Annotated in this window: 51 protein-coding genes and 3 pseudogenes (2 of these 54 only partly in view); 26 read left to right on the top strand and 28 right to left on the bottom strand. The window is 70.7% G+C overall.

Annotation, left to right across the window (positions count from 1 at the left end):
• The 3 genes from LIV37_RS09555 to LIV37_RS09565 form a co-directional block, all read right to left on the bottom strand.
• Positions 1-234, bottom strand: partial view of an ROK family transcriptional regulator gene (locus LIV37_RS09555; RefSeq protein ID WP_020866904.1) — the beginning only. Its footprint begins 1065 nt before the window's first position; only the first 234 of its 1299 coding nucleotides appear in the window; it begins with the start codon at positions 232-234; the stop codon falls past the left edge of the window.
• 129 nt (positions 235-363) lie between these two features.
• Complete coding sequence (locus tag LIV37_RS09560) at positions 364-1611, bottom strand: ROK family transcriptional regulator (RefSeq protein ID WP_020866905.1); 1248 nt, start codon at positions 1609-1611, stop codon at positions 364-366.
• Positions 1612-1798: 187 nt separating this feature from the next.
• Complete coding sequence (locus LIV37_RS09565) at positions 1799-2224, bottom strand: ankyrin repeat domain-containing protein (RefSeq protein ID WP_020866906.1); 426 nt, start codon at positions 2222-2224, stop codon at positions 1799-1801.
• A 240-nt stretch (positions 2225-2464) separates the two neighbouring features.
• Between LIV37_RS09565 and LIV37_RS09570 the strand changes: the two genes are divergently transcribed.
• The gene (locus LIV37_RS09570) at positions 2465-2659 is read left to right on the top strand and encodes a hypothetical protein (protein ID WP_020866907.1); all 195 of its coding nucleotides are present in this window, start codon (positions 2465-2467) and stop codon (positions 2657-2659) included.
• Position 2660: 1 nt separating this feature from the next.
• Positions 2661-4304 carry a membrane protein gene (locus tag LIV37_RS09575; protein ID WP_020866908.1) on the top strand — a complete coding sequence of 548 codons (1644 nt, stop codon included), beginning with the start codon at positions 2661-2663 and terminating at the stop codon, positions 4302-4304.
• A gap of 39 nt (positions 4305-4343) precedes the next feature.
• On the opposite strand, the gene LIV37_RS09580 is transcribed toward LIV37_RS09575, so the two are convergent.
• The gene (locus LIV37_RS09580) at positions 4344-5867 is read right to left on the bottom strand and encodes an SCO1417 family PLP biosynthesis transcription factor (protein WP_020866909.1); all 1524 of its coding nucleotides are present in this window, start codon (positions 5865-5867) and stop codon (positions 4344-4346) included.
• 96 nt (positions 5868-5963) lie between these two features.
• Here LIV37_RS09580 and yczE point away from each other — a divergent pair, with 96 nt between their 5' ends.
• Together yczE and LIV37_RS09590 are read left to right on the top strand one after the other, a co-directional pair.
• A complete protein-coding gene (yczE, locus tag LIV37_RS09585; protein WP_020866910.1) occupies positions 5964-6629 on the top strand; it encodes a membrane protein YczE in 666 nt (221 codons plus the stop codon).
• A gap of 256 nt (positions 6630-6885) precedes the next feature.
• Complete coding sequence (locus LIV37_RS09590) at positions 6886-7260, top strand: RNA polymerase-binding protein RbpA (protein WP_014056358.1); 375 nt, start codon at positions 6886-6888, stop codon at positions 7258-7260.
• Between the two features lie 127 nt (positions 7261-7387).
• On the opposite strand, the gene fxsA is transcribed toward LIV37_RS09590, so the two are convergent.
• Positions 7388-7990 carry an FxsA family membrane protein gene (fxsA, locus tag LIV37_RS09595; RefSeq protein ID WP_373920602.1) on the bottom strand — a complete coding sequence of 201 codons (603 nt, stop codon included), beginning with the start codon at positions 7988-7990 and terminating at the stop codon, positions 7388-7390.
• A 198-nt stretch (positions 7991-8188) separates the two neighbouring features.
• Between fxsA and LIV37_RS09600 the strand changes: the two genes are divergently transcribed.
• The 6 genes from LIV37_RS09600 to LIV37_RS09625 are packed head-to-tail and all read left to right on the top strand — an operon-like array spanning position 8189 to position 12037.
• Positions 8189-8353 carry a hypothetical protein gene (locus LIV37_RS09600; protein WP_020866913.1) on the top strand — a complete coding sequence of 55 codons (165 nt, stop codon included), beginning with the start codon at positions 8189-8191 and terminating at the stop codon, positions 8351-8353.
• Complete coding sequence (locus tag LIV37_RS09605) at positions 8350-8784, top strand: MrpF/PhaF family protein (protein WP_020866914.1); 435 nt, start codon at positions 8350-8352, stop codon at positions 8782-8784. The genes LIV37_RS09600 and LIV37_RS09605 overlap by 4 nt, the downstream gene beginning before the upstream one ends.
• Positions 8781-9062 (top strand): Na(+)/H(+) antiporter subunit B, encoded by a 282-nt coding sequence (locus LIV37_RS09610; RefSeq protein WP_020866915.1) that lies wholly within the window; start codon positions 8781-8783, stop codon positions 9060-9062. Before LIV37_RS09605 ends, LIV37_RS09610 begins: the two co-directional genes overlap by 4 nt.
• The gene (locus LIV37_RS09615) at positions 9059-9868 is read left to right on the top strand and encodes an MnhB domain-containing protein (protein WP_020866916.1); all 810 of its coding nucleotides are present in this window, start codon (positions 9059-9061) and stop codon (positions 9866-9868) included. The genes LIV37_RS09610 and LIV37_RS09615 overlap by 4 nt, the downstream gene beginning before the upstream one ends.
• A 5-nt stretch (positions 9869-9873) precedes the next feature.
• The gene (locus tag LIV37_RS09620) at positions 9874-10218 is read left to right on the top strand and encodes a sodium:proton antiporter (RefSeq protein WP_020866917.1); all 345 of its coding nucleotides are present in this window, start codon (positions 9874-9876) and stop codon (positions 10216-10218) included.
• Positions 10219-10222: 4 nt separating this feature from the next.
• Positions 10223-12037: a complex I subunit 5 family protein gene (locus tag LIV37_RS09625; protein WP_020866918.1), complete on the top strand. Its 1815-nt coding sequence runs from the start codon at positions 10223-10225 to the stop codon at positions 12035-12037.
• A gap of 34 nt (positions 12038-12071) precedes the next feature.
• On the opposite strand, the gene LIV37_RS09630 is transcribed toward LIV37_RS09625, so the two are convergent.
• From LIV37_RS09630 to LIV37_RS09650, 5 genes are all read right to left on the bottom strand, one after another.
• Positions 12072-12260: a Rho termination factor N-terminal domain-containing protein gene (locus tag LIV37_RS09630; RefSeq protein WP_020866919.1), complete on the bottom strand. Its 189-nt coding sequence runs from the start codon at positions 12258-12260 to the stop codon at positions 12072-12074.
• A 138-nt stretch (positions 12261-12398) separates the two neighbouring features.
• Positions 12399-13130, bottom strand: a complete 732-nt coding sequence (locus LIV37_RS09635) for a polyprenol monophosphomannose synthase (RefSeq protein WP_214663340.1) — start codon at positions 13128-13130, stop codon at positions 12399-12401.
• A 158-nt stretch (positions 13131-13288) separates the two neighbouring features.
• Positions 13289-15139: an apolipoprotein N-acyltransferase gene (lnt, locus tag LIV37_RS09640; RefSeq protein WP_121825651.1), complete on the bottom strand. Its 1851-nt coding sequence runs from the start codon at positions 15137-15139 to the stop codon at positions 13289-13291.
• Positions 15140-15716: 577 nt separating this feature from the next.
• Positions 15717-17264, bottom strand: coding sequence for an amidohydrolase (locus LIV37_RS09645; RefSeq protein ID WP_243146467.1), 1548 nt, complete (start codon positions 17262-17264; stop codon positions 15717-15719).
• Positions 17265-17409: 145 nt separating this feature from the next.
• Positions 17410-17850, bottom strand: a complete 441-nt coding sequence (locus LIV37_RS09650) for an Lrp/AsnC family transcriptional regulator (protein WP_020866923.1) — start codon at positions 17848-17850, stop codon at positions 17410-17412.
• Between the two features lie 239 nt (positions 17851-18089).
• Here LIV37_RS09650 and LIV37_RS09655 point away from each other — a divergent pair, with 239 nt between their 5' ends.
• A complete protein-coding gene (locus tag LIV37_RS09655) occupies positions 18090-18455 on the top strand; it encodes a hypothetical protein (protein WP_020866924.1) in 366 nt (121 codons plus the stop codon).
• 49 nt (positions 18456-18504) lie between these two features.
• Here the strand turns inward: LIV37_RS09655 and LIV37_RS09660 are convergent, their stop codons facing one another.
• Positions 18505-19677, bottom strand: coding sequence for an acyl-CoA dehydrogenase family protein (locus tag LIV37_RS09660; protein WP_020866925.1), 1173 nt, complete (start codon positions 19675-19677; stop codon positions 18505-18507).
• A gap of 383 nt (positions 19678-20060) precedes the next feature.
• On the opposite strand from LIV37_RS09660, the gene LIV37_RS09665 reads away from it, so the two are divergent.
• The 5 genes from LIV37_RS09665 to LIV37_RS09680 all read left to right on the top strand — a co-directional run bounded on the left by LIV37_RS09665 (position 20061) and on the right by LIV37_RS09680 (position 26150).
• Entirely contained in the window at positions 20061-21326 is a 1266-nt protein-coding gene (locus tag LIV37_RS09665; RefSeq protein ID WP_020866926.1) for a glycoside hydrolase family 18 protein, read from the top strand.
• 306 nt (positions 21327-21632) lie between these two features.
• Positions 21633-21767, top strand: coding sequence for a hypothetical protein (locus LIV37_RS51715; RefSeq protein WP_020866927.1), 135 nt, complete (start codon positions 21633-21635; stop codon positions 21765-21767).
• Positions 21768-21856: 89 nt separating this feature from the next.
• Positions 21857-23245 carry a GAF domain-containing protein gene (locus LIV37_RS09670; protein WP_020866928.1) on the top strand — a complete coding sequence of 463 codons (1389 nt, stop codon included), beginning with the start codon at positions 21857-21859 and terminating at the stop codon, positions 23243-23245.
• 107 nt (positions 23246-23352) lie between these two features.
• Positions 23353-24876, top strand: coding sequence for an aldehyde dehydrogenase (gene adh / locus LIV37_RS09675; protein WP_020866929.1), 1524 nt, complete (start codon positions 23353-23355; stop codon positions 24874-24876).
• Positions 24877-25244: 368 nt separating this feature from the next.
• Positions 25245-26150 carry an NADP-dependent oxidoreductase gene (locus tag LIV37_RS09680; protein WP_020866930.1) on the top strand — a complete coding sequence of 302 codons (906 nt, stop codon included), beginning with the start codon at positions 25245-25247 and terminating at the stop codon, positions 26148-26150.
• A 175-nt stretch (positions 26151-26325) separates the two neighbouring features.
• Here the strand turns inward: LIV37_RS09680 and LIV37_RS09685 are convergent.
• Positions 26326-26484, bottom strand: a pseudogene (locus LIV37_RS09685) (IS5/IS1182 family transposase); the annotation flags it as partial.
• Positions 26485-26566: 82 nt separating this feature from the next.
• On the opposite strand from LIV37_RS09685, the gene LIV37_RS09690 reads away from it, so the two are divergent.
• Entirely contained in the window at positions 26567-26770 is a 204-nt protein-coding gene (locus LIV37_RS09690; RefSeq protein WP_243146370.1) for a hypothetical protein, read from the top strand.
• Between the two features lie 55 nt (positions 26771-26825).
• On the opposite strand, the gene LIV37_RS09695 is transcribed toward LIV37_RS09690, so the two are convergent.
• Complete coding sequence (locus tag LIV37_RS09695; protein WP_020866932.1) at positions 26826-28127, bottom strand: MFS transporter; 1302 nt, start codon at positions 28125-28127, stop codon at positions 26826-26828.
• Between the two features lie 1278 nt (positions 28128-29405).
• On the opposite strand from LIV37_RS09695, the gene LIV37_RS09700 reads away from it, so the two are divergent.
• From LIV37_RS09700 to LIV37_RS09710, 3 genes are all read left to right on the top strand, one after another.
• Complete coding sequence (locus LIV37_RS09700; protein WP_020866933.1) at positions 29406-29756, top strand: BlaI/MecI/CopY family transcriptional regulator; 351 nt, start codon at positions 29406-29408, stop codon at positions 29754-29756.
• 32 nt (positions 29757-29788) lie between these two features.
• On the top strand, positions 29789-30622 hold the full coding sequence (locus LIV37_RS09705) for a M56 family metallopeptidase (protein ID WP_148717862.1): 834 nt from the start codon (positions 29789-29791) through the stop codon (positions 30620-30622).
• 96 nt (positions 30623-30718) lie between these two features.
• Positions 30719-31399 carry a class I SAM-dependent methyltransferase gene (locus LIV37_RS09710; RefSeq protein ID WP_020866935.1) on the top strand — a complete coding sequence of 227 codons (681 nt, stop codon included), beginning with the start codon at positions 30719-30721 and terminating at the stop codon, positions 31397-31399.
• Between the two features lie 113 nt (positions 31400-31512).
• Here the strand turns inward: LIV37_RS09710 and LIV37_RS09715 are convergent, their stop codons facing one another.
• The 3 genes from LIV37_RS09715 to LIV37_RS09725 all read right to left on the bottom strand — a co-directional run bounded on the left by LIV37_RS09715 (position 31513) and on the right by LIV37_RS09725 (position 34412).
• Positions 31513-32091, bottom strand: a complete 579-nt coding sequence (locus tag LIV37_RS09715; RefSeq protein ID WP_020866936.1) for a serine hydrolase domain-containing protein — start codon at positions 32089-32091, stop codon at positions 31513-31515.
• A 154-nt stretch (positions 32092-32245) separates the two neighbouring features.
• Entirely contained in the window at positions 32246-33844 is a 1599-nt protein-coding gene (locus tag LIV37_RS09720; protein ID WP_020866937.1) for a multicopper oxidase family protein, read from the bottom strand.
• 97 nt (positions 33845-33941) lie between these two features.
• Positions 33942-34412 carry a hypothetical protein gene (locus LIV37_RS09725; protein ID WP_148717861.1) on the bottom strand — a complete coding sequence of 157 codons (471 nt, stop codon included), beginning with the start codon at positions 34410-34412 and terminating at the stop codon, positions 33942-33944.
• Positions 34413-34565: 153 nt separating this feature from the next.
• On the opposite strand from LIV37_RS09725, the gene LIV37_RS09730 reads away from it, so the two are divergent.
• The 3 genes and pseudogenes from LIV37_RS09730 (at position 34566) to LIV37_RS09740 (ending at position 36946) form a co-directional block, all read left to right on the top strand.
• On the top strand, positions 34566-35447 hold the full coding sequence (locus LIV37_RS09730) for a hypothetical protein (RefSeq protein WP_020866939.1): 882 nt from the start codon (positions 34566-34568) through the stop codon (positions 35445-35447).
• A gap of 56 nt (positions 35448-35503) precedes the next feature.
• A pseudogene (locus tag LIV37_RS09735) lies at positions 35504-35635 on the top strand (zinc-binding dehydrogenase); the annotation flags it as partial.
• Positions 35636-35722: 87 nt separating this feature from the next.
• Positions 35723-36946, top strand: coding sequence for a metallophosphoesterase (locus tag LIV37_RS09740; protein ID WP_020866940.1), 1224 nt, complete (start codon positions 35723-35725; stop codon positions 36944-36946).
• Between the two features lie 226 nt (positions 36947-37172).
• Here LIV37_RS09740 and LIV37_RS09745 read toward each other — a convergent pair whose 3' ends face one another.
• Complete coding sequence (locus tag LIV37_RS09745; RefSeq protein WP_020866941.1) at positions 37173-37721, bottom strand: NIPSNAP family protein; 549 nt, start codon at positions 37719-37721, stop codon at positions 37173-37175.
• Positions 37718-38221: a hypothetical protein gene (locus LIV37_RS09750; RefSeq protein WP_020866942.1), complete on the bottom strand. Its 504-nt coding sequence runs from the start codon at positions 38219-38221 to the stop codon at positions 37718-37720. Before LIV37_RS09750 ends, LIV37_RS09745 begins: the two co-directional genes overlap by 4 nt.
• A 56-nt stretch (positions 38222-38277) precedes the next feature.
• On the opposite strand from LIV37_RS09750, the gene LIV37_RS09755 reads away from it, so the two are divergent.
• A complete protein-coding gene (locus LIV37_RS09755) occupies positions 38278-39207 on the top strand; it encodes a helix-turn-helix transcriptional regulator (protein ID WP_020866943.1) in 930 nt (309 codons plus the stop codon).
• 145 nt (positions 39208-39352) lie between these two features.
• Here LIV37_RS09755 and LIV37_RS09760 read toward each other — a convergent pair whose 3' ends face one another.
• On the bottom strand, positions 39353-40144 hold the full coding sequence (locus tag LIV37_RS09760) for a DJ-1/PfpI family protein (RefSeq protein WP_121825650.1): 792 nt from the start codon (positions 40142-40144) through the stop codon (positions 39353-39355).
• Between the two features lie 196 nt (positions 40145-40340).
• Here LIV37_RS09760 and LIV37_RS09765 point away from each other — a divergent pair.
• Positions 40341-40934 (top strand): annotated as a pseudogene (locus LIV37_RS09765) (ABC transporter permease); the annotation flags it as partial.
• 108 nt (positions 40935-41042) lie between these two features.
• On the opposite strand, the gene LIV37_RS09770 reads toward LIV37_RS09765, so the two are convergent.
• The 4 genes from LIV37_RS09770 to LIV37_RS09785 form a co-directional block, all read right to left on the bottom strand.
• A complete protein-coding gene (locus LIV37_RS09770) occupies positions 41043-42512 on the bottom strand; it encodes a phytoene desaturase family protein (protein WP_020866946.1) in 1470 nt (489 codons plus the stop codon).
• A 17-nt stretch (positions 42513-42529) separates the two neighbouring features.
• Positions 42530-44422 (bottom strand): SgcJ/EcaC family oxidoreductase, encoded by a 1893-nt coding sequence (locus LIV37_RS09775; protein ID WP_020866947.1) that lies wholly within the window; start codon positions 44420-44422, stop codon positions 42530-42532.
• 147 nt (positions 44423-44569) lie between these two features.
• Complete coding sequence (locus LIV37_RS09780) at positions 44570-44797, bottom strand: MbtH family protein (RefSeq protein WP_020866948.1); 228 nt, start codon at positions 44795-44797, stop codon at positions 44570-44572.
• Between the two features lie 106 nt (positions 44798-44903).
• Positions 44904-45584, bottom strand: coding sequence for a helix-turn-helix transcriptional regulator (locus LIV37_RS09785; RefSeq protein ID WP_158634930.1), 681 nt, complete (start codon positions 45582-45584; stop codon positions 44904-44906).
• Between the two features lie 99 nt (positions 45585-45683).
• Here LIV37_RS09785 and LIV37_RS09790 point away from each other — a divergent pair, with 99 nt between their 5' ends.
• Entirely contained in the window at positions 45684-45842 is a 159-nt protein-coding gene (locus tag LIV37_RS09790) for a hypothetical protein (protein ID WP_158634929.1), read from the top strand.
• Between the two features lie 187 nt (positions 45843-46029).
• Here the strand turns inward: LIV37_RS09790 and LIV37_RS09795 are convergent, their stop codons facing one another.
• From LIV37_RS09795 to LIV37_RS09815, 5 genes are all read right to left on the bottom strand, one after another.
• On the bottom strand, positions 46030-46872 hold the full coding sequence (locus LIV37_RS09795) for an SAM-dependent methyltransferase (protein WP_020866950.1): 843 nt from the start codon (positions 46870-46872) through the stop codon (positions 46030-46032).
• A gap of 102 nt (positions 46873-46974) precedes the next feature.
• Positions 46975-48630 carry an FAD-binding dehydrogenase gene (locus LIV37_RS09800; RefSeq protein WP_020866951.1) on the bottom strand — a complete coding sequence of 552 codons (1656 nt, stop codon included), beginning with the start codon at positions 48628-48630 and terminating at the stop codon, positions 46975-46977.
• An 89-nt stretch (positions 48631-48719) separates the two neighbouring features.
• A complete protein-coding gene (locus LIV37_RS09805; protein WP_020866952.1) occupies positions 48720-49745 on the bottom strand; it encodes a MupA/Atu3671 family FMN-dependent luciferase-like monooxygenase in 1026 nt (341 codons plus the stop codon).
• 378 nt (positions 49746-50123) lie between these two features.
• Positions 50124-55907 (bottom strand): type I polyketide synthase, encoded by a 5784-nt coding sequence (locus LIV37_RS09810; protein ID WP_121825647.1) that lies wholly within the window; start codon positions 55905-55907, stop codon positions 50124-50126.
• A 36-nt stretch (positions 55908-55943) separates the two neighbouring features.
• Positions 55944-56725, bottom strand: the end of a protein-coding gene (locus LIV37_RS09815; RefSeq protein WP_185058144.1) for a type I polyketide synthase. Its footprint extends 10258 nt past the window's final position; only the last 782 of its 11040 coding nucleotides appear in the window; its start codon lies beyond the right edge, outside the window; the stop codon is at positions 55944-55946.

The following is a 56725-nucleotide window of genomic DNA, read 5'->3' on the forward strand; positions in this document are numbered from 1 at the left end:
TTCCGTGACGAGGTCTTCCGTGACGACCTCTTCCGTGACGACGCCTTCGGCGATCAGTTCGCCGATGACCGCGCTCACGGTGGTGGCGCCGAGTCCCGTTCGGCGGACGAGCTCCTGGCGGCTGAGCGGAGCGTGCAGGTACAGCGTCCACAGCAGCGAGGAGCGGCTGCCGCGCCGTGGATCGCGCACGGTGGTGCGCAGCGAGGGCTGGGCTGCCTGCGCCTTGGCCGTCATCGGTCACCTCCGGGGAGACACAATGTCCAGCCCTGTTCGATGCATGTCAATAGGTCTGGACCTTCTTGCATCAAAGAATTTGAGGCGGGGTCCGACCCAACTCCCCCTGAACCGACAAAAGTCGAACCCTCAGCGCGCCCCACCGGTGGCGAGGAAGTGCGCCAGCGGAAGTGTGGCCGCGCCCAACGCCACCGCATCGGGCCCGAGTTCGGCCAGCCCGATCTCGGTCTGCGCGTACGGCCGGTGCAGTGCGTAGGAGGCGGTGGCGGCCCGGATCCGGGGGAGGACGCGGCCGCCGAGGAGCAGTCCGGCCCAGCCGCCGAGGATGATCCGCTCGGGGTTGAAGAGGTTGATCAGATCGGCGATGCCCGCGCCGAGGTAGGCGGCGGTCTCCTCCAGCACCTCGCGCGCCCGCGCCTCGCTCCCGGCGGCTCCCACGATCGCGGCGAACGCGGCCTGCTGGTCCTCACCGGCACCGTCCGCGCCGTCCTTACCGCCACCCCCCGCGCCGCCCGCACCCGCTCCGCGCGCCCCCTGCCCGTAGCGGTCGAGCACCGCCTGGGCCCCCACGTACGCCTCCAGACAGCCGACCGCACCGCATCGGCAGGCGCGCCCGCCGACCTGGACGACCGTATGCCCCCACTCCCCCGCGCTGCTGGTCGCGCCGCGGTACGGCACCCCCGCGGTCACGATGGCCGCGCCGACGCCGGAGCCGATCAGCGCGATCACCGCGTTGTCCGCGCCGCGGCCCGCCCCGAACCACATCTCGGCCTGCCCCTGAGCGGTGGCGCCGTTGTCGATGAACAGCGGCAGATCGGTGCCGGTGCGCAGCAGCCGCTCCAGCGGCACCGCGTCCCGCCCGGCGGTCGGGCCGTGGACGAGGATCTCGTCGCCCTGTTCGACGACGCCGGGGACGCCGACCCCGACGCCGATGACCGCGTCCGGCGAGGCACCGCTCTTGTCGACGACCGCGCCGAGGCCGGTGAGGATGTGGCCGACGACCGGCTCCGGGTCCCGCTCCAGCCCTCCGGGCGTCAGCGGATGCTCCCAGCGGGCCAGTTCCGTCAGGGAGAGGTCGAACAGCTCCACGCGGACATGGGTCTCGCCGACGTCGACCCCGATGAGATGGCCACCGCCCGGCGCGACCCGCAGCAGCGTGCGGGGGCGGCCGCCGTCGGACTCGACGGACCCGGCCTCCTCCACCAGTTCGTCGGCGAGCAGTTCGCCGACGACATTGCTGACCGAACCGGAGCTGAGCCCGGTGAGCGCCCCCAGTTCCTGACGGCTCACCGGGCCCCGGAAGTACAGCTGGCGCAGCAGCGTCGAGCGGTTGCCGCGCCGCAGGTCGCGGACGGTCCGTCGGTTCATCTGACCCATCGGGCTCCTTCCCCCTGCCCGAACCTACCGGACGCGGCCGCTCTTGACGCCGACTGGTTTCATCGCTTAACTCACGGTCTGAATGAAGTCTCGTGCTTCACTTTTTGAACGGTCAAGGGTGGGTTGACGGCCCACGGCGGCTGAGTGGCGCTATCTCATGGCCGCCGTACGGCTCACTACTCCGCGCTCACTCCTCCGCACCCGGGGCCTGGAACAGTGCGAGCAGATCCTCCCGCCCGAACATCCGCGCCGTCTCGACGGCCGAGGGCGACCCGGCGCACGGGTCGGCGCCCTTGGCCAGCAGCACCCTCAGCACCTCCGCCTCGCCCTTGAACGTGGCCCCGGCGATGGGGGTCTGCCCCCGTTCGTTCACCCGATTGGGGTCGGCGCCGCGCTCCAGCAGGGCCGACACCGTGGCCGGATGGCCGTAGTAGGCCGCGAGCACGAGCAGGGAATCGCCCTTGTCGTTGGTGAGGTTGGGCGGGACGCCCGCGTCCACATAGGCGGCGAGCGTATCGGTGTCACCCTGCCGGGCCAGGTCGAAGACCTTGGCCGCCAGCTGGAGCACCTCCGGGTCGTGGGCGGGCTCGCTCTCGGGGTTCGATTCGGTCATGGCCTGTCGCCTCCGGCTTCGCTACCTGGGTATGTGATCATCCACCCTAAGGACGGCGGCCGACCCACCCGGGCAGGCGGGCACCCCGCCCCGGCAGGCGGTCGGCCCGTAGCGCCACGCCTCCATGGTGATGATTACACCGATAATCCACCCAATTGCACCTTTCGCCCGATGGGTACATGCTGTGATCCTGGAACCACTCATGGTGACTGACCGTCCCCCATCAGCCAGGAGACCGTGATGATCCTGTCCATTTCCGGCGTCGTACTGCTCGGCATCATCGTCTTCATCTTCTTCCGCAAGGACGGCCTGAAGGGGTCGCACGCGGTCATCTGCGCGCTCTTCGGCTTCTATCTCGCGTCCACCGCGATCGCTCCGAGCATCAAGGCGGGCGGCGCGAGCCTCGCCAGCCTCTTGGGCGGGATCAAGATCTGACGTGGCCCGGAGACCGCTCCCCCGCCTCCGTCCCGGCAGCGCCGGGGGCACCCCGCTCATCCCGCCCGGCCGCGGCCGGGCGTTCGCCCGCAGCACGGCCGACGGCGTCGTCGATGTGCTCCAGCCGCTGGTCGCGCTCTCGCGCGGGTTGCGCGTGCTCGCCGCCGCCGGGCGGCGCAAGTGGATGGAGCTGCCGGGCGACCGCCGCGGACCGGTGTTCACCCTCGTGGTCGCCTGCGGCTTCGTCCTCTTCCTGCTGCCGTACGGGCCACTGGCGGCGGCGATCAGCCTGATCGGCGCGGCGGGCTGGGCCGGGCGGGGGCGCGCCGGTGCCGCGTCGGAGACGCCCGTTGACGGGACGGAGCGGCTGCGCACGCTCTACGAGGCGCTGGTGCCGTACTTCTCCGCCGCCGAGGACCCCAGCCCGCTCTACAGCCACGGCGGCGACTGGTCCGAGGCATTCGACTCCTTCGCCTTCGACGAGAGCGGACGGCTCACCCGGCTGCGCCTGCACTACCCCGCGTACTTCACCGATGGCGAGCCCGCGGCCCGCACCCGGATCGAGCAGTTGCTGTACGCGAAGTCGGGACGCGGCCGTGAATATCTGTTCGAGTGGGACGAGGAGGCCAACAACCTCACCCTGACCGTGCTGCCCGCCCTGTCCACCGCGATCCACGCCCAGCGCTTCGTCACCGCGCCCGGTGAGACGGTGCTGGGCTTCACCGACCCGTCGTCGGTGCAGCGGACGCTGCCGGTACTGGCGGGGCCGGAGACGTGCGGGGAGGGCGAGGAAGACGAGGAGAGCACGGAGGGCACGAGGGAGGCCGGGCTCAAGAAGGCGGCGGAGGACGGGCCGGAGACCCATGACGTACCGCCGGTGGTCTGGCGCACCGGCCCGCGCTCGACCGAACCGCATCTGCTCGCGCTCGGCCAGCCCGGCAGCGGCACCACGACCCTGCTGCGCTCCATCGCGCTGCAGGTGCTGCCCCATGGCGAGGTGCTGGTGGTGGACGGCGGCGGCACCGGCGAGTACGCGTGCCTGAGCGGACGCACGGGGGTGCTGGCAGTGGAGTGCGGGCCGGCCGGGATGCTGGCCACGCTGGAGTGGGCCGGCCATGAGACCGAGCGCCGGCTGATCGCCGCCAACCGCGCTCGCCAGTTGCGGCACGCGCCACCGGAGGACATCCAGCGCCCGCTGTGGATCCTGCTGGACCGGCCGTCGGTGATGAGCCATCTCGCGGCGGCGGACGGCCGTACCGATCCGCAGGAGCTGCTGGCCGTGCCGCTGCGGCACGGCCGGGCGGCGAACGTACGGGTGGTGGTGGCCGATCAGCTGGACGCCGCGGAGGCGCTGAGCGAGGCCGTACGGAGCCAGACCCGGGCCCGGGTGGTGCTGGGCCCGGTCTCGTCCGAGCAGGTCACGGCCGTCCTCGGGGCGCCGCCGCACACCACGCCGACGCCCGAGGTGCCTCCGGGCCGCGGCTACGCCCGTCTCGGCGCGGGCCCGGTGCACCGCCTCCAGGTGCCGGCCACGCCCGATCCGTACGACGAGGCGGCCGGCGAGGCCGAGCGGCAGGCGGTGCTCCGGCTGCTCCCGGCCCCGGACCCGGCGGCGCCCCCGGCCCCGGCGCCGGTCGGCGGTTAGCGGACGGGGACGGCCGCCGCCACGTCGCCTTACGGCGGGTCAGGCCACATACGTCCGCGGCGCCTCCGCCTCGATCGTGGCGCCCGTGGCCACCAGGTCGGCGGCCGAGGCCAGCCGCGTGGCCGCCTTCTCGGCGACCGCTCCCCCGACCGTGAACGGCAGCCGTACGTACCCCTCGAACGCGCCGTCCACCCCGAAGCGGGGCCCCGACGGCACCCGGACCCCCAGCCGGGCGCCCGCCTCGGCGATGCGCGAGCCGGAGAGGCCACCGGTGCGGGCCCAGAGGGTGAGCCCGCCGTGCGGGACGGTGAACTCCCAGTCGGGCAGATGGCGCCGCAGGGCGTCGACGAGCGCGTCCCGGTTGCCGCGCGCGAGCTCCCGGCGGATCTCGATGGCCTCCTCCCAGCCGCCGGTGTTCAGCAGCCAGGCGACGGCGAGCTGTTCGATGACGGGGGTGCCCAGGTCCGCGTAGGCACGGGCGGCGACCAGGCTGCGGATGACATCGGGCGCGGCACGCACCCAGCCGATCCGCAGCCCCGCCCAGAAGGTCTTGCTCGCCGAGCCGACGGTGATCACGGTGCTGCCCGCCGGGTCGAAGGCGCAGACGGGCCGGGGCAGCTCCACCTCCTCGTCCAGGCGCAGCTCGGCCATGGTCTCGTCGGCGATCAGGACCGTTCCGGCGGAGCGGGCGGCGTCGACGAGCTGGCGGCGCTGGTCCTCGGTGGCGAGGGCGCCGGTGGGGTTGTGGAAGTCGGCGACGACGTAGGCCAGCCGGGGCGCGGCGGCGCTGAGCACCTGGCGCCAGGAGGGGATGTCCCAGCCCGCGAGCCGGTCGGCCATGGCGACGGGGACGAGCCGGGCGCCCGCTTCCCGCATCAGCTGGAGGATGTTGGCGTAGCTGGGCGATTCGACGGCGACCCGCTCCCCGGGCCGGACCATCAGCCGGCAGGCGGCGGCGACGGCCCCCATGGCGCCGGTGGTGACCATGATCTGCTCGGGCATGGTCGGTATGCCGCGGGCCGTGTAGCGGTCGGCGAGCGCCTGGCGCAGGGCGGGCAGCCCGGCGGGGTAGTCGCCATGGGTGTGGGCGTAGGGCGGCAGTTCGTCCAGGGCGCCGCGCATGGCGCGGGTGAGCCAGGGCTCGGGGGCGGGCAGCGCGGCACAGCCGAGGTCGATCACGGAGGCCGCGGCCTCGGGCGGCAGCGGATCGAGCCCCCGGGTGGGCAGCGGGCTTCCGGCGGGCATGGCGGTCCAGCTCCCGGCGCCGCGCCGGGACTCCAGGAACCCCTCGCCGCGCAACGCCTCGTAGGCGGCGGCGACGGTGGTGCGGCTGACCGCGAGCGCCGCGGCGAGCTCGCGCTCGGCGGGGAGGCGGGCCGCGACCGGAACCCGGCCCTCCAGGATGAGCAGCCGTACGCCGTCGGCGAGGGAGCGGTAGGCGGGGACGCGGCGGCCCCCGGTCAGTGAGGCCGCGGCCCCGGCGGCCACGCCGTCGCGGGTGTGCTGTGACCCGAGCAGCCGGGCCAGTTGGGATGCCCCGACAGCGGACGTCCATGGACTCATCGAATGCGGTCCACCTTTCGGAGATTGGCCGTGGAACTGGACTGGTTCCGGGCCACAGAGTGACATGCCGCAGGCCACTCACACCAGGAGCACGCGTTGTCCGACCTTCCACGCCGCCGCCTTCCACGCCGTCTTGCCCAGCTCTACGTGGGGCTGGTGCTCTACGGCGTGTCCATGGGGCTCCAGTTGCGTGCCATGCTCGGTCTCGACCCGTGGGACGCCTTCCACCAGGGCGTCTCCGAGCACATCTCGCTGTCGATCGGCACGGTGACGGTCGTCGTCGGCGTCGCCACGCTGCTGCTGTGGCTCCCGCTGCGCCAGCGACCGGGTCTTGGCACGGTGTCGAACGTGCTGGTGATCGGGCCTGTGATGGACGGCACACTGTGGCTGATACCGGAGCCGGAGGCGCTGGCGGTGCGGATTCCGCTGCTGCTCTTCGCGATCGTGCTGTGCGGGGCGGCCACCGGGCTCTACATCTCGGCGAGGTTCGGGCCGGGCCCGCGGGACGGGCTGATGACGGGGCTGCACCGGCGCACCGGGTGGTCGATCCGGCTGGTGCGGACCGGGATCGAGCTGGCGGTGCTGGTCACCGGCTTCGTGCTGGGCGGCTCGGTGGGGGTGGGCACGGTGCTGTTCGCGCTGGCCATCGGGCCGCTGTCGCAGTTCTTCCTGCGTGTCTTCGCGATCCCCGCACCCGCCGGGACGGGCTCTGGGATCGTGGCGCGCGGCGGCGCCGAGACCCAGGTCCGGGACCTGATTTAGGGCTGGGGCCGTCGGGGCGGTAGTGTACGCCCTTGGCCTACCAGGCGGACCGTTACTGCGCGCTAAAGTACCAGAAACGCTGGGTGACATCTGCTGCCAGATGTGACAAACCGGGCGCCTGTGGGTAGAACAACGGGGCGGCACGACGGGCGACGCATGTCCCAATACGGGAATCTTCACCGCCGACCGGACGTTGACCGGATGACGACGACAGCGACACCTGTCCTGTGGGCGACAAGCCCGGGAGGCACGATTCATGAGTGAGCGAGCTCTTCGCGGCACGCGACTCGTGGTGACCAGCTACGAGACCGACCGCGGCATCGATCTGGCACCGCGCCAGGCGGTGGAGTACGCATGCCAGAACGGCCATCGATTCGAGATGCCGTTCTCGGTAGAGGCGGAGATCCCGCCGGAGTGGGAGTGCAAGGCGTGCGGCGCCATGGCACTCCTTGTCGACGGCGATGGTCCAGAGGAGAAGAAGGGCAAGCCCGCGCGCACGCATTGGGACATGCTCATGGAGCGGCGCACCCGCGAGGAGCTGGAGGAGGTGCTGGCCGAGCGGCTGGCGGTTCTGCGCTCCGGTGCCATGAACATCGCCGTGCATCCGCGGGACACCCGTAAGTCTGCCTGAACCGAGCGGCAGACTTGAGATAACAACTGAAGTACAAGGGCCGGGGCCACTGCCGAGCAGTGGCCCCGGCCCTTGTGTGCCCTTCGGGCCAGCTGGGGTATGCCCTTCGCGCCCGCTGGGCCGTGTCTCAGCCCCGGTCGCGCGGCCGCAGCCCGGGGCCCGGCTCTCCGTCGCCGTCCCGGTCCCGGTCGTCCCCGTCCCGTATCACCTCGCCCCGGATGACGGTGCCCTGCTCCGGCCGCTCCTGCCCGTCCCGGCGCTCCCACTGCTCACGGGCCTGGCGGAAGGGGTCGGACGGCGATCCGGGGACGAAGCCCATCCGGCGCGACAGCGCGCTCTCCGCGCGGCGCCGCAGCAGTGCCCGGGTCGGCGGGAACAGGCATACCAGCGCGGCCACGTCCGAGATCAGCCCCGGCACCATGAGCAGCAGCCCGCCGAGCATCGTGAAGGAGCTTCCCGGCCGCGCGGCGGGCTCCTCGGCGCCCGGCCGCATCGACCCGGCCAGGCTCTGCCACGCCCGGCGGCCGCCCCGCTTGACCACGGCCCCGCCCACCACCACGCCCGCGACCAGCAGCAGGAAGACGGTCAGCCCGCCGGCGACGTCCGCCACCAGGGTCAGCAGCCAGATCTCCAGCACCAGCCAGGCGGCGATCCCCAGCGGTACGAAGGTGCGGGCGCGTGAGCGCTTCGGGCGGGTCGGGTCGCTCTGCTGCGATGCGCCGGTCATCATGCCTCCAAGTGTGCCGGGGCCCGTGACCGATGCGGAGCGCGGGTCGCATGGCCAAGGGGATCGAGGGGATCTCATCGGTTCCAACGCGCGAGGGGTCCCGATGGGTCCAGGAGTCCTCGAGGAGACCGGGCGGAATCCGCGAAGACGCGAGGTATCGGCGGCGGCGGGCCGGGTACCCGCCGCCGACGGAGGTGTCGAATGACGGCTGTGCTGGAGGTCCTCGTGTGGTGGGCGGCGCTGACCGGGATCTGGCTGGTGCTGATCAGCACCGTGGACCCCCTGGAGCTCCTGGTCGGGTCGGCCTCCGCGCTGGCCGCCGCCGTGCTCGCGCGCGCCGGGCGCCGGGCGGTGACGGACCGGTGAGCACTTCCGACGGCTGGCTGGCGGCGGCGCTGGTGCCGCTGCTCGCGCTCCTACCGGTGCTGTGGCGGATCGCCTACGGCTCGCCGAGGGACCGGCTGATCGGCCAGAACCTCACCTCGCTGCTGGCCGGTCTGGTGCTGCTGCTTGCCGCGCGGGGCTTCCACCGGACCTCGTACAACGATGTGGCGCTGGTGGTCAGCGTGCTCGGGCCCACCGGCACGCTGATCTACGCCCGCTTCCTGGACGTCCTGCCCGACTCCCGGCTGGTGCGCTGGACGGCGCTGGTGGGGGTGCCCGCCACGGTGCTGCCGCTGTGCGCGGCGGCCGCGCCCGGCCGGGCCATGGTGAAGCTGCTGCTGATCGGCGCGCTGCTGATCGCGGGCAGCGTGGTGACCAGCGGCCGCGGCGGTAAGGGGGGCGTCACGGCATGACCGATGTGCTGATCGTCGTGGCCCTGCTGCTGGTCGCGGGCGCCGCCACCGCCGCCGTGCTCAACCGGGACCCGGTGCGGCAGGCGCTGGTGCTGTCCTTCCTCGGGCTGGCGCTTGCCCTGCTGTTCACCTTCCTCCAGGCGCCGGACGTCGCGCTCTCGCAGCTCGCCGTCGGCTCCGCGGTGACGCCCCTGATGATCCTGCTGACCGTGCGCAAGGTGCGGCGCCGCCCGGGGAGCGACGACGGCGTGGACAAGCCGGCGGGCCGGGAGCGATGAGTTCCCGGGTCCGGCTGTGGGTCTTCCTGGTGGGCGCCGCCGGGTTCGCCGCGCTGTTCGCCGCGGCCTGCTTCGACCTGCCGGCGTTCGGCACCGTCCCCCACCCGTACGGCGCCCGGGCCATGCACGCCGCCCTGAGCCATCACACGGCCAATGTGATCGCGTCCGTCAACTTCGATCTGCGCGCCTTCGACACGCTCGGCGAGGAGACCATCCTCTTCTCGGCCGTCATCGGCACCGTGGTGCTGCTCCGCCAGGCCCGGGACGAGCACCGTAAGGATCCCGAGCCCGCCACGATCCATCCCCCGGTGCGCCGGTTCGCGCTGCTGACGCTGCCGCTCGCGCTGCTGGTGGGCCTCTATGTGATCGCGCACGGCCAGATCAGCCCGGGCGGCGGCTTCCAGGGCGGGGTGGTCACGGCCACCGCGCTGCATCTGCTCTACATCGCCGCCGACTACCGGGCCCTGGAGCGGGTCCGCCCGCTGACGCTCTACGAGATCGGGGAGGCCGCCGGGGAGGCGGCGTACGTGATCACCGGGTTCGCGGCCGTCCTCGCGGGGTCGGCGTTCCTGACCAACGTCCTGCCCTTCGGCACCCTCGCGACCCTGTCCTCCGGCGGCACGGCGATGGTGCTCAACGCGGCCGTCGGCCTGGAGGTCACCAGCGGGATCGTGGTCCTGCTGGCCCGGTTCCTGGACCAGGCGGTGGAGATCGAGGAGCCCGGGGAAGACGACGGGAACCCGCGGCACACGGGAGGCAGCGGGGGCAGCGGGGGCAGCGGGGGCAATGGAGACGACGAGAGGTAGCGAGCGTGACGGTCCTGCCGTATCTGGTCGCCGGATGGATCTTTCTGATCGGTGTGTACGGGCTGGTGACCAGCCGGGACCTCATCCATGCCGTGGGATGCCTGGCCGTCACCCAGTCCTCCACCTATGTACTGCTGCTCGCCGTGGGCTACCGGAACGGCGGCACCGCCCCGGTCTTCGCCGACGCGCCCACGAACAGCCGGGTGGTCGACCCGGTCGTCCAGGCGCTCACCCTCACCGACATCGTGGTGGGCGCGACCGTGACCGCGCTGCTGCTCGCGCTCGTCGTCCAGCTCCGCAAACGCCATGGCACGGTCGACCCGGACGCCCTGTCCGAGCTGAAGGGCTGACCGGGTGGACACCACGCGACTGCTGCCGCTGGTGGTGGCGCTGCCGCTGCTGGGCGCGGCGGTGCTGGTGGCCACCGGACGGCGGCTGCCCCGGCTGGTCTCCGACATCGTCGGCTGCGCCTTCGCCGCCGCCACCGCCGCCACGGCGCTCCTGGTGCTGTTCCGGGCCGGCCGTCCCGGACCGGGGACGTATCCGGTGGAGTGGGTGGGCGGCTGGCGGCGGGTGGGCATCGTGCTGGTCGGCGATCCACTGGGGGCCGGGCTCGCGGCGCTGGTCTCGCTGCTCGTCGTCGCCGTCCTCGTCTACTCCTGGCGCTACTTCGAGGAGCCGCCGCGCCGTCACACCGGCTCCTTCCCCGCGCTGATCCTGGTGTTCCAGGCGGGCATGTGCGGTTTCGCGCTGACCGGCGACCTGTTCAACGCCTTCGTCTCCTTCGAGCTGATGGGCGTGGTCGCCTACGCGCTGACCGGCTTCCGCGTGGAGGACCCCAAACCGCTGCAGGGCGCGCTGGCCTTCGGGGTGGTGAACTCCCTCGGCGGCTACGTCACCTTGCTGGGCGTCACACTGCTCTACGCGCGCACCGGGGAACTGGGGTTCGCCCAGATCGGGCGGAGGCTGGACACGGACGGGCCGGACGGGCCGGTGCTCGCCGCGTTCGTCCTGGTGACCACCGGGCTGCTGGTGAAGGCGGCCGCCGTTCCGTTCCACTTCTGGCTGCCCGACGCACACGCGGTCGCCCCGACACCGGTGTGCATGCTGCTGTCCGGGGTGATGGTGGAGCTCGGTGTCTACGGGGTCGCCCGGGTCTACTGGACGGTCTTCTCCGGACCCGGAGGGCTCTCCCACCCCGACTTCACCCGCGCCCTGCTGGTGCTGGGCGTCCTCACGGCGCTCCTGGGCGCGGTGATGTGCTGGCAGCAGCGCCATCTCAAACGGCTGCTGGCGTTGTCGACCGTGGCCCACACCGGGCTGTTCCTGATCGGCGTCGCCGTGCTGACCCCCGAGGGGATCTCGGGCACCGCGCTGTACGTGCTGGGCCACGCGGGTGTGAAGGCGGCGCTCTTCGCCTGCGCCGGGGTGCTGCTGGACCGGTACGCGACCGTGGACGAGCACGAGCTGTTCGGCCGGGCCCGGGAACTGCCGGCGGTCGGCGTGCTGTTCGCGGTGGGCGGGCTGGGCCTGTGCGGGCTGCCGCCGTTCGGCTCCGGGCTCGGCAAGGCCGCCGCGGAGGAGGCCGCGGGGCACACCGCCGGATGGCTGCCCGCGCTCTACGTCCTGGTGTCGGCGGTGACCGGGGGCGCGGTGCTGCGCGCCGGGCTGCGGATCTTCGCCGGAGTGGGCCGGCGGCCCCGGGACGAGGAGGAGGGCGGCCCGGAGACCACCGGCGAGGAGGAGCCCGAGACCCGCGGCCGCCTCGGGCGCATCCCGGTGCCACTGCTGGCGGTGCCCGCCGCGCTGCTGGCCGCGTCGCTGGCCCTCGGGGTGATCCCGGCCGTCGGGTCCGCGGTCGGCCGGGCCGGGGCGCTGTTCACTGACACCGGCGGCTACCGCCGGACGGTCCTCGACGGACACGCCGCGGCCGCCCCGGCGCATCCGCCACCGCACTGGCAGCTGACCGGGATCCTGCTCGGGCTGCTCTCCGCGGCCCTCGCCATCACCCTGGCCACACTGGCGGTGCGGCGGCCGGTCCACACCGGGACGGCCGCGCTACTCGCGCCCGTACGACGACTGCAGTCCGGGCATATCGGCGACTACGTCGCCTGGCTGATCGCCGGGACGGCGCTGCTCACGGTGCTGACCGTCCCGGGGGTCCACTGAGCCGCCGGGACCGGGGCGCGCCCGGTCCCATGGGTCAGCGGTGGCGCAGTGCCGAGATCAGCTGGCTCTTGGACATCTGGGATCTGCCCTCGATGCCCGCCTTCTGGGCCTCGCGGTACAGGTCCTCCTTGGTCCGCGTCTCCATGCCGCCCGACTTGGCGCCCCCGCGGGCCGCCATACGGCGCCCCGACGTCTTCCCGCTCTTGGCGGTCGCTTTGGCCATGTTCCGCCTCCTTCCGCCTCAAGTGTCCGGTACGGGGCGGAACATCGCTCGCGGGACTACTCCGAGCGGAGCGTCGCCCGGCCGCGAGGATCCCCGGCCGCGGGGATCGGAGAACGGGCCCGGGTCCGGGATCCGGGCCTAGGACTCCGTGGAGTCCTTGCGGCCCAGCACCTTGTTGACCCGCGAGCCCACGCCCCAGGACATCACCCGCCAGGCCGCCTCCGTGACGATGTCGCGGCTCATCTTGCTCTCGCCGCGCTCGCGTTCGATGAAGGTGACCGGGACCTCGATGACGTGGAAGCCCGCCTTGATGGCCCGCCAGGCCAGGTCGATCTGGAAGCAGTAGCCCTGGGAGGCGACCTCGTCCATGCCGATGCCCTCGAGCGTCTCCTTGCGGAACGCCCGGTAACCCGCCGTCATGTCGCGGATCGGGACGTCGAGGAGCAGACGGGAGTAGGTGCTGCCGCCCCGGGAGATGAACTCGCGGGACTTGGGCCAGTTGACGATGCGGCCGCCGGGCACCCAGCGGGAGCCGATCACCAGATCCGCGCCCTTGAGCGCGGTGAGCAGCCGGGGCAACTCCTCGGGCTGGTGGGAGCCGTCGGCGTCCATCTCCACCAGCACGCCGTAGCCGTGCTCGATGCCCCAGCGGAACCCGGCCAGATAGGCGGCGCCGAGGCCCTCCTTGCCCTTGCGGTGCAAGACCTTGACGTGGTCGTCCTCGGCAGCCAGCTCATCGGCGACCTTGCCCGTGCCGTCCGGGCTGTTGTCGTCCGCGACGAGGATGTGCGCGTCCGGAACCGACTCCCGGACCCGCGCGACGATCGGCTTGATGTTCTCCGCCTCGTTGTAGGTCGGGATGATCACCAAGGTCGTACCGAGCGGACCGTACTTCCGCCGGCCACCGTCGTCCTGGCCCTCGTTGCTACGGCGCGGCTCCCCAGCCTCGGCGCCGGCCTCCTCGGCCTTCGCGCTCGGCTCGTCGGCCTTGGTGCCAGGCTCCTCGGCCTCGCGTGCGTCGCTCACGGCTACTGCCCCTTCTCGTCCGTACGTCCCCGACGGCCGATCATGATCGCGGCCGCGCAGGACAGAACGCCCACCATAGCGAGCACCCACTCGGGGGTCGCACCGACGCGGTCGGCCAGGGTCTTGCCGTCACGCAGCGGGATGCGCGCGGTGAGCACATCTTGCGTGAATTCTTTCGTCCGCTGCTCGATCGTGCCATCCGGGGCGACCACTGCGCTGATCCCGCTGGTGGCCGCGGTGATCACCGGCCGACCGTGTTCGATCGCCCTCAGCTTGGACATGACCAGCTGCTGCTCGGGCTGGCCGCTGCGTCCATAGGTGGCGTTGTTGGTCTGGACGACGATCGCCCGGGCGCCCGCGTTGACCGTGTCGCGCACGATCTCGTCGTAGGCGACCTCGAAGCAGATCACATCGCCGAGCCGCGCCGGGCCGACGTTCAGCACACCGGTGTGGTCGCCGGGGTAGAAGTCGCGCGGCACCCGCTGCAGCCGGGTGATGACCTTGCTGAGCTCCTGGCGGAAGGGGACGTACTCGCCGAAGGGCACCGGGTGCTGCTTGGTGTACGAGGCGCCGGGGCCGCTCTTCGGGTCCCAGACGATGCCCTGGTTCTCCACATAGCCCTGTTTGGTCGGATGGTCGACCAGGGCGCCGACCAGCACCGGAACGCCGATCGCCCGCACGGCCTCGTCAATCCGGGCGTATGCCTCCCGATACTGGAAGGGATCGAGGTCGGAGGCGTTTTCCGGCCATATGACGAGATCGGGCTTGGCGATCCGGCCCGCCTTGACGTCCTTAGCCAGGTTCAGGGTCGCCTTCACATGGTTGTCGAGGATCATCATCGGGCGGCCCAGGAAGTCCATACCGGGCTGCTGCACATTGCCCTGGACGACGGCGATGTCGACCGAGTCGTCGGCGGCGGTGGGGATGGGCACCGCGAATCCGGCGGCCGTCACGGCGGCCGCGACGGCCACGGCCCCGGCGGCGGGCAGGGCGCGGCGCGCCGAGAAGCCCCCGGCGCCGCGCAGCCGCCACAGGGTGAGCGCGGCACCCGCGAGCGCTCCGCCCGTCAGGGCGACGCCGAAGGTGACCAGCGGGGCGCCGCCCAGCGCGGCGAGCGGGGTGTAGGGCGAGCCGGTGTTGGCGAAGGCCAGCCGGCCCCACGGGAAGCCGCCGAAGGGCACCCGGTCGCGGGCCCACTCCTCGGCGACCCACAGACAGGCCGTCCACAGCGGCCACAGGGCCGGTACGGGCAGCCGGGAGACCAGGGCCAGGCCCGCGCCCATCAGCGCGAGGAAGGCCGCCTCGATGATGGACAGGCCCACCACCGCGTCCCAGCCCACCACGCTGAGCCACTTCAGCAGCAGCAGGAAGAACGGCACCCCGAAGGCGAAGCCCGTCCAGGCGCCCTGGCGGGCGGTCCGGCCGTGGGTGAGCAGGGCCAGGGCGGCGGCGGCCACCAGGGACAGCGGCCACACCCCGAACGGCGGGAAGGCGAGGCCGAGCGCGAGCCCGCTGATCACCGCGAGCGCGCTGCGCCGCGCCTCCCGGCGGGCCAGCAGGCCGAGGCGGCGCAGCCGACCGGGCCGCCGCCCCCCGGCGGACGGCGCGGAGGCGGTCCCCGGCCCGGTGGACGCGGTCCCGGACGCGGCGGACGCGGTCGCGCGGGGTTCGCCGCCCTCGACGGCGTCACGGCCCTCGACGGGATCAGGACCCCCCACAGCGTCACCGCCCTCGGCGCCATCGGCGCCCTCCGTGGGCGGCGTGGCGGCGGAGCCGGTCGTCCGCTGACCCGGTCGGTCTGCGTCCGGCCCGGTGGGGGCGGCTTCGGCGGTGGTGTCGGAACCCGATGGCACGGTGCGGCCTTCCTACAGGTCGTGCTGTGGTGAGGTGACCGTATAACGCGGGCGCGCGGAAGTGGTCCCGAGGTGCGGATTGTGACCTCGGGGTAGAGAAACGCTTCGGCCATGGCGGGGGTTCCCTCGCCCGGCGGCGGCCCCGCCCCCGCGTCGGGGGGCGGTCCGCCGGTGTGCGCGTGCGGAGTGGGGGCCCGACGCCCTTCGGGCCGACCTGGGACCCGCTGGCTGCGGATCGACCGAGAGCCGTTGTCTACTGAGCGTCCGGGCCCCTCCCGGGTCGCACCTGCCGACCCGGCGATCCCTCCCTCGCCCCCGTGCACTGGACCTGGCTCCCAGTGGTGGCGCACCGGGTGGCGCGTCTCCCTCTGGCCCAGCGGCGTTCGACGACTGCGTGAAGATTCCCCGGTCGGGCGTCCTGTGGTGGACGAGGCCGAACCTACCGGCCACCGACCGCACCCTGTCAACAGCCACATGACCTGCGCCGTTTCCCCAAATGACCAGGTCAGTACGGACGGTGTTCAGATGCCACGACAGGCCGGGGGCTCATCGTTCGGCGGTACGGGGCGCCCGCGCGTCACTCGTCCGGCCGGAGGTGGACGGTGCGTCCGCCCACCACCGTGCGCACGCAGACGGGCAGTTGACCGCCGGGAGTGAGGTCGGGGAGCCCGGGGGTGCCGGAGCGTGGGTCGGTGGACCATCCGGCGACCCGCGTGTCGGGCACCTGCACGATGAGCTCACCCGTCCGCCAGATCGCGTAGTCGGCGGGCGCGCCGGGCGCCAGGACGCCCGCGTCGTCCCGTCCGACGGCCCGCCAGCCGCCGCGGGTGTGGGCTGTGAAGGCGGCGCGGACGGAGATCCGGTGCTCCGGGGTGCGGTGGAAGGCGGCGGCGCGCACGGTGCCCCAGGGGTCGAGCGGGGTGACGGGGCTGTCGGAGCCGAGCGCCAGGGGCACTCCGGCGCGCAGCAGCGCCGCGTAGGGGTTGAGGGTGCGGGCCCGCCCGGGGCCGAGCCGCTGGGCGTACATGCCGTCCTCGCCGCCCCACAGGGCGTCGAAGGCGGGCTGGACGGAGGCGGTGAGGCCGAGGTCGGCGAAGGCCGCGATGGTCTCGGGGGTGAGCATCTCGGCGTGTTCGACACGGTGCCGCGCGGCGCGCACACGGGCCGGCCCGACCGTGTCGGCGGCGGCCCGTACGCCCTTCACGACGGCCGTGACGGCGGCGTCGCCGATGGCGTGGAAACCGGCCTGGATCCCGGCCTCGGTGCAGGCGGTGACGTGGGCGGCGACGGCCGCCGCGTCCAGGTAGGCGGTGCCGGAGTGCGGCGTGTCGGCGTAGGGCTGGTGGAGACACGCCGTGTGCGAGCCGAGCGCCCCGTCGACGAAGAGGTCGCCCGCCGCGCCGATGGCGCCGAGTTCGCGCACCTTGTCCAGGTCGGAGGCGCTGCTCGCGGCCTCGGCCCAGTAGCCGTACACCCGCGGCCCCGGCTCCCCGGCGGCGATCTCGAGCAGCCCGGTGAGGTCGTCCTCGGAGGAGATGTCGGGCCCGGCGCATTCATGGAGGGTGCCGATGCCGAGCGAGGCGGCGCGGGCGAGGGCGGCCCGCTGGGCGTCGGCGCGCTGCCGCTCGGTGATGACCTCGTGGGCGGCGGCGCGTACGGCGTGGTGGGCGGCGCCGGTCAGCGGCGTGTCGGGGTGGTACCCGGCCAGGTCCGACACGCCGGGCACGAGGTCCAGGAGCGCGGTGGTGACGACGGCGGAGTGCACATCGATGCGGGTGAGATAGAGGGGGCGGCCGCCGGTCGCCTGGTCCAGCTCGGCCCGGGAGGGCGGCCGCCCCTCGGGCCAGCGGGCGGCGTCCCAGCCGTGGCCGAGCAGCACCCGGTCGGCGGGGTGGGCGGCGGCGTGGGCGCGCACCCGCTCCAGCGCGTCGGGGAGCGTACGGGCGCCGGTGAGATCGAGTCCGGTGAGGGCGAGTCCGGTCGCGGTGGTGTGCACATGCGCATCGGTGAAGGCGGGCGTCACCAGTGCCCCGTCCAGCTGGATGACCTCGTCCACACCGTCCGCGAAGCCGTCCGCGGCCCCTTCGGAGCCGACCCAGGCGACGGTGCCCCGCTCGACGACCATCGCGGTCGCGAACGGATCGGCGGGGCTGTGGACCTCACCTCCGCGCAGCAGGACGGTACGGCCTTCGGGGGCCTGGGCGGGGGCGGGGTCGTTCACGGCGGGCTGCCTCGATGGGGGTATGCGACGAGGGGTGTCGGAAGGGCGTTCAGACGCGCGGCGGGCGCGCCTCGTAGGGCGTGGAGAGGACCACGGTGGTGCGGGTGGAGACACCGGCCAGCGAGCGGATCCGGCTGAGCAGGTGCTCCAGCTCCAGCGGGGTCGCGACGCGCACCTTGAGGATGTAGTTCTCATCGCCCGCGACGCTGTGGCACGCCTCGATCTCGGGCACCTCGGCGAGCCGCTCGGAGATGTCGTCGGGCGCGCTGGGGTCGAAGGGTTTGACCGAGATGAACGCGGTAAGGGGAAGCCCGACGGCCTCGGGGTCCACGACGGCGGCATAGCCGCGGATCACGCCACGCTGCTCGAGACGGCGTACCCGCTGGTGCACGGCCGATGTGGACAGGCCGGTGGCCTTGCCCAGGTCCGTGTAGCTCATCCGGCCGTCCTTGACGAGCAGCTCCACGATCTGTCTGTCCAACTCCTCCACAGCCGATCACCTTATGTGGTCGGGAGGGCTCCGGCACAACGGGTGGGCACCGGGTGGACACGGGGTGGACACAGCGGTCATAGGCGCCGCTACGCCGCACCTGCACCGGGCATGTGACGAACGCCACATGCCCTCATGGGTGTCCTATGAGATGCGGCGATTACCTATGCGGCCGCGAGGGAAATGCTTGCTGTGGTCGAGGCCGACGCGCCTGGCCAGCCCACCCGAGGGGGAAACTCATGCCTCATCTCGAGCGCCTCGACGCAGGCGACATCGATATCCACGAGATCCACGACACCTATGAGATGTTCCGGGTGATCTGCCCGGACTGCGCGCGTCCCATCGCGCTCCTCGCCGACGAGGACGTCCTTCCCGAGCACGCGCTGTGCTCGTCCCCGTGGGACCCGTTCGGGCTCACGGTCTGCGCCGGCACCGGCCGCCGGGTGGCCGACGCCGAGCCCGCCGACGCGTCGCTGGACGCGTTCGAGCGGGACGCCGCGCTGCTGCTGACGCTTCCGGCGGGCCTGGACTGGCGGACGCAGCCGTTCTCCCACCTCGGCGGCCCCGGCTCCCGGCCGGTGCGCTTCCCGGTGACACGGGGGTAGCGAAACGGCGGGGGCGCAACAAGCCGCACCCCCAACCGGAACACCGGCCTCAGCCGACCTCAGGTCCCGCGAGAGCGCGGGCGATGACCACCCGCTGGATCTGGTTGGTGCCCTCCACGATCTGGAGGACCTTCGCCTCGCGCATATAGCGCTCGACCGGGAAGTCCACCGTGTAGCCGTATCCGCCCAGCAGTTGGACGGCATCGGTGGTGATCCGCATCGCGGCGTCCGTGCAGAACAGCTTGGCCATCGCCGCCTGCTTGGAGAACGGCCGCCCCGCGTCCCGCAGCCGTGCCGCCGTCAGGTACAGGGCGCGCCCGGCCTCGATCTGCGTGGCCATGTCGGCGAGCATGAAGCGCAAGCCCTGGAAGTCGGCTATCGGCCGGCCGAACTGCCGCCGCTGCGCGGTGTACGCGAGCGCCTCGTCCAGCGCCGCCTGGGCGACGCCGACGGCGCAGGCCGCGATGCCGAGCCGGCCCGCGTCGAGGGCGGACAGGGCGATCGCGAACCCCTGGCCCTCCTCGCCGATGCGGCGGGCGTCGGGGACCCGCACCCCGTCGAGGTGGATCTGGGCGGTCGGCGAACCGGCCATGCCCATCTTGTGCTCGGGTGCGGCCGCCGAGAGCCCGGGGGTGTCGGCGGGCACGAGGAAGGCGCTGATGCCACGGGTGCGCTCGGGGCCGGTGCGGGCGAGCACGGTGTAGAAGTCGGCGATGCCGCCGTGGGTGATCCACGCCTTGGTGCCCTCGAGGATCCAGGTGTCCCCGTCGCGGGTGGCCCGGGTGGTGAGCCCGGCCGCGTCGGAGCCGGAGGAGGGCTCGGAGAGGCAGTACGCGCCGAGCAGTCCGCCGCCCAGCATCGCGGGAAGGTGCTCGGCCAGCTGCTCCTTGCTGCCGTAGCCGGCGAGGGCGTGGCAGGCCAGGGTGTGGACGCTGACGCCGAGGCCGACGGTCAGCCGCGCGGCGGCGAGCTCCTCGAGGACCTGGAGGTAGACCGCGTACGGCTGGTCGCCGCCGCCGAACTCCTCGGGGTGGACCAGCCCCAGCAGCCCGGACTCGGACAGCAGGGTGAACAGCTCGCGGGGGAAGCGCCCGGCGGCCTCCTCCTCGGCGGCCCGGGGCTTGATCTCCCGTTCGATCAGCTCGCGGACGAGCGAGATCAGGTCGCGGGCCTCTTCGGTGGGCAGCTCACGCTCCACCGGCTGTGGGCCGTGATCGTTCATGGCGGCGCTCTCCTCTCCCCTGGTCAGGCGCTGCGGCGGCGTACGCCGGGGTGAGGCGGCGCCACCGGTGATGCTGCCGCCGTCCGGTCGGCCCGTCGGATCGCGAGCGGTATGACCTGCACTGCGGCGGTTGGAGTATGCCCGATCCGGAGCCTTCCGGTACCGGTCGCCCGATCTTCAACCAAATTCGCACATGGGCACCCACCACCTTCCTCCACGCACTCCCACCAACGTCGCACGCATGGAGCAAATTGGCCCAGACCATTGACCCCACTGGTCTAGTCCTTCTACCTTTTCCCCACCCTGCCCTGCGCGTTCATGTCAAGCTATGGGCAGGTCGTCGGGCAGTTCACTCTCCCCTCACCCCCCACCGAGGAGATTCCATGCTCAGACCAGGCAGACTGTCCGCCGCGCTCGCGGCGATCTGTACGGCGGTGCTGACCGCCACTCTGCTCGCGGGCTCGGCAGCGGCCGGTGAACCCCGGAGCGCCGACATACCCCAGGCCACCTCCAAGGCCGCCAAGACCCCCACGACGAAGGCCGCCGGGAACAAGGTGGTCGGCTACTTCACCGAGTGGGGCATCTACCAGCGCAACTACCACGTCAAGAACGTCGAGACCTCGGGCTCGGCCGCCAAGCTCACCCACATCAACTACGCCTTCGGCAATGTCACCGGCGGCAAGTGCGCCATCGGCGACGCCTACGCCGACTACGACAAGGCGTACGACGCGGCGAGCAGCGTCGACGGCCAGGCCGACACCTGGGACGCGGGCGCCCTGCGCGGCAACTTCAACCAGCTGCGCAAGCTCAAGAAGCTCCACCCCGGTCTGAAGGTGCTGTGGTCCTTCGGCGGCTGGACCTGGTCCTCCGGGTTCACCGAGGCCGCCAAGAACCCCGCGGCCTTCGCCCAGTCCTGCTACGACCTGGTCGAGGACCCGCGCTGGGCGGATGTCTTCGACGGCATCGACATCGACTGGGAGTACCCCAACGCCTGCGGCCTCTCCTGCGACACCAGCGGTAAGGACGCCTTCAAGAACCTGATGTCCGCCGTGCGCGCCAAGTTCGGTTCGTCCAACCTGGTGACCGCGGCGATCACGGCCGACGCCTCCTCCGGCGGCAAGATCGAGGCCGCAGACTACGCGGGCGCCGCGAGTTACGTCGACTGGTACAACCCCATGACGTACGACTTCTTCGGCGCGTGGGCCGCACAGGGCCCCACCGCCCCGCACTCCCCGCTCAACTCCTACAACGGCATTCCGCAGCAGGGCTTCAACACCGACGCCGCCATCAGCAAGCTCAAGGGCCTCGGCATCCCGGCCTCGAAGCTCCTGCTGGGCATCGGCTTCTACGGACGCGGCTGGAGCGGTGTCACCCAGGACGCCCCCGGTGGCACGGCGACCGGCGCCGCACCCGGCACCTACGAGGCGGGCATCGAGGACTACAAGGTGCTCAAGGGCTCCTGCCCGGCGACCGGCACGGTCGCGGGCACGGCTTACGCGCACTGCGGCAACCAGTGGTGGAGCTATGACACCCCCGCCACCATCGCCGGGAAGATGAACTACAAGCAGCAGCAGGGCCTGGGCGGCACCTTCTTCTGGGAGCTCAGCGGCGACACCGCGAACGGTGAGCTGATCAAGTCCATCAGCTGACCCCACAGCAACGCCCCTGATCGACGCGGGCGGGGAGCCATCACCGGCTCCCCGCCCGCTTCGTCGTGCGCCCGCGCACAACCCGCCCATCGGTGTCAAGCGTTCAAGCGGCGCACGAGGGGGCGCGAGGAGCGTATGTGGAGAAGACCCCCCGGTAACGCCGCGAATCCCCTGTGAACGCGCTCTGTCCGGGGCTCGTACCTCAACGCGGCTTGTTCTGGCTATTGCGGGGCATCCGCCCCGCAAGGAAATCTGAGCGCACGGGTGGCCCGCTCCGCTCCGCGCGCGTGAACCAAAGGAACGATCATGAGCTCCGAGCAGTGCCCGAGCTGTGGCGGCCAACTCGCCGTGAACCAGGACGGGTGGAAGATCTGCCACTCCTGCGGCTATGCCTCCCCGCCCGCGGTCGTGCCCGCCCCCTCCCTGCCCGCGCATACCTGACCTGCCGACTCCTCCCGCCGCCCGATCCGTGAAAGCCTGAGACTCCGCACCTCCCCGTTCCGCCCCTCCGTACCGCTGAGCGAGGCACCATGGTCAATCCCTGGCTGGCGATGGCGTCAGGCACCGACCCCGCTGAGCGCACCCGCGACGTGCGCCGCGCCCATGAGGCGTTTCTGACGGAGGGCGCGGTGAGTCCGGCCGTACGGCCGGTGGTGGCGGAGTCCTGGCGGCGCTCGGCCGACGCCCGGGTCGCCCAGGAGTGCAAGGCGCCGATCGACCTGGCGGACGACGCGCTGGACACCTACCGCGCGGACCATCCGCTGGCCCGGGTGATGCCGCTGTTCCGGGAGTTGCTGGGCACCATCGCCTACGACGGGGCGCATCTGCTCGCGGTCTGCGACGAGCAGGGCCGGCTGCTGTGGGTGGAGGGGCACGCGGGGATACGGAACCGGGCCGAGGGGATGAACTTCGTGGCCGGGGCGCGCTGGGACGAGCGCCACGCGGGCACCAACGCGCCCGGGACGGCGCTCACCGTCGACCACGCGGTGCAGATCTTCGCCACCGAGCACTTCAACCGCAGTGTGCAGCCGTGGACCTGCGCCGCCGCCCCGCTCCACGACCCGCACACCGGGCGGCTGCTCGGCGCGGTGGACATCACCGGCGGGGACCATCTGGCCGCTCCGCACAGCCTCGCCCTGGTCCAGGCGACCGCCCGCGCCGCCGAGGCCCAGCTGGGCGCGGAGGTGCCGCGGACCCGCGAGCCGCGGATCTCGCTGACGGCGCTGGGGCGGGACGAGGCGCTGCTGGCCGTCGACGGGCGGCGGCTGCGGCTCGGGCGGCGGCACAGCGAGATCATGGTGCTGCTGGCCGGCCATCCGGAGGGTCTTTCGGGCGACCGGCTGACCCTCGAGCTGTACGGGCCCCGGGCCGACGACCGCTCCCCGGTGACGCTGCGGGCCGAGCTGTCCCGGCTGCGCCGCCTGGTGGGCCCGCTGCTGGGCTCGCGCCCGTACCGGCTCTGCGGACCCGTGCGCACCGATCTGGGGGACGCCGCCGAGGCGTTGACCTCCGGCGACGCGTACACGGCGCTGCGGGCGTACACCGGGCCGCTGCTGCCGCTGTCGGAGGCGCCGGGGGTGTGCCGGATGCGGCAGGTGCTGGAGGACGGGCTGCGGCGCGCCGTGCTGTCCCACGGCGATCCTGAGCTGCTGCGGCGCTGGGCGCAGACACCGTGGGGCGAGGACGATCTGGAGGTCGCGGAGACGCTGCTGACCACCCTTCCGGCGCATGCGCCCGGGCGGGCGGCGCCGGCGGCGCGGGTGCGGCGGCTGCGGGAGCTGTACGGGCTGCCGGGCGGTGCCCACCAGGGCGGCCACGAGGGCGAAGCGCCGCGCCGCCAAGGCGGTCATGAGCACGGTGCCCCGCGGCAAGGGGGCGGCCACCGGGACGCAACGTCCCCGCAACGTGGCCGTGCCTAGCCTCCCCGTCGGCTCCGCCCGTGTCGGCGCGGGCGGAGCCTGGACGCGCCCCCGAACGACGCGTCCGGCAACGGGACCCACCACGCGTACACCAGGGAGGCCGCCCCATGACGCGTTTCGCAAGCCCCGGCTCCGAGGGCTCGGTCGTCACGTACCAGCCGCGCTATGACCACTGGATCGGCGGGGAGTACGTACCACCGGCCCAGGGCCGCTACTTCGAGAACCCCACCCCCGTCAACGGACAGGCCTTCACCGAGATCGCCCGGGGCACCGCCGAGGACGTCGAGCGAGCCCTGGACGCCGCCCACGCGGCCGCCCCCGCCTGGGGCCGTACGGCGCCCGCCGAGCGCGCCTCGGTGCTGCTGAAGATCGCCGATCGGATGGAGCAGAACCTGGAGGCCCTCGCGGTCGCCGAGAGCTGGGAGAACGGCAAGCCGGTACGGGAGACACTGGCCGCCGACATCCCGCTCGCCATCGACCACTTCCGCTACTTCGCGGGGGCCATCCGGGCCCAGGAGGGCAGCCTCTCCGAGATCGACCACGACACGATCGCGTACCACTTCCATGAGCCGCTGGGCGTGGTCGCCCAGATCATCCCGTGGAACTTCCCGATCCTGATGGCCACCTGGAAGCTGGCCCCGGCGCTGGCCGCGGGGAACGCGGTGGTGCTGAAACCGGCCGAACAGACCCCCGCCTCGATCCACGTCTGGATGAACCTGGTGGCCGATCTGCTGCCACCGGGTGTGGTCAACATCGTCAACGGCTTCGGCGTGGAGGCCGGGAAGCCGCTGGCGTCCAACTCCCGGGTGGCCAAGGTCGCCTTCACCGGGGAGACCACCACCGGCCGCCTGATCATGCAGTACGCGAGCGAGAACCTGATCCCGGTCACCCTGGAACTCGGCGGCAAGAGCCCGAACATCTTCTTCGACGATGTCTCGGCCACCGACGACGACTTCATGGACAAGGCCCTGGAAGGGTTCACCATGTTCGCCCTCAACCAGGGCGAGGTGTGCACCTGTCCCTCGCGCGCCCTGGTCCAGGGCGGCCACTACCAGGCGTTCATGGACGCGGCCGTGGCCCGCACGGAGAAGATCACGCAAGGACATCCGCTGGACACCGACACCATGATCGGCGCCCAGGCGTCCAACGACCAGCTCGAGAAGATCCTGTCGTACCTGGACATCGGCCGCCAGGAGGGCGCCCGCGTCCTCACCGGCGGCAGCCGCGCCGAACTCGGCGGTGAACTGGAGGGCGGCTACTACGTCGAGCCCACGATCTTCGAGGGCAACAACCGGATGCGGGTCTTCCAGGAGGAGATCTTCGGACCGGTGGTCGCGGTGACGCGGTTCGGCGACTTCGACGACGCGATCGGGATCGCCAACGACACCCTCTACGGGCTGGGCGCGGGAGTGTGGACCCGGGACGGCTCGACCGCGTACCGCGCCGGGCGCGCCATCCAGGCGGGCCGGGTGTGGACCAACTGCTACCACGCCTACCCGGCGCACGCCGCCTTCGGCGGCTACAAGCAGTCCGGGATCGGCCGCGAGACCCACAAGATGATGCTGGACCACTACCAGCAGACGAAAAACCTGCTCGTGTCGTACTCGCCGAAGAAGCTCGGCTTCTTCTGAGCACCGCGACAGGGCGTCTGACCAGGGAAAATGCCCGTCAGGCGCCCTGTCGGCGCGCGATCTGGGCCGCGAGTCGAAACACGCCCTTCTCAGCCCGTCAAGGTGCCCGGTGTGGTGGTGAGTGGCTGGATGGCGCCGTTCAAGCGGGCGCGGGGCCATTGCGAGGCAGGGTCTACGTCGACGCGGCGGTGCCAGTGGAGCTGGATGTCGGCGGTGGGGAGGTCGACGGGCACCTCGTGGAGGCGCTCGCCCGACTTGCACCTGACGCCAACGTGAGGTTCTAGCGTGGTGGCGTCGGCACTCGCCGGACATTCACCCCACTGATCTCACGAACGGCCGGTTCAGGCCGCGTGGAAAGGCAGAACGTCATGCGCGCAGTCCGCTATCACGAGTACGGCGGCGTGGAGACCCTTGTGGTCGAGCAGGTGCCGGACCCGCATCCCGGGCCCGGCGAGATCCGCGTCCGCGTCGCGGCGGCCGGCGTCAATCCCGTCGACTGGAAGGTGCGTTCCGGTGCGGTGCGCGAGGTGCTCCCCGTGGACCTGCCCGCGATTCCCGGGCGTGATGCCGTCGGCGTGGTCGACGAGACCGGTGAGGGCGTGCGGGGGGTGAGCATCGGCGACCGTGTCTTCGGGCTGGGCGGCGTCACCGGCGCGACAGCGGAGCTGGCCGTGCTCTCGGCCTGGGCCCACGCGCCCACCACGTGGACCGACGAGGAGGCCGCCGGTGCCGGTCTGGCATCCGTGACCGCGATGGGCGGGCTGAAGGCGCTCGGCCCCCTGCGGGGGCGCACCCTGCTCGTCGAGGGCGCCGCCGGGGGCGTGGGCAGTGCCGCGGTCGAGATCGCGGTGGCTCAGGGCGCCACCGTGATCGGGACGGCCAGCGAGCGCAATCACGAGTTCCTCACCTCTCTCGGAGCCGTTCCCACCACCTACGGCACCGGCCTCGCGGAGCGCCTCGCCACCCTGGCTCCGGACGGTGTCGACATCGCGCTCGACACCGCGGCCTCCGGGTCCCTGGCCGATCTCATCGCGATCGTGGGCGACCCTGCTCGTGTGTCGACGATCGCCGACCACACCAACGCGCAGCGCCTGGGCGCACGTCTGGCCAACGCGGAGAACGACTCCACCCTCCTCGCCGAAGCGGGCGAACTCGGCCGGCAAGGCCGCTACACACCGCGCGTCGAGCGGACCTACCCGCTCGAACGGATCGCGGAAGCGCACGCATACGCCGAGCGCGGACACACACGGGGAAAGATCGTGGTCCGCATCTGAGCCTGTCCCACCGTTCGAAGCTCCGACTGCGGGGCACGCTGCACGAGACGGTGCCCTGCGATGTCCCGGTGCTCAAGAGCCTGAACTGACGGGTGCGACGCGCCGCCCGCGGAGCCGCCGGCGGTTGATGTCGTGACCGTAACGGCGGTCGGCGTACAGCGCGGGGCTTGCGGCGGGGGCGGCCCCCGCTTGGCCTGCACGTACGACGAATCGACCGTGGCACGGGAGAAGCCCAGACGGTCCGCCGCCGAAACCGGTCCAGCAGCACCTGCCGAAGCTCATCACAGAGCCCGGCCGCTTGCCACTCGGCCGGCCTCCGCCAGCATGTGAGCCCCGGACACTCGGCGTTGACTCGCTCTGGCACACGAGCCGTCTGAGAGCTGGTGCGGTCGTGGGCCGGTTCAAGCAGTTCGAGCATGGTCAGTCCTACTCGGGCCTGGGAGGAGGTGCAGCGGCCGGTCTCGCGGATGCGGATCTGGAACGAGCTGCGTACCTTGCGGCTGTCCGGTGTGCTGGACCGGATCGCGGGCATGGTGGTCGGTATCCCGGCCGAGGTCGCGTCCTACGAGAGTGGCGGAGAGCGCGCGGGTCTACGCGACGTGGCACTCGGACGCGGGTGAGGAGCGGCGAACGGGACTGATCCCCGTCCGCCGCTCCGTTCCCGCATATGGTCCGTCAGGCGGACGCGGGCTGTGCCTCAGGCGCCTGCACGGCCGTGAGGCGGCCGGTGCGGTGCAACCCGTACAGAGCCACGGCACAGGCCAGGCCCAGTGCCAGCAGCGCGAGCCACGGCAGCGCGGACATCCCCGCCGCCCGGGCGGCGTCCAGCGCCGCTCCGGTGAGCAGGTTGCCCAGGGTGATGCCGACGCCGCAGATGGTGTTGTACAGCCCGTAGTGGGTGGCCACGAGCCGGTTCCCCGAGAGCCGGACGATGGTGTCCATCTCGAACGGGTAGGCGATCATCGTCCCCAGCGCGAGCAGCAATGCCGAGAGCGCGGGCGGGACGGCCGCGAGCAGCCAGCGGCCCACGCCGCCGCCCGGTACTGGAGCCGCGGTCGCGAGCAGCAGTGGTACGAACGCCACCCCCATCGAGAGCAGCCCCCAGGCCAGCGCCCGCCCCGGCTCCATCCGGGCCTTGCACCAGGCGGTGACCTTCGTCTGTCCGAGGATGGTGCTCAGTCCCGAGACGGCGAACAGCAATGCCACCGCCACCGTCCCGGACTCACCCTCGCCACCGAGGCGGCGCACTTCGAGCGGCAGGGCCAGATAGACCTGGAACGACAGGACATACGAGCCGATCATGGCGGCCGAGAAGAGCAGGAAGGGCCGGTTGGCCACCACCTCTCGCCACTGCGACAACACGCTCTCGCGCCCTGTGTCCTGGCCCTCCTCGGTGTTGTCGCCCCTCCGGGGCGGCAGCGCGCGGATCTGTACGACGCTGAGCACGGCGAAGACCGCTGCCGCGACCAGGCAGGTGACGCGGAAGCCGATGCCGGTCAGCACCATGCCCACCAGCGGGCCGAGCAGGATTCCCGCCTGGTAGAAGATGTTGAACAGGGCGAACGCCTCCACCCGGCGCTCTCCCGCGTCCGCTGCGAGGTACGCCCGTACCGCGGGGTTGAACAGGGCACCGGCCAGCCCCGTGGCCGCCGAGGCCGCCAGTAGCGCGGGCAGGGAGTCCACGAGGCCCAGAGCGGCGAATCCGACGGTGCGCAGCACGCATCCGGCGATGATCAGCGGCTTGTAGCCCAGCCGGTCCGCCAGCGTGCCACCGACCAGGAACATGCCCTGCTGGCTGAAGTTGCGCACTCCCAGAATGAGTCCGACGAGCCAGCCGGCCAGCCCCAGAGTGCCGGACAGGTGGGCGGCCAGGTAGGGCATGAGCATGTAGAAACCCAGGTTGATGGTGAACTGGTTCACCATCAACAGCTGGACACTGCGCTCGTAGGAACGCACCTGTGTGAACAGCGACTTCACTGAGCCACCTCCTCGTCGGGACGGCCTAAATGCGCCACCGGCAGACGACGGACAGCCTGGAACTCCCGGCCAGTGCTCGGCTGCTTCTCTCTCGCCCGTGGTGCACCACGGCGCGGATGGCCGCCATGGCGGATGCCGGAGCTACGCCGACAGTCGGTACCGGCTCACGCGAGGGCGCCGGTGGCCTCGGCACGGAGAGACCGGCAAGGCCGCGTGGAGCGCAGGACTCCGCGCTGGGTACTGCCTCGGTGTCCGCGTTCACGGGCGATGCCGCCTGCGCGGACCCCCCGGACGCGATCGGCACCGGAGCGCTCCGGTGGCCTGACTCCTTGTGTGGACCGGCACAGTCCAGAACGGCCAGCAGCAACCCGCACAACGCAACGGCGATGAGGCAGCGATACCCAAGAGTCCCCGGTAAGAGGCCAGGGCGGACGTGGCGATGTAACGGCAACAGTTCCTCCGCGTGGGCCACCGCCCCCGGTGCGGAGCGGGGATGGGCGGTGGGCAGAGACCGGCAGGACAGGGTTCAGCGCCCCGAATGTCCCCGAACCAGCGTTTGGACCAGCGGATCCGGGAGATCAGGGGCACCGCGAACCGGCAACACCGAGCCGGGCCGGGCATATGGCGGGCATACGCCGACCGGCCGACGGTACGGGGTGCGCCTAAATCCGCAGAACCACGCGGGCAGCGGAGTCCGTCAACGGACATCCCGCCGAAGCCAACCGGACCGGGCCGGTCATCCCCGATGGCACGGCCGGAGGAGCCGACGCCCGGCCGAGCATCGCCGGGCAAGGGGCCACCCATACGGAACCGTACTGCGGCTGACCCACCAGACACTCATGCGCCGGGTGAGAGGAGTCATGGTTGCCGTTGTGGGGATCGTTCCGTGACTCGACCCCGCCGCCGGACATCTTCTCAGCGGCGGCGGACGCTGTCCCGGTGTCGCCCTGGCTCACGGTCGCACCCTGATCTACCGCACCAAATGCGAGATGCCCGGCTACGCCTTCCGCGCTCACGCCATGCGCGTACACGAACCCGAGCAGGAGCGCCGCCACCCACAGCACACGCAGCGGCCGCCGCGACGGACGGCACCACGTCATAACGGAGGGAGACCAGGCCGTAACCATGCCGTGACACTAGCGCTGAAGCGGAAGCACTCGAGAAGGACCTGAGACTTCGCGCCAAGTTCCCGCGCAGCACGCGGAATGGGGCGGACCGTCGCACGCCGAACCTCCTACCCTGGCGTAGTGGGCGATGTTTTACGGAGGTGAGATCGCAGTGACCCTGGGGGCACTGGAGAGCGCGGTCATGCGGGTGTGCTGGGAGGTCCAAGCGCCAGTGACGGTCCGCGCCGTGCTCGACAGACTCAACGAGGGCCGGGAGCGGCCGCTGGCCTACACCACGGTGATGACGGTGATGACTCGCCTCGCGGAGAAGCGCTTGCTCGATCGGGCCATCCAGGGGCGTGGCTACGCGTACACGGCCGCCGTCGCGGATGAGGCCGCGATCGCCGTACGGGAGGTGCTGCGGGCGCACGGGGATGCCGCGGTCGCGCATTTCGCCGCCGAGGCGTCACTGGATCCGCAGCTACGGGACCGTCTTCGGCGGCTCTTGGAGCAGTCGCCGTGACCGGCAAGCGGGCCTTCTGGACCCTCGTAACGGTGTCCGTGACGATTCACGCGGCGGTGGCCTTCCTTGGCTGCTGTTTGGTCACGGCTCTGGCCTGGCAGTTCACCCATCACGGGATCGGTGCCGACCCTCGGTCCGGCGCCGCGTGGGCCGGCGTCACGCTGCTCACCCTCTCTATGGCTGGAGGGATACGGTCCGCCCGGCGGCTGTGGCTCGGACTCGGCGCGACTCGGGCCATGGACCGCCAGGTCCGCGCCACGGCTGTCGCCGATACGGCCATACACACCACCGCCCAGCAGGCGGGCCTGACCGCCCGGGTAGATGTGATCGACAGTGCCGGTAGCTTCGCGTTCACCCACGGACTACTGCGCCCCCGAGTGACGGTCAGCAGCGGGCTCATGAAGTCGGCGACTCCTGGGGAATTGCGTGCGGTCCTGGCTCATGAGGCCGAGCACGTCCGTGGGCGCGATCCGCTCAGAACGCTCGTGGCCGATTTCCTGGCGGCACGGCACATCGCGCTTCCGCTCCTGCGTCATCTGCGAACGGTGGTCGCCGCCGACCGTGAACTGGCGGCGGACCGCTGCGCGATGGCTCAGTGCGGCGTCAGCGCCGTGGCCGGGGCACTGCTGAAGGCCGGCGACACTCCCCGATGGGCGAACACCGCCCCCGCCGCCGCGATGGGAGGCCGCACGTTGCTCGCCGTCAGGATCACGCAGCTCGAGGGCGCGGTACCGCCGCCCGTACGTCCGGACCACCGGCAGGTGGCTGTCACGGCCGCCGGGGCCGCGCTCTACATGTGGGCGATCGCCGGCTCCGCCTGGCTGATGCCGACGGCTCCGTTGGCCTGTTTGGGAGGAGGTCACTGAGCTTCGCCGGTCAGGACCCCTTACCTACTACGACCGCATAGTAACTACTACGCATCGGTAGTAGGCTCGGATCCCGCCCGCCGAGAGGAGTCATAGATGGCCGCCGCGACGGACCGCGAGAAGCCGATACGCCATGCGCTCTTCGCTCGCATCTACCCGAGGATCAACGCCTTCGCCGAGGCCCACGGCGCCCTGGAACACCGGCGTGAGCTGCTCGCCGAGACCACCGGCCGGATCGTGGAGATCGGCGCGGGAACCGGCGCCAACTTCCCGCACTACCCGCCGGAGGTCGAGCAGGTCATCGCCGTCGAACCCGAGCCACGCCTGCGTGAACTCGCAAAGCGGTCGTCGGCCGGGTCCCCCGTGCCGGTGGAGATCCGCGCAGGCCGGGCCGAGGCGCTGCCCGTCCCCGACGCTTCCGCCGACGGAGTCGTGGCCTCGCTCGTCCTGTGCACGATCGCCGACGTCCCCGCCGCGCTCGGGGAAGCCGCCCGTGTACTACGACCGGGCGGGCTGCTGTACTTCTACGAGCACATCCGATCGACACGCCCCGGCCTGGCAAGGCGGCAGCGGATCACCAACGTGGTGTGGCCACTGCTGGGCGGCGGCTGCAATCTCACCCGGAGCCCCGAACCAGCCATCACCACTGCCGGATTCAGAATCGAACGCGCACGGCACTTCGACTTCCTCATCAACGGCCGCACCACACCCAGCTCCCCGTGCGTCATCGGTGTCGCACGCAAAGCCGAGACCGCCGCCCAGGAGAACACCGCATAATGCGCGAGCGAGACTTCACAGTCTCACGGACGCCGCGCGGCGAGACATGACCCCTGATCGGTCAGCGGGCGCACCGGGCGGGGCTCAGGCACCCGAGTCTTCGCCCACCACGGTCAGGTCGTCACCCAGCGCCGCGGCGATTTCGGCGGCCCGGGAATGGTCGGCACTCCGACCGGGGTCCGCAGCCACGGTGCGGCGTGGAACTGCCGTGGCCAGTTCGGGTCCGCGTATGCCAAGTCGGCGACACGGTCCAGGGCCTCATCCGGCACTCCGAACCACGCGTCGAGCCCCAACGCGGGGCGTACCACACCGTTGAACACCTCCCCCAGCGTCGCCCCTGCGCTCGCCCGCAGGATGCCGTCGACCAAGTGACCGTAGGTCAACGCGTGTTCCCCGAGCGAGGTCCCGGGAAGGTACTCCGGCGCCGCTCGCGCCAGACTCTCCCGCAGCCCGCCGTCATCCAGCAGGTCGAAGCCCGCCGCTTCGGGAGCGAAACGCGGCTGGCCCGCCCGGTGCGTGAGCACATGGCGGAGAATGGCCCGATCCTTGCCCCGGGCCCCGTACGCGCTCCAATACCCGGCGATCGGCTCGTCCAGTGCCAGCGCACCCGCCCTGACCGCGGCCAGGGCGGCGAGCGTGACGAACGATTTCGACAGCGAGTAGGACTGGACCAGGGTGTCGCAAACGTCCATCGTGCCGCATCTCGCTCACCTCTCAGCGCGCCCAGGACTCACTCCCGAGACCCACGGCGATAATAACCCCCGGGGGGGTATATCGGAGCACGGTGAGGGCCCGAGGCTCCCGTCATCTGGTGGAGCCCACCAGGTGCCGGGAGCCCTGGTGCCATCAGGCTCGATAGGCCACCAGCGCCATCATCCCGGCCTCGCCGTGGTAGGCGTTGTGACAGTGCAGCATCCACTGGCCGGGGTTGTCGGCGTCGAAGACCACGGTCAGCTTCTTCTTCGGCAGCACGATCGCGGTGTCCTTGCGGGGCCCGGAGCTGCCGAGTTGGTAGGTGTGGCCGTGCAGATGCATCGGGTGCCACATGCTCGTGCGGTTGACGAAGTCCAGCCGGACCCGTTGCCCTTCCTCGACCATGAGCGGGGCGGCCGTCGGATCGCTCATGTCGAACGCCTTGCCGTTGATGGCCCAGTTGTACTTCGTCATGCCGCCGGTCAGCTCCATGCGGAGCGCCCGGTCCGCCTTCTTGGGAGACAACCCGACGTCGTCCGCCGCGCGGAGCTTCGAGGCGGTCACGATCGTGCCGTCCAGTTCCTTCGGGCGGACGGTGGCTTTCGGAGCCCGGCCGGAGCCGGTGCGGACCAGGGCCAGGCCGGTGGCGTTCTTCCCCTCGGCGAGTGCCACGAGCGGGAAGACGCCATCCGCGAGGGTGACCAGCACGTCGTAGCGCTCGCCCATGCCGATCAGCAGGGCATCGGTCCGCTGGTGCTCGACGGGGAAGCCGTCGGTGTGGGTGATGGTCATGCTGTGGCCGCCGAGCGCGACGCGGTAGGCGGTGTCGCCACCGGCGTTGATGATCCGTAGCCGGATCCGCCTGCCGGGCTTGCCGGTGTAGGCATCCGGGTCGGCCGGGACGCGGCCGTTGATCAGGTGGTACGCGTACTTCACGTCGCCCGCGTCACCGCCGAGCAGTTCGCTGTCGGCGCCCATCAGCATGAACTTCATCGACATGCCGTCGCCGGAAGAAGACGGTGAGGCGCTCGCCCCTCCCTCGTCTCCGCTCATGTCCATGCCGCCCATACCACTCATGTCGTGGCCGCCCATGTCCATCCCGCCCATGCCCTGCCGCAGCTCGGCGAAGACCTCGTCGGGTGTGCCGGTGACACCGTCGACCCAGTCGTCCAGGACGACCACCCACTCGTCGTCGTAGGACAGTGGCTCCTTCGGATCCTCGACGATCAGCGGCGCGTACAGCCCGCGGTCGAGCTGGACCCCGACGTGCGGGTGGAAGAAGTAGGTGCCGGGGGTGTCGGCGATGAAACGGTAGGTGAAGGTGGATCCGGCCCGTACCGCGGTCTGCGTGGCCGGGGGAACGCCGTCCATGTCATTGCGCAGGGCGAGACCGTGCCAATGGATGGACGTGGCCGTCTTGTTCGGCAGCTGATTGGAGAGTTCGGCGGCCACGGTGTCACCGGCCGACACCCGCAGCTCCTTGCCGGGGGCCCGCCCGCCGAAGACCCAGCTCCTGGCCATGACGCCACCGCCGAGCTCCACCATGGCGGGCGCGGCGGTCAGGGTCAGCTTGTGCACCTTGCCGGTACTGGTGCGCTTCTTCTCCGCGGCGGCCACGGCCGGGTCGGACGGCTTGACCAGGGCGGGGGTGTTGTCAGCGTCGCCACTGGAGCCGCCGCAGGCGGCGAGCGCGCCCGTGCCCGCGGCGCCGAGCCCGGCCAGCAGGACAGAGCGGCGGTTGATGCTGTTCACGATGACGGTGTTCCTCTTCTCGATATGCCTTGTGTTCGGTCGCACGCGGGCACGGCTGATCGCATACGCGGACGCGAAGATGCCGTGGGGGGGCGGCCTACAGAAGCAATCGAGAGAGCATCGAAAGGTCGGGCGGCGCCCGGCTCACGGTGCCGGGAACAGGACGACCGGCCGGGATGGCGTGCACATCGCCCTCGCGGCCGACCCAGGGCCCGCTCGGCGGCAGGTGTTTTACGACGTCGACGCCGGCAGCCGAGCAGTGCTGCACGCCCATGCCGGAACAGGGCCCATCGTCACCGTGCGCGGCCGGGGCGGAAGCCCGTGCGGTGCCGTCATGCCCACCCCTGTGCGCCGACATCCCCCCATTGCCCGACATCGCCGCCGAGGGCGCATGGACCATATGCGCCATCCCGCGCATGTCGGAGACACGCACCGAGGGCGAGACGGCCGCGTTCGTCTCGTGGTGGAGGAGCACGGCGAACGCGGCGAACAGCACGACGACCGCGCTCCACGCCCAGCGTCCGGTGCCACCACGGGCACGGTCCCGTCCGGCCCCTGCTGTGGTCATGGCTCCCGTCCCTGCTCTCGGTGGGCGACTCCGCCAATATACCCGGTGGGGGTAAAACTGAACGCTCTCCTAATCTCCTACGTACTCAGGGGCTCAGTAGCCGATACCGCACGACGCACCGAGGCCACACCCAGACGACGAGGGAAGGCAACGATGGAGACTCTGAGCTGGTCCGTAGCGGCGGTCGCCGCGCTGGTGGCCGCCGTCAGCCTGATCCGCATGATGACTACCAGGGGAGACACCCGCTTCGCGGCCGGAGGCGAGGTATTCATGGGTGTGTGCATGACCGCCATGGCCCTGCCCGCGACAGCGGCCTGGTACGCCGATCACGGCATGGGGTGGGCCATGGCATTCGCCCTCCTGGCACTCGGCGGTGTGGTGATGGCCGCCAAGCACACGCGTGCGAGCGGCTGGAGCCACGGCCGCCAATGGGTACACCTCATCGTCGGCAGCGCAGGCATGGTGATCATGACCCTCGCCATGACGAGCACGTCCTCCGGGCCGGTACTCGCGCTCGGCGGCTCATCCATGGCCGGGATGCCGGGCATGGAGAACATGCCCGGGATGGACTCGGCACAAGGCATGGACGGGATGGACGGGATGGAGGGCATACAGGGCATGGGAGGGATGCACGGGAGGAACACGCCGGGCATGACCACCGCGGCCGATGCCACCGCCGCGTCGTCCTCGGGCTCCTTCTGGCGTTACGTGGCCGCGGCGCTCGCGGTGTACTTCCTGTTGTCGATTGGCGCGTCCGTCTGGGCCCGGCTCCGGGGGACCAACGGGAAGCACCCCACCGCCGCCCGCGACGGCGGCCGGGGCCGCACATGGGGACGTTGGCTGCTCGCCATGCCGGACACGGTGGTGGTCTTCGTGGTATCGCTGACCGTCTCGGTATGGGACAAGGCCCGTACGGTGGAGCGGGGAAGCCACGGACGCCGACGCAGGCTCGGCACGGCGCCGGACGCCGCACTGGCCGCTCATATCGGTATGGGCGGAACCATGTCCGCGATGCTGCTCATGATGGTGGTGTGACGGGCCCTCGCCGAGCTCGTGCGTTCGCTCTGGGCCGCGAGTCTGAACACGCCCTTGCGGGCGAACTCGGCCGACAAGGCCGCTGCACACCGCGCATCGAGCGGACCTGCCCGCTCGAACGGATCGCGGAAGCGCACGCATACGCCGAGCGCGGACACACACGGGGAAAGATCGTGGTGTGCATCTGAGCCTGTCCCGCCCATGAACGCCGGTCGGCCGGCCCGAGGCGACGGGATACAGTGCGTGAGGGGGCAGCTTGGTCAGGGAGGGGAAGCGTGACCGACACCAGCAACACCCGGCCCGCCGAAGGTGGTGAAGCGCAAGCGCCGCGGCAGAGCCGACCGCGCCGCCTGATGCGCTACCTCCCCCTGATCGCCCCCGTCCTGCTGTGGGCCGTGCCCTGCTGGGTGCTCCTGCACACCGGCCAGCACTGGCCGCTGCCCGCCACGCTGGTCGGCACCGCCCTGTTCGCCCTCGGCCTCATCGGCATGCCGCTCGCGATGATGCGCGGCCACGGACGGCGCCAGCAGGACCGGGCGGCGATCATCGGCGACACCCTGCTGGGCACCATCTGGACTCTGTTCACCTGGTCCGTTCTGCTCGGCGTCCTCTTGCGGCTCGCCCTGACCGTGGCCGGCGTCGGCGAGAGCCAGGACCGGGCCCGAATCGTCACCTGGGCCGTGCTCGGCACAACCGCGGTACTGCTCGGCTGGGGATACGCCGAGGCCCGCCGCGTACCACGCGTGCGCCGACTCGACGTACAACTCCCCCGGCTGGGGCCCGGGTTGGACGGCATCCGCGTCGCCCTCATCACCGACACCCACTACGGCCCGCTCGATCGCACCCGCTGGTCGGCGCGGGTATGCGAGACGGTGAACACTCTGGAGGCCGACCTGGTCTGCCACACCGGCGACATCGCGGACGGCACGGCCGAACGCCGCCGCGCCCAGGCCACCCCGCTCGGCACCGTGCGGGCCACCCGGGCCCGGGTCTACGTCACCGGCAACCACGAGTACTACAGCGAGGCCCAGGGCTGGGTCGACCTGATGGACGAGCTGGGCTGGGAGCCGCTGCGCAACCGTCATCTGCTGCTCGAACGCGGAGGCGACACCCTCGTGGTCGCCGGAGTCGATGACGTCACCGCCGAGTCCTCCGGCCTGGCAGGCCACCGTGCCCACCTCGCCGGAGCCCTGAACGGCGCCGACCCCGATCTGCCCGTCCTGCTCCTGGCACACCAGCCCAAGTTCATCGACCGGGCAGCGGCCGCCGGCATCGACCTCCAACTCTCCGGCCACACCCACGGCGGCCAGATCTGGCCCTTCCACCACCTCGTCCGCATCGACCAGCCCGCCCTCGCCGGCCTCAGCCACCACGGCCCCCGCACCCTCCTCTACACCAGCCGCGGTACCGGCTTCTGGGGCCCGCCATTCCGCGTCTTCGCCCCCAGCGAGATCACCCTGCTCGTACTCCGCTCCCCGCACCCGCCCACCTCGACATAGCACTCGACGGGCCGACACATCCGCTCGGAGCAGTCCACGGGCCGAGGGACGCGGCACCGACAGACGACCAGGCCCGTCTCGCGCGATCGTCGGCATCGAACGGTTCCAGCCCGTCCTCGTCCCGCGTGGGCCCGACCGGCCAGGGAGAACGCTCTCGTCCCCGTAACTCCCAGGAAGCGAAAGAGGTCGGATGGAGCCGCCGCTCGGCGCACGTGACGGCGCGAGGCTAAGTCGTCACGGGTTCCAGCCGCAGCCGCTGGATCGGCCAGGGTGGCGGCTCGGCCGGGCCGAACCAGACCCGGACGTCCTGCCCGGTGCGGACGGGCAGGAGGGGGTAGTCGTTCGCGGCGTGCTCGGTGCGGTGCAGCGCATGGCCCGAGCGCAGGTGTCGGGCGGCGTAGGCGTCGAAGGCAGCCGCGTCGGACGGCCGACAGATCGTCGCGACCACCTCGCGGGTGCCCGGCTCCGCGTCGAAGCACGGGCCACGCAGCAGCAGGACATCATCGCTGTCGACCATGGTGGCGTTGGCCGCGTCGCGGTACTTCCGCCAGACCGGACCGGTGTAGAACGCCTCCAGCGCGCGCCGACGGTGCGCCATGTCGGGGAACGCGCGCAGCCAGACGAAGCGGTCCGGGTCGTCAAGGTCGCGGAATCGGCCGCCGACGGTGATGCCGACCGCATGCTGGCCGACGACGAACTCGCGCTCGAACAGCCCGATCAGCGTCTCCCGGGCGCCGGGACGCAGAGTGTACTGCCGGAGTTCGACGATGCTCATGCGTCGGCCCGCCCGGTGCGGGTGAGGTCCATGGTCCAGTTGAGCTCCCAGGTGCGGCCGTCGTCGGCGGAGAACTCCTGCTCCCAGCGGGCGGCGTCCGGGCCAAGCCGGTTCCAGGTGAAGTGCACCCGGATCGGGCGGCCGACGTAGGTGTCCTCACCGTGGAAGTCACCGCGGTCGCCCGTGAAGCCGCCGGTCACGGGGGGATCCAGTCGCCCCGTCCGGCTGTCGGACCAGTGGATCGACCAGCGCTCCGTCTCGCGGTCGAACAGCCGTAGGGTCACGCCCTGGCGGCCGAGGGTGGGGAAGGTGATCTCGTCGATGTTGCCGGCGCCCCCGAACAGCGGCCGGACCACCGCGTGACCGGGGAACTCCGCCCAGGAGGCGGGGCCCGGGCCGAGCGGTGCGGTGAGACGGCGGTTGGCCACGTCCCAGGAGCCGTGCAGGAAGTCGAAGTCGTGCGGGAAGTCGGTGTCATGCGGGAAGTCGGTGTCGTCCATGCGCCGCAGGCTAGGGACACTCCCCTGACATCCACTGTCAGGGGATACTGGGCGGCATGCGCGCGAGCCGGCTGGTCACCCTGCTTCTGCTGCTCCAGAACCGGGGCCGGATGACGGCCCAGCAGCTGGCCGAGGAACTGGAGGTCTCCGTCCGTACGGTCTACCGGGACGTCGAGGCGCTCGGCGCTGCCGGTATCCCGCTGTACGGCGCCGCCGGACACGCGGGCGGCTACCAGCTGGTCGACGGCTACCGGACCCGGCTCACCGGACTGACCGCGGACGAGGCGCAGGCCGCGTTCCTCGCCGCACTCCCCGGCACCGCCGCCGACCTCGGCTTCGGCGAGGCACTCGCCACCGCCCAACTGAAACTGCGGGCCGCCCTGCCGGCCGAGCTGCGCGAGCACGCCGGGCGGATCCAGGAACGCTTCCTGCTCGACGCCCCCGGCTGGTACGGCGACGCCGACCGTACGCCGCACCTGGCCGCGGTCGCCGCCGCGGTGTGGGCGCGGCGGGCGGTGCTCCTGCGGTACCGGCGGTGGCGCGCGCCGGAGGAGATCGAGCGGCGGGTGGAGCCGTACGGGCTCGTGCTCAAGGCCGGCCGCTGGTACCTGGTCGCCGGCGGGCCGTCCGGAATCCGCACCTACCGGGTCGACCAGATCATCGAACTCCACTCCCTGGACGGGCAGTTCGTCGTCCCGGACGGATTCGACCTGTCCGCGCACTGGAACAGCTATCTGACCGATTTCCGAGCCCGGCTGCACACCGGGGAGGCTCTGGTACGGCTCACGCCGAAGGGAGCCCGCCGCCTCGGCGTCACACCCGCGGGTGACGGATGGACGGAGACCCGGGTGCCCATCGAATCGATCGACCACGCCCACGGAGAGTTCCTGCGGCTGGGCATCGACGTCGAGGTCATCGCACCGGCGGAACTCCGCGACCGCATCGCCGAGACGGTACGGACCCTGGCCACCCGCTACGAGGGGTGACCCCGGGCAGAGGGACCTCCCGGATGATTTCCGCGAATCACCAGGCCCGACATGGGAGTCGGTCGGACTCGAAAAGGCGTCATCGGTCGGACTCGGAAAGGCGTCAGCCGAGCGCGGAGATGCCGCGGTACCCGGCCGCCGCCCGCTACCTCTCGGCGTCCGCGAGCAGCCGGAGAGCGAGCTGCTGGAGCTCCGGGCCCGCCTTCTCCGGACTGCCGGTGTCGAAGGGCGGATCGGGGTCGTACTCCACGGCGAGTTGCATCGCCTGGGCGACCTTCTCGTCCGACAGGCGGGCGGCGAGGTGCAGGCCCATGTCGATACCGGCGGAGACCCCCGCCGCGGTGATGATCTTCCCCGCTTCGACGAACCGCCCCGGGGTGTATTCGGCGCCCGCCTCCGCCAGGTAGGAGCGGCTGCCCCAGAAGGTGGTGGCGGGCAGACCACGCAGCAGACCGGCCGCGCCGAGGATCAGCGACCCCGTGCACACCGAGGTGGTCCACACCGACCGCCGGTGGATGTGGCGTATCCAGTCCAGCACGACGGTGTTCTCCATCGTCTCCTTGGTGCCGCCGCCTCCCGGCACCAGCAGCACATCGGCCCGGTCCACACTGTCGAGGGAACGCTCGGCCTCCAGGGCCAGTTCGCCGGTGTCGGTACGGATGAGCCCGGCCTTCTCGGCCACCGTGGTCACCGTCACCCGCGGCACCCGGCAGAGCACCTCGTACGGCCCGACCGCATCGAGCGCGGTGAACCTGTCGTACAGCAGCACCGCCACCCGCAACGGGCCCGCATCGGCGCGGTGGCTCGCCGGGCCACCGGCCTCCGGGGCCACCGCCCGGGCCGTCGACGCCCCGACACTCGTCACCATCCCCGCCCCCAGTCCACTTGCCGCGGCTGCCTGAAGCACCGTGCGACGGCTACGGTTCACACCTGCCATGAAGGACTTCCTCCCCTGTGATCACCACCGGCCCGGTGCCGGCACAACAAGTAGTCGGACCACATCACGGTCGAGTTCCCGGGATTCCGGCTCGGTTCGATGGTCGACTTCCCCGGCGGGGTCGTCAGGAAGCGGACAGGCATTCCGAGGTAGTCGTGGCGGAACCGGCGGGAGTTCCGGAGCATTTCTTAGCCGGGAGCGTTCGGTGCTCGTCGGCTGGCAGGCCGCCAAGAGCGAGCTGGGCTTCGACGGGCACCCCACGGTGATCTACGTGAAGGCGAGGGAGGACGCCATCGAGGACGTCAGCGCGGTCCTGCCCGCCACGCTGTATCCCGAAATCCCCGGTCTGGTCCAGGTCAGCCGCCCGTCCGACGCCCTGCTGGCGAAACGCGTCACCGAGACGACGTTCTCGGCGCCGTTCCTGGGCCTGGCCGGAGTGGCGCTGCTCATCGGCGGCATCGGCGTGGCCAACACCATGTACACCTCGGTGCTGGAGCGCCGCACCGAAATCGGCCTGCGCCGGGCGCCGGGGGCCGGGCGGGGCCAGATCCGGGCGCGGTTCCTCACCGAGTCCGTGGTGCTCAGCGCGCTCGGCGGGGTCGCGGGTACGGTCATCGGCGTCCTCGCGACCCTCGGCTACGCCACCTACCAGGGCTGGTCCCCCGCGATCCCCCTCCCCGCCCTCGCCCTGGGCACGGGCAGCACGGTTCTGATCGGCATCACGGCCGGCGTCTACCCGTCGATCCGCGCCTCCCGACTGCCCCCGGCACAGGCCCTGTCAGCGGCCTGACAACGCGCCTCGGCGCCGACGCAGTGCCCACCGGCAGCTGGGCGCATCGTGCTCGCCGAGGAAGCTCGGCCTGTTCCAGCCGGGGCACCGCTTCCAGCCGAGGCACCGTCAGGGCTCCGTGGAGGGCGTCTGATCCCCACGGGTCGGGCGCCCCAGCGCGCGCAGCGCTGAGCGGGCGGCGTTGTGGCCGCTCATGCCGTGGGCACCGGCGCCCGGTGGGGTGGCCGCGGAGCAGAGGAAGACCCCCGGCACGCCCGTACGGTACGGATCGGGGACCATCCGGGGACGCGTCACCAGCTGGAGCGGGGTGTTTGCACCGGAGATGATGTCTCCCCCGACGTAATTGGCGTTGTACCGCTCCAGTTCCGCGGTCGACATGGCCGTCATGGAGACGATCCGCTCCCGTGTTCCGGGTGCGAAGCGCTCGAACTGCCGCAGCATGGCCGACGTGGCGTCTCCCTCGTAACCGTGCGGCACATGCGCGTAGGCGGAGACGGGGTGGACGCCACCGGACGAGCGGCCGGGGTCGGCAAGGTACTGCTGCGAAACCAGTATGAAGGGCCGCTCGGGCATCCGGCCCCGGTGCACCTCACGCTCAACATGGGCGATCTCCTCGAAACTCCCGCCCAGATGCACGGTGCCCGCCCGGCGGCAGTGCCCGGCGCGCCACGGGATCCCGCCCTCGACGGCGAGGTCCAGCTTGAACGCCCCGGGGCCATGGCGGAAACGTGCGTAGGCCCGCCGGACCCGCGCCGGCAACCGGTCGCCGATCACCTCCGCCGCGGCGGCCGGGACCAGGTCGAGCATGACGGCGGCGGCCGGGGGCAGTTCGTCGAGGGAGCGGACCCGCACACCGGTCTCGATGCGCCCGCCCGCCTCGGTGAGCAGCGCGGCCAGTGCGTCGGTGATCGCGCGTGAGCCACCCTTGGCCGCCGGCCACCCGAACCGGTGCCCCATCGCGATGATCATGAGCCCGATGGCGGCCCCGACCGGCTGGGTCAACGGGCCGAACAGGTGTGCCGCCACCCCGCCGAAGACACCGCGCGCCTCCTCGGTGCGGAACCGCTTGGCCACCAGCGTCGCGGGCTGCAGGGCGTGGCGGCCGAAGCGGGCGAGCCGGAGCGGATGGCGGGGCACCCGCGCCAGGGGGCGCATGACCGCGTCGGCGAGCACCTCCGCGTCCGCCGCCAGCGGCCCGAACAGCCGCCGCCAGGCGTGGCCGTCCGCGCCGAGCCCGTCCGCCGTCCTCCCGACCGACCGGTACAGCGCGCCCGCGCCACCGGAATCCAGCGGATGCGCGAGGTCCACCTCGGGCCACAGCCACTCCAGCCCGTACGGACTCAGGTCCAGCGAGCGCAGGAACGGTGAGCCGGCGCCCACCACATGCGCCGAGGAGCAGTGGTCGAACACCACACCGGGCACGCCGAGTTCACCGCTACGGGTGCCGCCGCCGATGGTGTCCGCCGCTTCGAGCACGGTGACCCGGAAGCCGCTGAGGGCCAGGGTGACGGCGGCGGCCAGCCCATTCGGGCCGGCCCCCACCACGATGGCTTCGCCACTTCCCGTACGGGACCTCATGGGCCCAGTCTGGCAGCTCACACGGGCATGTCCTCCTTGGCGGGGCTGTTGTGGTACGCGGCGACGCGCCACTCACCGTCCTGTTTGACCAGCGCCCAGGTGGAGCGGATCGCGTTCTCCGCGGTCACCTCCGTCTCCCCGGCCGTCAGCACGGCCCCGCGGACGACCGCCACCGCCGCGCTGTCGCCCAGGAGCCGCACCTCCAGGACGTCACCTACGATCCGACTGCCCTTGTACGGGCCCTGGAACGCCTCCCCCATACGGGTTGCGATCTCTTCCCGGCCCTTGCGCAGATACCCGAAAGCGATCATGGTCGCGTCCGGGGTGAACACATCCCCCAGCGCCCGCGCGTCCAGCTCCGACCAGGCCGCGCCCAGCCGCTCCAGCGCGGCGACCACGGCCTTCTTCTCGGTCTCGCTCTCCACCATCGGGGTCCTTCCGTCGTACGTCTCGTCCGTGTACGTCTTCTTCGTGTGCGGATCGTCCGGGTGCGTCGCGTCCGGGTGCGTCGCGTCCGTCGCGGGTGCGGGGAGTCCCGTGTGCTCGGGGGGAAGGTCGTACTGCGCGGGATGGCGGGGGCCTCGCAGCAGCGCCCTGAGGGTGCGGGCGTTGAACACCTCCCGGGGCGGGGTGGTGAGGGTGAGCGCCTTGAACAGTGCCTGGGAGGCGACCGGATCACAGGCGGCGGTGATGCGCAGCCGGTCCGAGCAGCGCTTCAGCACCTTCCGCCGCACGGACGGCGCGGGCCCCTTCGCCCCCGGATAGCGCAGGTCCTCGTTGGAGGCCATCGCCCACGCGATGTCCGTGGCGCGGATGACCGCTTCCTGGGTCCGGCCGTAGCCCTCCTCGTCGAGCGGGCCCCGTACGAGCTCTTCGCGCAGGGTGACCGCGCTCAGCGCCGCCGCGGTCACACCCTGGCCGTACAGCGGGTTGAAGGTGGTGGCCGCGTCGCCGAACACCAGGAAGCCGGTGGGGCGGGTCCGCAACCTGTCGTAGTGGCGGCGGTGGTTGGCGGTGTTCTGGAAACCCGAGATCCGGCTCATGGGCGTGCCCTGGGAGATGAGTTCGCTCATGAGCGGGTGGCGCAGGGCCTGGGCGTAGCGGAGGAAGCCTTCCTCATCCAGGGGCGGGTGGGCGCCCCTGGTGCCCGCCAGGGTCACCATCCACGTCCCGTCCTCGACGAGCATCATGCCCCCGATCCGGGCCGGGCCACCGCTTCGCGGGTCGCCCTGCAGGGCGATCAGGGGGAACCTGCGCCCGGTGGCCTCGTCGGGAGGACGGATGACACGGCTCGCATAGGCCAGCCCCGCGTCGACCACCGTGGCGGGCACTTCGGGCAGGCCCAGTTCGGTGAGCCACTGCGGCGCCTTGGAGCCGCGGCCGGTGGCGTCGATGACCAGGTCCGCGTCGACGCTCTCGCGCTCCCCGGTGCCGCGGTGGCGGATATGGGCCCCGGACACCCGCCGCGCGTCGCCGATCAGTCCGGTGGCCTCGGCGCCTTCCAGGATCCGCACATGCGGATGGGACAGCAGGGCACGGCGCACGATGTGCTCGGCCAGAGGTCTGCTGGCTCCGACCGTGAAGTGTTCGCCCGGATACTGGCGCATCCAGCCGTGCGGGCCGTAGAACAGCGCCTGCGTCGGCATGACCACCCGGTGGGCACCGGCCGCGAAAAGGCTCTCCATGGTGCCCGGGAGGAGGGTGTCGATGGCCTGGACACCGCTGGACTGCAGACCGTGGAGGTGACGGCCCTGAGGCACGCCCTTGCGCACCTCGGGCCCGTCGGGCAGCCGGTCCCGTTCCACGACGGTGATGGTGTCCACGTACTCGACGAGGGCGGCCGCGGCGAGCAGTCCGGCCACGCCGCCACCGAGTACGAGTGCGCTGCCGAGCCTGCGCGAACCTTTCACACCATCACTTCCTTTTTCATGGTTGGTACCGGGCTGCTGCTCTTTCTCCGCGCCACTCGTGTTCTCCGGGCCGCCGGTGTCCTCCGGGCCATCCGCGTTCTCCGGGCCACCCGTGTTCTCCGGGCCGCTCGTCGGGGCCCGGTGGGGTCAACCCCGGCTCTGCTCAGCCCGGTTCATCGCCTCGATCAGGCTCTTGGGCCGCATATCGGTCCAGTTCGTCTCGATGTAGTCCAGGCAGGTCTTGCGATCCGTCTCCTGGACCACCACCTCCCAGCCGGCCGGGACCTCCGCGAAGGCCGGCCACAGCGAGTGCTGGCCCTCGTCATTGACCAGAACCAGGAAGGTGCCGTCTGGGTTGTCGAACGGATTGGTCATCGTCTGACTCCTCGGGACAGGGCGGACTTCACGAGCCGCTCGATTACTTGTCTTCGGACCGGACCGATGGAATGTGCGCCGGCGGGCGCCCCGCCGCCGCCACCCCTCACAGCCAGCCGCAGCGGACCGCCTGCACACCCGCCTCGAAGCGGCTGTGGGCACCCAGGCGCGCCATGAGATCGGCCACCGCACGGCGTACGGTGCGAAGCGAGATGCCCAGCTTGCGGCACATCGACTCGTCGGTGAATCCACTGGCGAGGAGGCGCAGGAGATCGCGCTCCCGGGGCGAGAGCCCCTCCCGGTCCCGCTGCGCGGGCTCGTCCCAAGGAGTGGCCGTGACCCAGAAGTGTTCGAAGATCGTCCGCAGTGCCGCCACCGCCTCGTGCCCGTTGAGCTCGAGCGCGCCGCGGGTGGTGTCCTCGGGATCCAGTGGCACCAGGGCGATGTGTTCGTCCACCAGCGCCATGGGGGTCGGGAGGACGGGGACGGTACGGATCCGCCCGCCGAGCGAGGCGAGCCACCGGGCGGCGCCCAGCTCCGTGGAATCGCCGCGGAAGCTGTCCTGATGAACGGCCCGGATGGAAATTCCGCGCTCCGCCACCACCCGCTCCCATTGGTTTCCCTGCTCCACGGAATTCGGAAGCTGGACATAGGAAGAGGAGAAGATGCGGCACTCCTTGGCGGCTCGTCCGCACAACTCGCGCAGCCGCGTATGCACCGCATCGGCCCCGTCGAACCGCCGGACGGCGCCGACGTATTCCTCACCGGCCTCGTAATTCCGGGTCACCGAGGAGACCATGGATCGGGCCTTCGCTATCTGCCACCGGCGCGCCGCGAGGTCGTCCCCGGATCCCAGCTCCTCGTGGAGACCTTCGCGGAGACTTTCGTGGAGACCCTCGCGGAGCTTCTCGCTGACACCGGAGTTCTCGCAGGTCAGGGCGGATCGCCCGGCCACCAGCGGATGTTCGGCCAGCTCCGCGTGGACCGCGCGGACTTCGGCTTCGGAAAGGTCCAGTCGGCGCGCGATCTCACCGACATCGAGTGAAGGCTGAACAAGCGAAAGCCGATACACGGCAACCGCACGCCATTCAAGTCCCCGTTCCTTGAGCATCCAACCCCCAGAAGATCACCAAGTCAATTCGATTATCACGTCGGACTCCTGGCGCCGCAACGAATGACAACCGGGATGAGCGGGCGATACCGGCCGCGGACCGCGAGTGGACCGGTCGGCTCTACGGACGTTCTCCGGTGATCAGCACATAACCGGGAAGCCCTCCGCCGGGCCGCGCTGCCACGCCCTCCTCGGGCCCGATCAGCTGATTGACGAGCCCCTCGCCGACCGCCCGGACCAGTGCCTCACGATACGGCGCGAGCAGAGCCTTGAGCTTGGTCTGAATCGGCAACGGCACGATCGTGTGATCCGACACATCGTCGATCTCCAGCAGCCGGAGACCCGCCCGGTCGAACAGCTTCTGGTAGTCGTCGAGGTCGACCGCCGTGACGATCTCGCTCCCCTCGAGCGGCCAGTCATGCCCGGGGCGGTGGAACATATCGGCGACGGCCAGCCGGGACCCCGGCTTGAGCACCCGCGCCACCTCTTTCAGCGCGCGCTCCTTCTCCGGCATGTGGATGAGCGACTCGAAGAGCCACGCCGCGTCGAACGAGGCGTCGGCGTACGGCAGTTGCATGGCGTTGGCGTACTCGAAGCGCACCCGGTCCGCCAGTCCGGCCTCGCTCGCACGCGCGGCGGCCTGCTCCACCTGGCGGCGGCTGACCGAGATGCCGTGCACGTCGACGTCACAGGCGCGGGCCAGGCTCATCGCGGGCTGGCCCACTCCGCAGCCCACATCGAGGATCCGCTGTCCGGGCCGGGGCGCCAACCGCTTGAGCATCTGCCGTGTCAGCTGCTCAGTGGCGGTGGCCAGGTCGGCCTCGTCGTGCTCGTCGTTCCAGTACCCGAGGTGCAGATTGCTTCCCACGGGCAGGTCGCTGTCGCTCAGCACGGCGTGCAGCGCGCTGAACTCGTCGTAGCGATCCCCTACTTGAGCGATGTTGCTCTGTGCCGCCGTTGACATCCGAACTGCCTCTCCGATGCGTCAAGTGGTGCGCTGGTCACGCCGTTTGCCCGGCGCCTGGTGTTGCCCTGTGCGCCGCTTTCCTGGCGCCCGCTCTTGCGTTCAGCCCACGGCCCGCGCCGCGGCACGGCCCGCCACACGGCCGGACAGCAGACATCCGCCGAGGAACGTCCCTTCCAGCGAGCGGTAGCCGTGCACTCCGCCACCGCCGAATCCGGCCACCTCACCCGCCGCGTAGACACCCGGAACGGGCTCGCCGGTGTCGGCCAGCACCCGGCTGGACAGGTCGGTCTCCAGACCACCGAGCGACTTGCGGGTGATGATGTTCAGCCGTACCGCGATGAGCGGACCGGCCTTGGGATCCAGCAACCTGTGCAGCGGGGCCACCTTCCCCAGCTTGTCGCCGAGGTAGTTTCCCGCTGCCCGGATCGCGTTGATCTGAAGGTCCTTGGAGAACTTGTTGACCGTCTCGCGATCACGGGCGACGATCTCGCGCCGGAGCTCGGCCTCGTCGATCAGCGGCTCGTCGGTCAGCGCGTTCATCCCGCGCACCAGCGAGGCCAGATCCCGCTCCACCACGAAGTCCACACCGTGCTGCCGGAACGCCTCCACGGGGCCGGGTGGGCCGGGGCGGAGCCTGCCGAGCACACCCCGGATGCTCTTCCCGGTGAGGTCGGGGTTCTGCTCCGATCCCGAGAGGGCGAACTCCTTCTCGATGATCTTCTGGGTCAGTACGAACCACGAGTAGTCGTAGCCCGTGCTCATGATGTGCTTGAGCGTGCCCAAGGTGTCGTACCCGGGGAAGAGCGGCACCGGCAGCCGCTTCCCCGTGGCATCCAGCCAGAGGGACGAGGGGCCCGGCAGAATGCGGATACCGTGGCGGGGCCAGATGGGATCCCAGTTCTGGACCCCCTCGTTGTAGTGCCACATCCGGTCGCCGTTGATGACCCGTCCCCCGGCCTTCTCCGTCACCTCGAGCATGTGCCCGTCGACATAGGCGGGAACGCCGGCGATCATCCGCCGAGGGGGGTTGCCCAGCCGCTCCGGCCAGTTCCTGCGGACGAGGTCGTCGTTGCCGCCGATACCACCTGAGGTGACGATCACCGCCTGGGCACGCAGTTCGAAGGCGCCCACCACCTCACGTGAGCTGGCCGCCCCCCGCTGCACCTCGTCCGGCGCCAGCAGATCACCGGACACCGTGTCCACGGACCCGGCGGTGCGCGACAGCCCGGTGACCCGGTGGCGGTACCGCAACTCGACCAGGCCCCGGGCCCGGGCGGCCAGGACCCTGCGGACGAAGGGCTCCAGCAGACCGGGCCCGGTGCCCCAGGTGATGTGGAACCGGGGCACCGAATTGCCGTGCCCGGACGCCGCGTAGCCGCCTCGTTCGGTCCAGCTGACGAGCGGGAAGAAACGCACACCCTGCTCCCTGAGCCAGGACCGCTGCTCCCCGGCGGCGAAGTCCACGTACGCCTCCGCCCAGCGACGTGGCCAGTGGTCCTCCGACCGGTCGAATTCGGCGCTCCCGAGCCAGTCCTGCAGCGCCAGCTCACGGCTGTCCCGGATACCCATGCGGCGCTGCTCCGGTGAGTCCACGAGGAAGAGGCCGCCGAAGGACCAGAACGCCTGACCGCCCAGCGAGTTCTCGCCCTCCTGGTCGAGCACGATGACCTTGCGGCCCGCGTCGGCCAGTTCGGCCGCGGCGACCAGACCGGCCAGCCCCGCACCGACCACGATGACGTCGGCGTCGTATGACATATCTTCCTTCACCTCGGATCGGCGTCGCCGCAGGGCGGCGGTGGGGTGGACGGGCAGCGGCACGGAGGGTGGTGGCGTTTCCGGTCGACTCACGTCCCCGCCTGGACACGGCTCCTGACCTGGTCGAGATAGGGCAGGGCCGCGCGAATCTCATCGCCGGTCACGCCGAAGTCCACGAGGCAGGCGACTTCGTTCACACCGGCCTGGGCCAGCTTTTCCACGGAACGGACACACTTGTCGACGGAGCCGAACAGCGATGCGGTGCGGAAGTAGCGTTCAAAGGCGAAGTTGACCACCTGCTCCTGGTCCACGCCCTTCAGATCGCTCCACTGATTGCGCCAGAGGTCGAAGGAGGACTTGAGATACGCCTTGAAGGGCTCCTTCACGATGTCACGCACCTGCTTGTCGCTCTCGCCGGCGAAGGTGTGCATCATCAGGGTGACCGTGCCGCCCGCCGGATCGAGACCGTTCTTGGCGCGGGCCGCCCGATACACCTCGATGTTCACCGCCACCTCCTCCACCTTCTGGAAGAGCAGAGCGGTGAGGATGTTCAGGCCGCGCGCACCGGCCTCCTCGAACGTGGCCCGGCTGCTGGAACACGTCATCCAGAGGCCGGGCTCCGGCTGCATCGGGCGAGGGTAACTGAGTACCTCGACACTGTCGCCCTCCCCATTGACCCGCTTCACCGGGTCCCCGCGCCACAGACCGCGGATCTCCTCGATCCCGTCCATCGTCAGCTTCCGGCGCTCCTGGTAACGGTCCGGCGCCAGGACGAAGTCGTTGGGCGCCCAGCCCGTGCCGAAGGCCAGATCGACGCGGCCGCGGGAGAGGTTGTCCACCAACGACCAGTTCTCCACGACCTCCAGCGGATCGTGGAGGGGAACGACCACACTTCCCGCGCGCAGCCGTATGTTGCGCGTCACGGTGGCGAGGGCCGCTGCCGTCAACGCCGGATTCGGATACGCGCCGCCGAATCGATGAAAATGTCGCTCAGGCATCCAGAGCGCCCTGAAGCCGTGCTCATCGGCAAACCGCGCCGTATCCAGCAGCAGGTCGTATTCCGCGGACGCATCCGTGACCTCACGGTTCGCAAAGTACAAGACGCTGAATTCCATCGACACCACTTCCCCGTTGAATCCGTCTTATGTGACTCGGGCGTCCGCGCTGCCGACTCTAACCATGATCAGGCGACTCGGACAAGGGTTCGCCGGACACCGGATAATGCGCTGTCGGCTTGCTGTCGGCGCGCTTTCGACACGCTGTCGGCAGGCAATGGACTTCTGATTTTGGGCAGCACAAAGATAACCTTCCCATCCTGCTTCATTGATCACAGCGGATGGCCTGCGAATTCGGGCTCATGCATTCGCTGGGCTCTTGTCATTGGGGCCGGGGCCGGGGCCGAGCCGGGGCCGGGGTCGCCGGGGCCGGGGCCGGGGCCGGTGGCCACTTATGGCCACGATTGGCCACTCGTGGCCACGGAGGCCCCGTGTAGGTCAACTGAGTACGTCGACGCCTTCGCTTGGACTCATCTCGGCTCCTTCACCACGAGACGCCTGGTCATGGTCCTGATCCTGCTTTGCGAATTGATTGAGCACGTCTTCCAGTCGGCCAAGTGCCAGGGACCGGTCCTCATTGACCAGTGACGCGAGGGAAAGCGTTTCCCGGAGCTTTTCGATCTCCGCCAGTACGGCGTGGGGGCCGGCGGTGTTGGACTCCGTGGCGCTGGGAGTGCTGGGTGGGTTGGGAGATCCAGGGGAGCTTGCGGCGAGAGTATTCAATTCGTCTGCGAGATGAACCGCGAGATCGGCCGGGGTCGGATGGTCAAAGACCATCGTCGTGGACAGCCGCAGCCCCGTGGCGCCGCCGAGCTGATTTCGCAGCTCGACGGCCGTCAGGGAATCCAACCCCATCTCGAGGAATTCGCCTTCGAGGTCGATGTCTCCGGAGTCCCTGTGCCCCAGAACGGTCGCGGTCGAGATACGGACGAGGTCCAGCAGAAGCCGCTCACGCTCCTCCGGGCTCGCTCCCAGAAGCCGGTCCCGCCATTGCTTCGCACCGCTCTGCCCGGTCGCGGCCTTGCGGAGAGGCGTGCGTATCAGGTTCCGCAGCATTGCCGGGACCGGCACTTCCGGATGAGCCTGGTGGGACGTCAGGTCCATGCGCACCGGCATCACATGCGGACGTCCCACGCTTTGAGCGGTGTCGAAGAGGACGAGACCTTCTTCGGTGGTGAGTCCGGTGGTGCCGCCGCGGGCCATGCGGGCGATGTCGGTCTGGCTCAGGTTCTGGGTGATTCCGCTGGCCTGTGCCCACAGGCCCCAGGCGAGGGACACGGCGGGCAGACCGTGGGCGTGGCGGCGCTGAGCGAGGGCGTCGAGGAAGGCGTTGGCCGCCGCGTAACTCCCCTGCCCGCCAGCACCGAGAGTGGAGGCGACGGAAGAGTAGAGCACGAACGCCTCCAGGCCCATGTCCTGGGTCAGCTCATGCAGATGCCAGGCCGCGTCCACCTTCGGCGCCAGCACCCGCTGAACACGCTCATCGGTCAGCCCCTCCACGACACCGTCGTCCACCACCGCTGCGGTGTGGACCACGCCCCGCAGCGGAAGCTGCCCCGGGATGGCGGCCAGCAGCTCACGTACCTCTTCGCGGTCGGCCACATCGCAGGCGGCGACGGTGACCGACGCCCCGGCCGCTTCCAGCTCGGCCACCAGCTCGGCCGCCCCTGGCGCGTCCGGGCCCCTACGGCTGGCCAGCAGCAGATGCTCCACCCCATGGTCGGCCACCAGATGCCGGGCCATCACACCCGCCAACACACCCGACGCCCCCGTCACCAACACCGTCCCACCGGAGACCAATCGCGTAGACGTCCCGAGATCCGCTGCGGGCTTGGCCACGCGGGACAAGCGCGGGACGAGGACGGTCTCGCCCCGGACGGCCAGCTGGGACTCCTCACCAGTGGCGATGGCCCGCACCACCGCGTCGGCCGCAGCGGAGCTGATCTCCTGGACATGGTCGGGGTCGTGGTCAGGATCGTGGTCGTGGTCGTGGTCAGGGTCGTGGTCCAGGAGGAGGAACCGGCCGGGGTTCTCGGTCTGCACCGACCGCAACAAACCCCACACCGGAGCCTGCACCAGATCGGCCACATCCTCCCCCATCTCCGTAGCGACCGCACCACAGGTGACCACCACCAGACGGGACCCGAACAAGCGATCCTCACCCAGCCACCGCTGCACCGAAGACAGCACAGCGGAAAGCGACTCCCCCACCCCAGCAACCAGGTCGCTCTCACCACCGCCCGCCGGGCAGGACAGCACCACCGTCTCCGGGACCACCCCGCCCTCACCGAGCGCGCCGATCAACGCAGACACATCCGCGAAGCGGGCACACGATCCACCCGCACGGACCACCGCCTCACCCAGCCCAGCGTCCGACCCCACGACCGCCCACGAACCCCCAGCAACAGCCGGAGCCGACGTGGCCACCGGCTGCCAGTCCAGCTGGAAGAGGGAGTCATAACGACTGGTCTGGGCCGCCTGCAGCTGCTCGGCCGAAATGGGCCTCAAGGCCAGGGATTCGATGGAAATCACCGGCTGACCCGCCGCATCCGCCACTTCCAGCGCCACCGCATCCGACCCCGCCCGGGTCAACCGCACCCGCACCACCGACGCACCCGAGGCATACAACCGCACCCCCGACCACGCAAACGGAATACGCGCCGCCCCCTCATCCTCACCCTCATCCTCATCCGAAGCGATCAACGCCACCGCATGCACGGCCGCATCCAACAACGCCGGATGCACCCCAAACCCCTCCACCTCACCAACCCGCTCCCCCGGAAGACGAACCTCAGCAAACACCTCCTCACCACGCCGCCAAACCGCCTCCAACCCCCGAAAAGCCGGACCATAATCAAACCCACGCTCAGAAAAACGCTCATAGAACGCATCCAGATCAGCCACCACCGACTCCGCACCCACCGGCGGCCACTGCTCCAACCCCACCCCACCCACACCAACCGGCTCCCCCGCCACCAACGAACCCGTCGCATGGCGCACCCACACGGCATCACCGGCGAACTCTTGATCCTCCGGGCGTGAGTACACCGCGACCGGCCGGACACCCGACTCATCCGGCTCCTCCACCACTACCTGAAGCTGGACGCCACCTTCCTCCGTCAGGATCAGCGGTGCCTCCAGCGCGAGCTCATCCACCAGACCGCAACCGACCCGGTCCGCCGCACGAACCACCATCTCGACGAGAACGGTTCCGGGTACCAATACGGTCTTGAGCACCTGGTGGTCGACGAGCCACGGATGCGTGCTCAGGGACACACGGCCCGCGAACACCCGCCCTCCCTCAGCAAGGGGAATGGCCGCTCCCAGCAGTGGGTGTTCGACGGTTTCCAGGCCCAGGTCGGTAGCGTCGGCTGTGTGGTGCGGGGCCTCGAGCCAGTAGCGCTGCCGTTGAAAGGCGTAGGTGGGCAGGCCCAGATGGGCCCCCGGGGCGCTGCTGTCGCTGTCGCCGAGTACAGGGGTCCAGTCGATAGACGCGCCCGTGGTGAACTGCCTCGCCAGGCAGGTCAGCACGGCCCTGACCTCGGGCTGGTCCCGGCGCAGGGAGGCGATGACCTCCGGCTCAGCGCCGGAGCCGTCCTCACCGTCGGCATCGATGTGGTGGGCGAGGCAGTTGTGGGCCATGGCGGTCAGAACGCCGTCGGGGCCGAGTTCTACGAACCGTGTCACCTGGCCGTCTTCGGCCAGCCACTCCACACCGGGGCCGAACAACACCGCCTGCCGGACATGACGCACCCAATACTCCGGCGAACACACCTCCTCCGCCCCAGCCGGTCGACCCGTCACATTGGAGATCACCGCCAGCCGAGGGGCAGCGAAGGACAACCCTTCCAACACCTGCCGGAAACCGTCCAGCATCGGCTCCATCAACGCCGAATGGAACCCATGCCCCACCCGCAGACCCTTCACCTTCCGACCCAGACCACGCCAATACTCAGCCACCCGGGCCACCGCAGCCTCCTCACCGGAGACCACCACCTGATCCGGCCCATTAACCGCCGCAACCTCCACCACACCACCAAGCCCAGACCCAGCCCGCAGATCCTCCAGAGCCTGGCCCATCTCCTCAGCGCCAGCCTGGACCGAGACCATCACCCCACCACCAGGCAGGCCCTGCATCAGCTGTCCGCGAGCCGCGACAAGCGTGCAGGCATCCTCCAACGACCACACCCCCGCCACATACGCCGCCACCACCTCACCAATGGAATGCCCAACCAGGAAATCCACCCGCACCCCGAAAGACTCCATCAACCGGAACAGCGCCACCTCCAACGCAAACAACCCCGCCTGCGTAAACACCGTCCGATCCAACAACCCCCCACCCTCAGGAGCACCAGCAGCAGCGGCGAACACCACCTCCTTCAACGGCCGCTCCAGCAACCCATCGAAGCGTTCACACACCTCATCAAACGCCACCGCGAACACAGGAAAGGCCTCATACAACTCCCGCCCCATCCCCGCCCGCTGACTCCCCTGACCAGAGAACAACACCGCCACACGCCCACCCGACCGCACACGCCCCGCAACCACACCACCACCAGCACCACCAACAGCAGTCTCCGCCAGCCTCTGAAGCCCAGCAGTCAGCTCCTCCACATCCGAGCCCAGAACCACAGCCCGGTGCTCGAACACCGCACGTGAACCCACCAGAGCACGCCCCACACCCACCGCATCCACGCCACCGTCAGCCTGAGCAGCGCTGACATGGTCCAGCAGTCGGCCCGCCTGGGCCGCCAACGCACCCGCACTACGCCCCGACACCACCCACGGCACCACACCACCACCAGCGGAAACCACCTCCACACTCAAGGCCCCATCCACCGGTGCTTCCTCAAGAATGACGTGAGCGTTGGTCCCCGAGACGCCGAAAGAAGACACCCCAGCCCGCCGGGCCCGCTCCCCTCGCGGCCAGGCGACAGCCTCAGTCAGCAGCTCCACAGCCCCCGCATCCCAGTCCACATGCGACGACGGCTGATCCACATGCAACGTGCGCGGCAGCACCTCCCGGTCCAAGGCCATGACCATCTTGATCACACCACCCACACCAGCAGCAGCCTGCGTATGACCGATGTTCGACTTCAACGACCCCAACCACAACGGCCGACCACCCTCACGCTCCCGCCCATACGTAGCCAGCAAGGCCTGAGCCTCGATCGGGTCACCAAGCGTCGTACCGGTCCCATGCCCCTCGACGGCGTCCACATCCGCCGCCGACAACCGGGCACTGGCGAGGGCCTGCCGGATCACCCGCTCCTGCGACGGACCATTCGGCGCCGTCAACCCATTCGACGCACCATCCTGATTGACCGCGGAACCACGCACCACCGCCAACACCCGATGCCCACGCGCCCGAGCATCCGACAACCGCTCCAACAACAACACACCCACGCCCTCGCTGAACCCGGTCCCATCCGCCGCGTCCGCGAACGCCTTGCAGCGCCCGTCGGCCGCCAGCCCACGCTGCCGGGAGAACTCCACGAACGTCCCCGGAGTCGACATCACCGCCACCCCACCGGCCAGCGCCATCGAACACTCACCATTGCGCAGCGCCGCGCTGGCCTGATGCAACGCCACCAACGACGACGAACACGCCGTATCCACCGTCACCGCCGGACCCTCAAGACCGAATACATACGCGACACGCCCGGACATCACACTGGCCGTGTTACCCGTCAGCACATAGCCATCGCTGCCCTCCGGGTGCTGCTGGAACCGTGACAGGTAATCCTGCCCTTGAGTTCCGACGAATACGCCGGTCTCGGTGCCGCGTACATCAGCGGGATTGATTCCCGCGCTCTCCATGGCCTCCCAGGACGCTTCCAACAGCAGCCGCTGTTGCGGATCCATGACCAGTGCCTCACGCGGAGAAATCCCGAAGAACTCCGCGTCGAAATCGGCCGCATCATGCAAGAAACCACCGCGCAGTCCGGCTGGAGCCGACTCCTGATCCGAGTCCTTGTCGTCGTCCAGGACTCCGGCCGACCAGTCACGATCCGCGGGGAACGCGGAGATGGCATCCACGCCGTCCGCCACGAGTCCCCACAAGTCATCCGGTGAGCTCACATCACCTGGATACCGGCACGACATGCCGACAATGGCTATCGGCTCGCGCGCCCGCTCCTCAACCTCACGCAAACGAGCGCGAGCCTCACGCAAGCCAGTCGTGGCGCGCTTGAGATGTTCAAGTACCGTGGAGTCTTCCATGGGCCCTGCCCTTTCACTGTAGAGTCACTGATTCGCTCAGAAAGTTCCAAGTTCGTCATTGAGTAGCTTGAGAACTTGGTCCATATCGGCTGATTCCAAGTCGTCACTCCGTGCCTGCGCGCCATCGTCCAGCCGTGAATCCCCCAATGCCAGGATGAGCCCCTTGAGGCGTGCTGAGATCTGAGCCCTCTCGTCCTCGCGATAGCGCAGCCGAGAGAGAGTGACTTCCAGCCTGTCGAATTCAGCCAGCACAGTGCGTGCGGACATTTTCGTTTCGCTCTGGACGACTCCACGAATCTGAGAATCCAGGTAGTGCGCGACCGCAAGCGGTGTCGGATGGTCGAAGACCAGCGTCGCCGGCAGACGCATCCCCGTGGTTGTACTGAGCTGGTTGCGGAGCTCGACCGCGGTAAGCGAGTCGAAGCCCAACTCCTTCAATGCTCGGTCAGGGTCTATGCCGGTGTGACCGCTGTGCCCCAGGACGGACGCGGCGTGGGTGAGGACCAGATCCAGCAAGAGCTGCTCTCGTTGCTCCGGCGTGGCCAGAGCCATCTGCTCCTTCCATGCCTCCGCACTCTGCTGACCAGCCGCGACCTTGCGATACGGCGCGCGAACCAGTCCCCTCATCAACGCTGGAACCGCGTCGGCGCGCTTCCTGGCCGCCTTCAGGTCCACCTTCATCGACAACACATGGGGCCGCTCCGTTGCCGAGGCAGCGTCGAGTAGGCCGGCGGTCCTCTCTGATGCGATGTGACCCCAGGCGAGGGAGAGTGCGGGCAGGCCGTGGGCGTGGCGGTGCTGGGCGAGGGCGTCGAGGA

The organism is Streptomyces rapamycinicus NRRL 5491 (genome assembly GCF_024298965.1).
In the GTDB taxonomy this organism is placed as follows: Bacteria; Actinomycetota; Actinomycetes; order Streptomycetales; family Streptomycetaceae; genus Streptomyces; species Streptomyces rapamycinicus.

Bases quoted from the DNA above. Each gene is read 5' to 3' on its own strand.
- LIV37_RS09560 (WP_020866905.1), bottom strand. From the start codon at position 1,611: ATGGGTCAGATGAACCGACGGACCGTCCGCGACCTGCGGCGCGGCAAC.
- LIV37_RS09565 (WP_020866906.1), bottom strand. From the start codon at position 2,224: ATGACCGAATCGAACCCCGAGAGCGAGCCCGCCCACGACCCGGAGGTG.
- LIV37_RS09570 (WP_020866907.1), top strand. From the start codon at position 2,465: ATGATCCTGTCCATTTCCGGCGTCGTACTGCTCGGCATCATCGTCTTC.
- LIV37_RS09580 (WP_020866909.1), bottom strand. From the start codon at position 5,867: ATGAGTCCATGGACGTCCGCTGTCGGGGCATCCCAACTGGCCCGGCTG.
- LIV37_RS09590 (WP_014056358.1), top strand. From the start codon at position 6,886: ATGAGTGAGCGAGCTCTTCGCGGCACGCGACTCGTGGTGACCAGCTAC.
- fxsA (WP_373920602.1), bottom strand. From the start codon at position 7,990: ATGATGACCGGCGCATCGCAGCAGAGCGACCCGACCCGCCCGAAGCGC.
- LIV37_RS09600 (WP_020866913.1), top strand. From the start codon at position 8,189: ATGACGGCTGTGCTGGAGGTCCTCGTGTGGTGGGCGGCGCTGACCGGG.
- LIV37_RS09610 (WP_020866915.1), top strand. From the start codon at position 8,781: ATGACCGATGTGCTGATCGTCGTGGCCCTGCTGCTGGTCGCGGGCGCC.
- LIV37_RS09615 (WP_020866916.1), top strand. From the start codon at position 9,059: ATGAGTTCCCGGGTCCGGCTGTGGGTCTTCCTGGTGGGCGCCGCCGGG.
- LIV37_RS09630 (WP_020866919.1), bottom strand. From the start codon at position 12,260: ATGGCCAAAGCGACCGCCAAGAGCGGGAAGACGTCGGGGCGCCGTATG.
- LIV37_RS09645 (WP_243146467.1), bottom strand. From the start codon at position 17,264: ATGGTCGTCGAGCGGGGCACCGTCGCCTGGGTCGGCTCCGAAGGGGCC.
- LIV37_RS09655 (WP_020866924.1), top strand. From the start codon at position 18,090: ATGCCTCATCTCGAGCGCCTCGACGCAGGCGACATCGATATCCACGAG.
- LIV37_RS09660 (WP_020866925.1), bottom strand. From the start codon at position 19,677: ATGAACGATCACGGCCCACAGCCGGTGGAGCGTGAGCTGCCCACCGAA.
- LIV37_RS09665 (WP_020866926.1), top strand. From the start codon at position 20,061: ATGCTCAGACCAGGCAGACTGTCCGCCGCGCTCGCGGCGATCTGTACG.
- LIV37_RS51715 (WP_020866927.1), top strand. From the start codon at position 21,633: ATGAGCTCCGAGCAGTGCCCGAGCTGTGGCGGCCAACTCGCCGTGAAC.
- LIV37_RS09670 (WP_020866928.1), top strand. From the start codon at position 21,857: ATGGTCAATCCCTGGCTGGCGATGGCGTCAGGCACCGACCCCGCTGAG.
- adh (WP_020866929.1), top strand. From the start codon at position 23,353: ATGACGCGTTTCGCAAGCCCCGGCTCCGAGGGCTCGGTCGTCACGTAC.
- LIV37_RS09680 (WP_020866930.1), top strand. From the start codon at position 25,245: ATGCGCGCAGTCCGCTATCACGAGTACGGCGGCGTGGAGACCCTTGTG.
- LIV37_RS09690 (WP_243146370.1), top strand. From the start codon at position 26,567: ATGGTCAGTCCTACTCGGGCCTGGGAGGAGGTGCAGCGGCCGGTCTCG.
- LIV37_RS09710 (WP_020866935.1), top strand. From the start codon at position 30,719: ATGGCCGCCGCGACGGACCGCGAGAAGCCGATACGCCATGCGCTCTTC.
- LIV37_RS09715 (WP_020866936.1), bottom strand. From the start codon at position 32,091: ATGGACGTTTGCGACACCCTGGTCCAGTCCTACTCGCTGTCGAAATCG.
- LIV37_RS09725 (WP_148717861.1), bottom strand. From the start codon at position 34,412: ATGACCACAGCAGGGGCCGGACGGGACCGTGCCCGTGGTGGCACCGGA.
- LIV37_RS09730 (WP_020866939.1), top strand. From the start codon at position 34,566: ATGGAGACTCTGAGCTGGTCCGTAGCGGCGGTCGCCGCGCTGGTGGCC.
- LIV37_RS09745 (WP_020866941.1), bottom strand. From the start codon at position 37,721: ATGAGCATCGTCGAACTCCGGCAGTACACTCTGCGTCCCGGCGCCCGG.
- LIV37_RS09750 (WP_020866942.1), bottom strand. From the start codon at position 38,221: ATGGACGACACCGACTTCCCGCATGACACCGACTTCCCGCACGACTTC.
- LIV37_RS09755 (WP_020866943.1), top strand. From the start codon at position 38,278: ATGCGCGCGAGCCGGCTGGTCACCCTGCTTCTGCTGCTCCAGAACCGG.
- LIV37_RS09760 (WP_121825650.1), bottom strand. From the start codon at position 40,144: ATGGCAGGTGTGAACCGTAGCCGTCGCACGGTGCTTCAGGCAGCCGCG.
- LIV37_RS09770 (WP_020866946.1), bottom strand. From the start codon at position 42,512: ATGAGGTCCCGTACGGGAAGTGGCGAAGCCATCGTGGTGGGGGCCGGC.
- LIV37_RS09780 (WP_020866948.1), bottom strand. From the start codon at position 44,797: ATGACCAATCCGTTCGACAACCCAGACGGCACCTTCCTGGTTCTGGTC.
- LIV37_RS09795 (WP_020866950.1), bottom strand. From the start codon at position 46,872: ATGTCAACGGCGGCACAGAGCAACATCGCTCAAGTAGGGGATCGCTAC.
- LIV37_RS09800 (WP_020866951.1), bottom strand. From the start codon at position 48,630: ATGTCATACGACGCCGACGTCATCGTGGTCGGTGCGGGGCTGGCCGGT.
- LIV37_RS09805 (WP_020866952.1), bottom strand. From the start codon at position 49,745: ATGGAATTCAGCGTCTTGTACTTTGCGAACCGTGAGGTCACGGATGCG.
- LIV37_RS09810 (WP_121825647.1), bottom strand. From the start codon at position 55,907: ATGGAAGACTCCACGGTACTTGAACATCTCAAGCGCGCCACGACTGGC.